The organism is Candidatus Regiella insecticola LSR1 (assembly GCF_000143625.1).
GTDB lineage: Bacteria > Pseudomonadota > Gammaproteobacteria > Enterobacterales > Enterobacteriaceae > Regiella > Regiella insecticola.
Window position 1 is genome coordinate 499,854 of sequence record NZ_GL379589.1, and the last position, 50,419, is coordinate 550,272.

Consider the following 50,419-nt stretch of genomic DNA (forward strand, 5'->3'; position numbering starts at 1 on the left):
TTTTTTCTTTTCTTTAATACGATAGCTTTCTCCTTTGATTTGCAAGATATGTGAGTGGTGTAGTACCCGGTCTAACATGGCCGAGGTGAGTGCAGTGTCGTTTGCAAACACCTGTCCCCACTGACCAAACGGCAAGTTGCTTGTTAATATCACAGAAGCTTTTTGTACAGTAAAAGGCAGATAGCCGATTTCATCAATAATTAGCAACCGGGGAGCCTGTACAGAGCGCTGCATGACCTGTTTATAGTTGTCTTGTCGCTGCGCTGTAGCCAGTTGCAGAATTAAGTCAGATGCACTGATAAAACGGGTTTTGATTCCTGCCTGTACCGCTTTGTAACCCAGAGCTATTGCGATATGGGTCTTGCCCACTCCTGATGGCGCCAACATCACCACATTCTCCTGACGTTCAATAAATGACAACGATGCTAACTCAATGACCTGTTTTTTTGGCACGCCAGCGGCGAAGGTAAAATCAAAGTCCTCCAGCGTTTTCAGGCTGGGGAATCCAGCCATTCGGGTGAACATATGCTGTTTACGTTGATGGCGTGAACGCTTCTCACACTGCAGAGCCTGCTCCAGGAAAGTCAGGTAATCCCACTCTTGTTGCGCCGCTTGCTGGGCTAAATCGCAGGCATTTGCATCAATCCCCGGCAGTTGCAGCTCTGAGGTAAGTTCTCCAATACGGGATAATTGCAGGTTCATATACCGTTCGCCTTTGAAGTTGCCGCTAGGCGGCCAGGGTGTGAGACCGATGAGCGTAGATAGACTACGTGATTCGGCGAGCACCCGCAGCCAACAACGCGGCGGCTTCAAAGGCGAACGGTATATCGTCTCCATCAGTTGGTCATACACGCTCAGAGCATGATGTAGTGGTTGCTGACTCAACCCATTGAGAGAAGCTAATGAGCTCTTGTTGGCCAGCGAAGGCGTTATCGGTACTATTTTTCGGAGGTAATACCTGTAGTGCTTTACGTTCATCGATAAGCCGCAGTGCCGGTTTTTCTCTGGTGGTATCATGGATCCGCTGGTGTGCCACCGTTTCCAGCCATAGCGTGACGTGCTCATTGGCAGTGTCTGTATCCAGTGTCAGACCCAACGCCAATAACCTGGTATTGAGCAGACGAAAGAAATTATCCCGGACATAGCGTACCATTCGTTCAACCTTGCCTTTGGTTTGTGGCCGATAGGTATGGCAAAGCTTCGGGATAAACCCCCTACTTTTTGCAAACGGGTAAAACGCCTGATTAAGCTTATGCTTGCCTTCACCATAAGCATCACGCTCTCCCCCCCGTTTTCATATTAGACCTCTTCGGAAACCTACTGCGTGATACGGATCCTGCGTTGTCCGGTGCGCGCAATCCTCATGTACTTTATGTTAACGAAGGTTGCTGTGCGCCGGGCGCCTTGACTCCGCATAACGAACTACGGTTTCCAAAGAGGTCTATTGTCGTACCAGACTTCACGGGGCACGCCCTGGAAGTAATCAAAGGTGAGTCGATGACAGTGCTCAAGTGTGTCGTATCGCATGTTATCAGTGAATATCACCATCATCCGCTCGGCTATACCCCAAGACAGCGATAAAGGCATGAAGGGGAGATTTACCTCCCCGCATTTGACCCCAGTCGACTTGCATTTGCTTGCCGGCTTCGGTTTCAAAACGCACGATGGGCTCTGGCGTAGGTTTGCCACGGTACAGATACAAATACTGACGTAATAACGACAAGCTACCGGTATAGCCTAATTCTTTAAGCTCCCTAAATAACACGACACCGGAGAGATGCACCGGTTTCGCTTGTGCAATACGGGAGTGCAGAAACGACTTAAATGGGTCAAGCAATGAAGGCGACTGATCACGTGATTTATAAACCGGCTCATTCATCTTGCTGTGCAAATACTGCTTGACGGTATTACGCGAGATGCCCAGTTGTCTGGCGATAGCTCTTTGCGACAGCCCCTGTTTATACAAAATCTGAATTTTCATGAGTTCTTCTTTTGAAATCAAAGTACCTCCGAAAAGGCACCATGCTGAAAACAAGTGGCTCAGATTTCAATTGTTGGCGTGGCTCAGTTTTGCATTGTTGGTAACATTGAAAATCATTTTTGGCTTAGGCTTCAGTAGGCCACGACGTGCCACTAATGATAATTCCTGATACGGAAAAAATACTTATACCCTTTGTCTTTAGAAGTTGCCTTCGGCTGCCAGGGCGTGAGACCCGATGAGCGTAGACCTACTACCTGATGAGGGCGAGGGCTCGCAGCCAACAACGCGGCGGGTTTAAAGGCGAAGGGTATATACACAACCAGAGATATAATCTTGGTAGTATAGGATGTTGAATTTTTTATTTAATGTTCTGTTATCATGCAAAAGACGCCTTAGGCGCCTTTCTTTGTGTGTAGATTGAAGAGGTTATCGAGAGATGCTAGGCATAGTAAAACGTTTGTTAAAGCGATCAACGCGACCACCAGTAGCTACCTCACGCTGTTTACCGGTATAAAAAGGGTGACATTTACCACAAACATCTAATTTTAGGTCGTGATTAAGGGTAGAACAGATATTTATGACATTACCACAAGAGCAAGATGCAGTAATTGAATGGTATTGCGGGTGGGTATTATCTTTCATAGCAAAGCTCTCTTTAAGACCGTGTCGCTATCGGGCCTTTATCCCGCCAGACACCACACGTAGTTATCAATAGTCGCGGATCATACAAGATGTTAACCTTCGACGCAATCTGGCCATATATGCCCTTCGCCTTTGAAGTTGCCGCTAAGCGCCCAGGGCGACCGACCGATGAGCGTGGACATACCATGAAGGCGAGAGCTGGCAGTCAACAACGCGGCGGCTTCAAAGGCGAAGGGCATATGTTGTTATTAACAATAGACCTCTTTGAAAACCGTAGTTCGTTATGCGGAGTCAAGGCGCCCGGCGCACAGCAACCTTCGTTAACATAAAGTACATGAGGATTGCGCGCACCGGACAACACAGGATCCGTATCACGCAGTAGGTTTCCGAAGAGGTCTAATGTAAGCACCACTCATTTTTATTTTTACCAAGATGGATGAGATCCCATGCTCGTTTTTCAAATTGCATTACCTGTACCGCTGGCTCGTACTTTCGATTATCAGTTAGGCAATACCATGGTGTCTCCAACGGTAGGAGTGCGGGTTAGAGTTCCTTTCGGAAAACGCACAGCGATTGGTATAGTGACAGCGATAAGCACAACGAGTGAACTACCCGCTGAAAAACTTAAGACGATTGATGCCATTTTAGATAAGCAAAGCCTATTTCCTACCGCTCTTTGGCGTATTCTTTTATGGGCATCTGATTATTATCATTGTCCTATCGGCGAAGTTCTGTTCCATTCATTACCTGTTTTATTACGCCAAGGTAAACCGACTCAACTTCCTCCAAAATACGAGTGGATTGTTACTGAAAAAGGCAGGATGACTCCTTTAGATAGTTTGAAAAGAGCACCGAAACAACAACAAGTGTTGGCAATATTGTTAAAACAATCGCTTTACTGTGATGAAGCGCAAAAAATGGCTTTAGCTACAAGGGCATTACATACGTTACACAGTAAGGAATTAATTACACTGCGTGAGCAGAAACCTGTTTTTAATGATTGGCGTCACCAATCTTTAGTAGTAGGTGAACCTTTACCGCTTAACACTGAGCAATCCGCTGCGGTAACTGCGATTAGTAATGAAGCTCACCATTTTGTGGCTTGGTTATTGGCGGGCGTAACAGGCTCGGGTAAAACCGAAGTTTATCTCAGTATATTAGAAAATATCTTGGCTCAAGGGAAACAGGCGCTTATTTTAGTGCCTGAAATTGCGCTAACCCCTCAAACTATTGTTCGCTTTCGGCAACGCTTTAATGTGCCTGTTGTAACGCTGCATTCAGCATTAAATGACAGTGAACGATTATCGATATGGTTACGGGCGCGTAGCGGCGAGGCTGCTGTTGTTATAGGTACTCGCTCTGCATTGTTCACCCCTTTTTTACGATTGGGTGTGATTATTATTGATGAAGAACATGACAATTCGTATAAACAGCATGAAGGCTGGCGTTATCATGCGCGTGATCTTGCAGTATGTCGCGCGAAGGAAGAGGATATTCCGATCATCATGGGATCGGCGACCCCTTCTTTGGAAACGTTACACAATGTGCAGATAGCAAAATATCGGCAGCTAAAGTTATTAAAACGCGCCGGCAATGCTAAACCTGAAGTCCAACACTTAATTGATTTGAAAGGCTTGGCATTGACTGTAGGGCTTTCACAACCTCTGTTAGCACGGATCAGAACTCATCTTCAGGCTAATAATCAGGTAATGTTATTTCTAAACCGTAGGGGCTATGCTCCCGTGTTGCTTTGCCATGAATGTGGTTGGATTGCAGAATGTCAGCGTTGTGATCATTATTATACTTTGCATCAAAATTTGCGTCAGCTACGTTGCCACCATTGTGATAGTCAGCGGCCTGTCTTAAAACAATGTCTCAATTGTGGTTCTACTCATTTGATTACCGTCGGTGTAGGCACTGAACAATTGGAAAATCATTTATTGCCGTGCTTCCCTGATATTCCAATTACACGTATTGATCGTGATACTACTAGCCGCAAAGGAGCATTGGAAAAATATTTGGCAGAGATTCACCAAGGTGGAGCCCGTATTTTGATTGGTACTCAAATGTTGGCTAAAGGGCATCATTTTCCAGATGTTACTTTGGTGGCACTATTGGATGTCGATGGTGCACTTTTTTCTTCTGATTTTCGTTCGGCGGAAAATTTTGCTCAGCTTTATATTCAAGTTTCTGGCCGCGCTGGCCGAGCGGGTAAGCCAGGAGAAGTTTTTCTACAAACACATCATCCGGAACATCCCTTACTGCAAATTTTATTGCAACAAGGCTATAACGCCTTTGCTGAACAGGCATTAATAGAGCGCAAAAGCGTATCTTTACCCCCTTATAGCAGCCATATCGTCGTGCGTTGCGAAGATCACGATAACCAACAATCAGCATTATTTTTACGACAATTAAAAAGTTTACTGGAATCTAGTCCTTGGAAAGACGAAGCATTGTGGATCATGGGACCAGTACCTGCTTTACAAGCAAAGCGCAGTGGACGCTTTCGTTGGCAACTATTATTACAACATCCTTCTCGTTCATTATTACAACGGTTAATTACCCATGCCAAGCCACTGATCAATAAATTACCATTAGCTAGAAAGGTTAAATGGGCGTTGGATATTGATCCTATCGATCATTAGTTTATTTTTTGTTGCTGCAACAAAGAAAAGATTCACAGATTTTGCGTGTCGGATCGAAAAAAATAATTTTGAGTATCTATAGCTTAGGTGTTATAAATTGACGTACAATATCGAAATGATTTATTGACCTATAAATACCAAAATGACTTATCCCTTAAAATTTCGTCAACATGTATTGGCTTTCAAAAAGAAAGAAGCCCTCACTTATGCTGAAACCGCCGACCGTTTTGGTGTAGGAAGTGCCAGTTTGATGCGATGGGCGAAACGCCTGGAGCCTTGTTTGACGCGTAATAAACCCGCTACCAAAATAAACAGAGCGGCGTTGATTCTGGATGTGGAAACCTACCCTGACGCGTCTCAGCACGAGCGGGCGCCACGGATGGGTGCCCCCAGTGTCAGTCTAGTTGTCGCCTCTAATTTTCGTTAATGGGAACTAATAAAGAGGCGATATAATCATGGAAAAACCGACGTATTCGGAAGAGTTTAAAGAGCAGGCGCTGTGTAAGGTTTATCATCGGAATGGGCGTACAATGAAAGCCATTGCGGATGAACTTAACGTGCCGCCGAGGAAGCTAAGAAGTTGTTTAGCAGAAAGTGAACTCGCCTCTTGGTGCAGGGGGCAGGGTATTTTTGTTCATCACCTGAAGCAATGGCGCGCGGATTTTTGTGACCCGAAGCGAACACAACGCAGTAAGAGGAAAAATGATTATTCCCGAACAGCGCCAGTCTATTATGATGTGGATTACTGAATCAACGCAGGCCGGAGCGCGGCAACAACAGGCTTGTCTCCTGATTGGGCTAAGCACGCGAACCCTACAGCGCTGGCAGAAAGCTATCGAGCAAGTGGATGGCCGAACGCGCCGAACAGCGCCGCCGCCCCACAAACTCTCACCCTGTGAGCGGGCTAAGCTACTGGAAATAACCTCTTCGGCCAAATTTGCTCATTTACCCCCGAGTCAAATTGTGCCGATGTTGGCTGATGAAGGGCTCTATTTCGCCTCCGAATCCACTTTTTATCGCGTATTGCGGGACGCCAGGCAACTGAAGCATCGACGAGCAGAACGCCCGGCAAAACCACGTTTTAAGCCTCGGGCACTCTGTGCCACCGCGCCCAACCAGCTCTACAGTTGGGATATCACTTATCTCCCCAGCCGTATTAAAGGCCAGTATTTTTACCTCTACCTTTTCCTCGATATTTTTAGCCGTAAGATTGTCGGTTGGCAGGTATATGCTGAAGAAAGTGCCCAACATGCCAGTGATATGATCAAAGATATTTGTCAGCGTGAGGGGATTTTGCCCGGTCAAGTCACCCTACACTCCGACAACGGCAGCCCGATGAAAGGCGCTATCCTGTTGTTTACGCTCGAAACATTGGGAATAGCGACTTCGTTGAGTCGACCCTCCCTGAGCAACGACAATCCCTATTCTGAATCGGCCTTCAAGACGCTAAAATATCGCCCTGAGTACCCGGTTAACCCTTTTGACAACCTTCAAGACGCCCGCGCATGGGTCGAACACGTGGTGCACTGGTATAATCAAGAACATCGCCACAGTGCCATTGAATTTGTCACACCTGCACAAAGACATGCAGGCCTTGATAAAGCCCTATTAGCTCAGCGTAACACAGTGTATGAAAAGGCACGCGCTGCAAACCCTACACGCTGGGCAGGTCAAATCCGTCAGTGGCCGTATGTGAAAGAAGTCCATTTAAATCCACAAAAATCCAGAGAAAAAAAGGTGAAACCAGACGCCAAAAAAGCAGCCTAGGATTTTACATCCTGGGCGACAACTACATTGACAATTACCGCTTGAAGAACTGTGGGTATAACCAGCATAGCAGGAAATTAATTAGCGAGTTAATCTATGATTAAAATAACAGAGCAGGCGCAAAACCACTTTAGCAAATTATTGGCCAATCAAGAGACAGGCACTCAAATTCGAGTATTTGTTATCAACCCAGGCACCCCCACGGCGGAATGCGGCGTGTCTTATTGCCCGCCAGATGCCATCGAAGCCAGCGATACTGAGCTGAAATTTGATCCTTTTTCTGTCTTTGTTGATCAATTGAGTGCACCTTTTTTGGTTGACGCAGAAATTGATTTTATTACTGACCAGCTAGGCTCTCAACTCACGTTGAAGGCACCTAATGCAAAAATGCGTAAAGTGGCCGATGATGCGCCCTTGATGGAACGGGTAGAGTACGTTTTACAATCAAAAATCAACCCACAATTGGCCAGTCACGGCGGGCGAGTAACGCTAATGGAAATTACCGACGATGCCTTTGCTGTTTTACAGTTTGGTGGAGGTTGTAACGGTTGTTCTATGGTTGATGTCACTTTAAAAAATGGTATTGAAAAAGAACTATTACAAACCTTCCCTGAATTAAAAGGCGTAAAAGATTCAACCGAGCATCAACGGGGTGAGCATTCTTATTATTAATCATTTTTAATTTACTGATCAGTATCAATTAATCCAAAGCATTTTATGGTGTTGATTATTGTTAATGTCCTTAGAGCCTATTCGAAATCTTTTTTGACGAAGTTCAGTTTAATTTTATTCCGTGTTGTCGTCGCTTGCCGTACTATTTGTACTGTCTGTGCTCCTCTGCCTTGAATAAAATTAAACGGATTCGGCTATATCAGCGAGCATAAGAGATTGAAAATAGGTTATTAGCTAATTAGGATCTTGATCACAGAAAGTAGCACAGGACTTTTCAATATGGCTCTCATAAAACAACATGGTAACTTCGCAAACTTTTTTACTCAGCATATTTAATTCAACACCTAATTTGTCTTGATACAATAGCCCGCTTGTTCCTTTTATAACATCGGATAACATTTCTGATGAAATAATGTTGTTTTTTAGTTGAGCGATAAATGCTTGTTTACTCGCAGCCGATAAAACACTGTGTTCAGAATCCAATTCAAACATTTTGCTAATAGTCACCAAATAACAGGGGATTTTTTTCGCTATGTCTGTCAAAATTTTCATGATACTTGTTGTCATCGTTATTTGCACATAACTACAGATTTGATTCTTGTCTTTATCAGCGGAAAAGTTATTAATTTTTTGATAGTCTTTAACGATCTTTCTCATATCATTAATATCAACAAGTAATTTTTTCAAACCAAGATTGAGAGCAGTAAAAAAATAGGTACCATTAAACTTTTCTTCTATTTTAAATCCACCGTATTCTATAAATTCTTCAAATTTATTTTGTCTAACATCGTCAATTTTATTTTCATGTAACTCTATCACACTGGCCGGTAATTCTATTTTTTTTAATAAAAAACCATCATAGCTCACTTCAATACTTTTTATATTAGTTTCAACATAATCTTCACCGTAAATAACAGTGACTTTATAGTTATTTTTTAATGCAGGACACGTATTATTTTTTAATTCAATTAATGCATTCAGTTGGTCATCTAAACAATTAGAATGTATACGTTTATACAATTTAATCAGTCGTTTTTCTTTATCTTCTAGTAAAAATATTTTTTTGAAAAAATTAACGAATGCATCACGAACCGTTAAATCAGGTTTAAAATCTTCACGATAGACGCCAGTACATAGAGAAAGAACATTGTGATGATTAAAATGTAATGAGTTGTGTGATACATTATTAGATATCATCATATACATTTCCTCACTGTATCGTAAAAATAGTGGTAGTCATAAACCAAACTATTTTTATTAAAAACTTTTAAATCCTTTTAATTAAATATAGAAAAAATATTGACCTATTTTTGAAAAAAGGTCATTTTTATTAAAAAAGGAATAGGCAGGATGATCGCGCTATGTTTCCCTAGCGGATTGCCCTAAGAGAATTTACTTTACTAAAAGCAGGTATCATGTGGTTTTACCGATTCAGGCAAGCATGTCTTGCATTATTATTTCCTTGGTTATTGGCTGTTTTTACGCAATCTGCGGGCAGGGCTTATCTGTTGTTCACTCACGGAGCATCTAAAACACTCGCGGATTTTTCTCTGGATGTAACACGAATGTTTTGGATTGGCGGCCTGTTTGATATACGTATCGCCAGTTTGCTTTTTGTTCCTTGCTTATTGATGGCTGGCTGTCTTGCGGTCAGCAACCGCATTTTTCTTATTTGGCAGCGTTTTTGGCCCTGGGTGGCGGCTATTTTAAGCGTAATAGTCCTTATTATGACGGTAGTGAACGTTTTCTATTACGCAACCTACGAACGCTTCATTGATGTTTTTGTATTCGGCTTAATTGAAGATGATACCGTTGCCGTACTAAGCACGGTGTGGCAATCCTATCCGGTTATTGGTGTTTTATTTTGCCTCGGACTATTTTCCATTATTGTTTTCTGGTTTTATCGCCGCTGGCAACGTTGGCTCGGCACTAAACCGAAATATAAAATAAGCTTACCGATATCTATTATCATTACCGTGGTTATTCTGTTCATCTGCTTTCTTGGTATGCGTGGCTCTGTCGGCACTTTTCCCCTACGTCAGCATGATGTACAGGTTTCAACGATAAAAATGCTGAATATGCTAACGCCAAACGGTTTGATAGCGATGTACTGGGCGGTCAATGCCCACCAAAAAAATAACCAATTTGTCACCGCTACCAATGAAAAAGGCACGGAGTTATTAAGCCGTTTTCTAGAGCGACCTACGCAAGCCAGCTTGACGCCGTTTATCGCTAAGACAGATACAAACCGAGTGGCGAAAAAAAATCCGCCGAATGTGGTGTTGGCTGTTATGGAAAGCATGGGTTACCACTTGCAAAGTTTAGATCACCATCAGCGTGATCTACTTGGAGCACTCCGGCAACACTGGTTAACCGACTGGCATTTTGAGCGTTTTATTTCTGAAGGGGATGGCACCATTGATAGCCTAAATCGCTTCTTTGTCCGTAGTCCAATGAGCAGTATTAGCCAATCTAGCACTCAAACGGCTGCCTTTATCAGTAATATGTTTACACCTTATTTGACTAACGGATATAAAATTATCTTCGTCACTTCAGGTAACGGCGCATGGCAGAATCTCAACCAATTTCTTCCACGCTTAGGTGTCAGTGAATTTATGGAGCAAAATGGTTTAAAAAAACGCTATCCTGATGCTTCTATCGGAACATGGGGTGTTCCTGATGAATATATGTTTCGTTATATGAAAGAGCGTTTGGCGGAAGCAGACAAAAAAGGCGAACCTATTTTCATGATGTCTATGTCCACCACACATCACCCTCCTTACAAGACACCGACGGGTTATCGCAAAACCGATGTTGAGCTGACTGAAACAGAAAAACAACGTTTGCGTAATTTAGCAACCGACGATGAATTGAAAACCGTGCTGAATACCTTAGCGTACGCCAATGATCAGTTAGGTCTGTTCATCAGTTGGGTTAAATCGCAAGCCCTGGGGACTCACACCATTATCGCTGCTACAGGAGATCATAATATACGTGGTATTGGTTATCCTGATACGCATGAATTGGTTTTAGGTCATGCCGTGCCGTTTTACCTTTATGTTCCTCAGGACTATCGTCAAAACAGTTATTTTGATTCTTCTCGGGTGGGAAGCCATAAAGATATTTTGCCAACGCTCTATCAGCTCAGCCTGTCAGAGACGACATATTATCGAACCGGATGCAATTTACTGTCGAAAACGCAAGATAACACCTGGTGTCAAGGTTATAACCCTGAAGTCGCTATCACAGCAGAAGGGCCTTGTATCCTCACAGTGCACAAAGAATTCCGTCCATGGGCAAACCAGAAAGGGCTGTTTCTTGGCGACCCAAAAGACATGACCCCAGAGCAGGAAAAACAGTGCAACCGCTGGAGTACTTTTACCGATCTATTGTGGTGGCAGTTAAATCGTCAGGTGGGTGGACAAAAATCACATTGAAATAAAATCGGCCAGGAAACATCTCTTGGCCGATCTGTTTATCGCTCACAGGAATCAACGATCATTCTGGTTGATCGTTCACGACATTTTCTTCATTCACGATATCATCGTCTTGTTCGGCTACACGTTGCAAACCAACCACATGCTCATTTTTTGCCGTACGAATCAATCTAACACCTTGAGTATTACGCCCTTGAACATTGATTTCTGATACGCGAGTACGCACCAAGGTGCCTGCATCAGTAATGATCATAATTTGGTCGCTGGTCATCACCTGAATCGCAGCGACAACGTTACCATTACGTTCACTGGTTTTGATTGAGAGTACACCTTTAGTCGCACGACCTTTTGTCGGATATTCTTCTGCCAAGGTACGCTTGCCGTAGCCGTTCTTGGTTATCGTTAATATTTCGCCCTCTTTCTGTGGAATGATGAGTGACACCAGGCGATCATCATCATTAAGCTTAATACCACGCATCCCGGCTGCCTTACGTCCGACTGATCGCACCTTACTTTCTGAAAAACGTACCGCCTTTCCATCGGTAGAAAAAAGCATCACCTCATTACTGCCATCAGTTAAAGCAACACCGATTAACTCATCACCTTCATTCAAATTAATCGCGATAATGCCATCTTTACGTGGACGACTAAAACAATCCAATGCTGTTTTTTTCACTATACCGCAGGCCGTCGCCATAAAAACGTGATGCCCGGCGTCATATTCACGCACCGGTAAAATGGCGGTAATGCGCTCATTTTCTTTCAACGGCAATAAATTGATGATGGGACGTCCGCGTGCACCGCGGCTGGCCTCGGGTAATTGATAAACTTTCATCCAATAGAGACTACCTTTACTGGAGAAACACAAGATAGTGTCGTGTGTGTTGGCAACCAAGAGTTGATCAATGAAGTCTTCTCCTTTTATACGGGCAGCGGATTTACCCTTACCTCCCCGCCGCTGAGCTTCATAATCCGTCAATGGCTGATATTTAACATAACCTTGGTGAGATAGCGTCACTACCACATCTTCCTGATTAATCAAATCTTCATTATTAATTTCTAAATTATTAACAATAATATTGGTACGACGTGGATCTTTATATTGCTCTTTAATTGCGTTCAACTCATCCTTAATGATTTCCATCAAGCGTTCAGGCGTTTTTAAGATAGAGATTAATTCGACAATTTTTATTAACAAATCCTTATATTCATCAAGCAATTTGTCATGTTCCATGCCGGTCAATTTTTGCAGACGTAGATCCAAAATGGCCTGAGCTTGTTGCTCGGTGAGATGGTAGCTTTCATCGTGAATACCAAATTCTTTTTCCAACCATTCAGGGCGAGCGTCTTCATTACGACCGATAGTGATTTGATCACCGGAAGAACGTTTTAACATTTCATCCACATCGCTCAGCGGCCATGCATTTTCCATCAAACCATTTTTGGCATCAGCGGCAGTGGGGGCATGGCGAATAAGCTCAATAATCGTATCAATATGTGCCAATGCAACCACCAAGGCTTCCAAAATGTGCGCCCGATCACGTGCTTTGCGCAGTTCAAACATCGTGCGTCTTGTCACCACTTCGCGGCGATGACTGACAAATGACTGCAAAATTTCTTTCAGAGGGAGTATTTTTGGTTGCCCTGCATGTAAGGCCACCATATTGATACCAAAAGTGATTTGCAGCTGTGTCAGTGAATAAAGATTGTTCAAGACAACCTCACCCACCGCATCACGTTTAATTTCAATCACCACGCGCATCCCATCTTTATCGGATTCATCACGCAAGGCACTGATACCTTCTACACGCTTCTCTTTTACTAACTCAGCAATTTTCTCAATCAGTTTCGCCTTATTAACCTGGTAAGGTATCTCATGAACAATAATGGTTTCACGCTGAGTTTTAGCATCGATTACCACCTCAGCACGCGCCCTGAGATAAATTTTACCGCGGCCAGTACGATAAGCTTCTGCAATCCCCCGACCGCCGTTAATAATAGCGCCGGTAGGAAAATCGGGCCCTGGAATATGCCTCATCAGTGCTTCAACGCTTATATTTTCATCATCAATATAAGCCAAGCACCCTTCAATGACTTCAGTAAGATTATGCGGTGGAATATTCGTTGCCATGCCCACGGCAATACCCGATGAGCCATTAACCAATAAATTAGGGATCCGGGTGGGCATTACTGCTGGAATTTGTTCAGTACCATCATAATTAGGTACAAAATCGACCGTTTCTTTATCTAAATCTGCCAGCAGTTCGTGGGCAATTTTTGCCATACGAATTTCGGTGTAACGCATGGCGGCGGGAGAATCACCATCCACTGATCCGAAATTACCCTGCCCATCTATCAGCATATAGCGTAGTGAAAACGGTTGAGCCATACGTACAATGGTGTCGTAAACTGCACTGTCGCCGTGTGGATGATATTTACCGATTACGTCCCCAACGACACGAGCTGATTTTTTATATGCTTTATTCCAATCATTACCTAATACACTCATCGCAAATAGTACACGACGGTGTACGGGTTTTAATCCATCACGAACATCAGGTAACGCACGCCCGACAATCACGGACATGGCATAATCCAAATAAGAGCCTTTTAACTCTGCTTCGATATTGACTGGGGTAATTTCTCTGGCAAGATCGCTCATTAAGCCGCTATCCCTCTACAATAATTACTGGATTTAAAAGTGGTGAATTGTACCATAAAGCATAAATTTTAGCAGGATTCCTATCTTAGAGCCTGTTCGAAATCTTCTTGAGTGGCGCTAGGCGCGCGGCCAGGGCGACCGACTGATGAGCGTGGACATACCGGCTCGCAGCCAACAGCTGCAAAGGCGAAGGGTATAAATTAAATTGGAGAATACTATTTTGAACTACCGTTTGATCACAACTGACCACGCCTTGAAAAACATCTGCGATCAAGCTTGTACTCACACACAGGTAGCGCTAGATACCGAGTTTATTAGAACCAGAACCTATTATCCGCAATTAGGTCTTATCCAGCTGTACGACGGCGAAAACCTTTCTCTTATTGATCCATTACAGATTAAAGAATGGCAACCATTTTGTGCATTGTTACAAAATCAAAATACAGTAAAATTTTTGCATGCAGCCAGTGAAGATATTGAAGTATTTTTAAATGCTTTTAATCAGTTACCTACCCCTATGATCGACAGTCAAATTTTAGCGGCTTTTGTTGGGCATCCGGTGTCCTCTGGTTTTGCTACCTTAGTGGCACAGTATTGTCATGTTGAACTCAGCAAAAGTGAGACGCGAACCGACTGGTTGATAAGACCACTTAGCCAAAAGCAATGCCATTACGCGGCGGCAGATGTATTTTATCTGCTGCCATTAGCCAGACAATTGCTCAAAAACACTGCCGCTGCAGGTTGGTTGGATGCCGTTAAAGACGAATGTGCATTACTCTGTCAACGCCGTAGTAAAATTTTGCCGCCAGAACTCGCCTACCGTGAAATTGCTAATGCAGGGCAATTGTTGCCCCATCAGTTAGTGTGTTTACAAAAATTGGCCGAATGGCGTTTGGTTGAAGCACGAAAACAGGATTTAGCCGTGAATTTTGTGATCAGGGAAGAGCACTTATGGCAAATTGCACGTCACCGCCCTTCCTCTCTTAGCAAGCTAAGTTCGCTAGGGTTAAGTGGACGAGAGCAGAGGCTTTACGGTCAAATATTGTTGGCTTTGGTCAAGCAAACCAATGCACAATCAGCCACACCATTACCCCCTTTAGCGAACAACCCGCTTATAAAAAGGTATTCCAAGATATTAAGGCCGTGATACAGCAAATCAGTACCAGCAGCGGGTTGAGCAATGAACTATTAGCTTCCCGACGCCAAATTAATCAATTATTAAAATGGCATTGGCAGCTAACAACAACCAGCGAGACACCCGAATTAATGACAGGATGGCGTAGTAAGTTATTAGCACCGCCCTTGCAAGAAATACTCAAACAATATTAGACTTTTTGCAAAACGGACTATCACTCAGCTAAGTTTTCTTTTATCAGTTTGCTCTTCATCCAATTTTCCATTCCATTGTTCGTAAATTTTTTTGTGATACAAATCAAAATTGGGATCAGTCAAACCTTGCCAATCGTTAACAAGCGGAGCCGTTTTATCTGCTAATCTGTTGGTGGAAGGTTGGTCAAGTAGTCTATTTATTGTTTCAATGATTTTTTTATAAAACTTCTATATCAGGTTTAAAGTTTAAGCCTAAAATTAAATCAGCCTATTATTTTAGCGCTTCCTCGGTGTCTGGCAAAATGACATTAAGCTCCAATACTGAAATATCATCCTCTTTTTGCTCAAACTGTACCTGCAACATGTCAGGATCGATCTGAACATATTTACAGATTACCGCCAAAACATCGCGTTTTAAATCAGGTAAATAACGGGGTTCATGTTCCCCTCTACGCCGTTCGGCAACAATAATTTGCAGCCGCTCTTTGGCTACGTTGGCCGTTGGTTTCTTCCCAGATAGAAAAAAATCTAATAAAGCCATAGCATCACCCCCCAAAAAGCCGTTTTAGAAAACTTTTTTTATCTTCCTCGATGAAACGAAAAGGAAGTGTTTCTCCTAATAAACGCGCAACCGTGTCGGCATAAGCCTTACCCGCGTCAGATTCAGTATTTAGGATCACCGGCTCGCCTTGATTTGAAGCACTCAAAACAGACGGGTCTTCCGGAATAACACCAACGAGCGGTATGCGAAGTATGTCAAGAACATCTTCCATACTTAACATATCACCACGACTAACGCGGCCAGGGTTATAACGAGTCAGCAATAAGTGCTCTTTAATGGGATCTTCGCCTTTTTCAGCACGGCGGGATTTAGATGACAAAATACCAAGAATACGATCGGAATCACGAACCGAAGAAACCTCAGGGTTAGTGGTGATAATCGCCTCATCGGCGAAATACAGCGCCATTAACGCCCCTGTTTCAATACCCGCGGGAGAATCACAAACGATAAATTCAAAATCCATCTTGTTTAGATCATTCAAAACTTGTTCAACTCCTTCTTTGGTCAGTGCATCCTTATCGCGGGTTTGTGAGGCCGGTAAAATAAACAAATTTTGGTTGCGCTTATCTTTGATTAATGCCTGATTTAAGCTAGCTTCCCCTTGGATCACATTGACAAAATCGTAAACAACACGCCGTTCACATCCCATAATTAAATCGAGATTACGCAGGCCGATATCAAAATCGATCACCACGGTTTTTTTGTTATGTTGCGCCAATCCAGTCGCAATGGCAGCACTGGATGTCGTTTTACCAACGCCGCCTTTACCTGATGTAACAACAATGATAAGGGCTTCCATGAAATAAATTCCTTGTCAAAGGTTTGGATTCAGTAATTCTATCTTTAACGCATCGCCCAATAAATGCAAGCGCACCGCTTTACCCATGTATTTTTCATCTATATGTTCTTTCAACCAATAGGTTCCCGCGATAGAAACCAGCTCCGCGTCTAAAACCATACAAAAAATATTAGTTTGAATATTACCGGAGGCGCCGGCCAGTGCCCGCCCCCGCAATTTGCCATAAATATGAATGTTACCATCGGCGATAACTTCCGCCCCAGCACTGACATTACCGATAACAACCAGATCACAAGGAGCACAAACTTGTTGACCAGAGCGAACAGGAGCGTTGATGACACGTGTTTTTGTCGTGCTCTCTGCGGGGAAATTCACCGCTTCACTTTTCTTTTCATCTTTTTTATGTTGACCTTCGCTGAACAACGGCAGACCTGCTTGTATCAGTTTCATTCTTTGTGCATCACAATAACCATTAACACCAATGATGCGCAAACCTACTGAACGCACTGCCCATCGTAGCGCTAGCCAATTTGTATTCTGAGGTAGCAGCGCTACATTAATCACAATGGGCGCATTTTCTAAAAAACCTGGGGCTTCACGCATTTTTTTTTCTAATGCTTGTCTAATGACTTCTGGTCGTGGATCATACAGATGCAAGACCGAAAGGGTAAAATTACTCCCCTTTAATTTAATAGGTTGACTTGGCAATGATGACATCTATTATTTTTACTCAGTTTCAGATAGGTTAATAGACTTTACATAATCGCTATTCGTGGTGTGAAGTCAAGGCACCCGGAGCACAACAACCTTCGTTAACAAAATACATAAGGATTGTGAGCACCGCGTAACACAGAATTCGCGTACGAATAGAGGTTATACCCACAGTCCTTCAAGTTGCCGCTAGTGGCCAAGGTGTAAGGCCGATGAACGCAGAAATACTACGTGATTCGGTCTTACAACCGCAGACAACAACACGACGGCTTCAAAGGCGAAGGGTATACCCAGAAATCTAATGAACAGCAAACCCTATATCGATGACATTCTGATCTACAGTAAGTATGGTATAGGTAATAGAAAAATACAGCCTAGAAGGTCTATAATGAGAAAAAAACTTCTTTTTTTGCTGCTGGTTAGCAATTTTGTCTCTTTTTCTTGGTGTCTTGCAGAATTCGATTTTTCTTATCATGCTGCTGTACCTGAAAACAATCAACCTTCATTAGAATATTTAGAAAAAAGAAAAAAATTAGAAGCTCTGGAGCAATTACAGATATCGGCTCAATTACAAAAAAGAATAGCAGCAGAGACCGAGGCTAATAAAATAAGAGAAGAAAAAAAACGAAAAAAAGAACGAGAGGAAAAAATAGATAGGATGAAACGTAAAAACGGAGAGAAAGAATTGGGTTCTGTTGATGGAATTTCATATTGGTATGATTAATCTTATCAAGATGAAAAATTATCCCTTTTTATTATTTATTCTATTTTTTAATGCCACTGCTTTTACCTAAAAATTGTGTTATGCCATAATGTGATACCATTTTACAGTGGATGCAAAGTAATCTAATGCGAAATTTAAAAATTGGTGTTATTTTTTTTAGCATATCAATAATATTGAGTTTAATTATTTTTTTTGCTAAAAATAATTCAGTAGAAACAGATAAGAATGAGTTAGTTACTTTTAATTGTATAACCGACGATGAGACTGATTTAGCCGCATTTTTAGATAGAAAAAAACACGAACTCATCTTATATGATGATATTTATCAATTTATAAAAATAAAAGAAGAAAATGATGATGAAGTGCTATTATTTGAAAATAAAAAAAATGAAACTACCTCAATAGCATCCATTAATATCTCAATGATGCCAGATGCGACCAAACATGAAAAACAGATATTAAATTATCATTGTAAAGTCTCTCATAAGATTAAATAAGTTCAATGTATGTCATTGCAATTAGATTGCTCTTTTTATAAATCGGTCGCTACCTTGACTCAACAATACTAATACGCTAATTATAAAATAGAGAGAAAAAATACCTAACAACCATTGAGGCATCCCCAAAGACATTAATTGCCACTGTTGCAGTGAACAATCAGCGCTAGCAGAAAATACGCTTGGTAACCATTTATCTAATGGTAAGAATGTAGGAAAATCAACGAAAAAATCGCAGGTGTTAAATGGTGATGGATACAAATATTGCATAGTATGTTGCCAAGTTAATTGAATGCCTTTACTCGCACTGTATATCCACAAGAAAATGGCGATATAACGTAATGATGAGTTAGGCGCAATGGCACCAACGAATGACGCTGCAATGATACCAAATAATGCACAACGCTCATAAATACAGAGTACACAAGGTTGCAGTAGCATAATATATTGAAAATAAAGCGCTATGAGCTCAAAAATTAATCCAGAAAATCCGATGAGAAACCAAGCTTGACGTTGTTTAGAACAACGATTTAAAAAATGTAGCATATTCTTTATTCCACAAGATAAATTATGGTGCTAACAATACCAATGAACAGATTCCTGCCACCAGTTACCAACAGATATAGCCAAATCAGTTTAATTTGATTCTGTGCTGTCGTCGCTTGCCGTACTATTTGTACTGTCTGCGCTCCTCCGCCTTGAATCAAATTAAACTGATTCGGCTATTAAAGATAGATTTAAATGAGCAAGCTAAACAAGTATCGCCTACTAAACAGTCCCTTATTTTTGATGTATACCATTATTAATAACGGTTATATTTTGTTTAAAATTAAATAATTAATGATATTAAAAATTATCTATGATTCTGTATTTTTTCGCTATTTGTCTTAGCTGAGTGACTATATCATAAATTTTTCATCTGGTATGATAAGCTGATTAATTTCTGATAAATTTCTCTACAAAAATGAGGCATTAACGCTCAGAAATAAGTTACCTAGTGGCTATACCCTTCGCCTTTGAAGTTGCCGCTAGGCAGCCAAGGTGTGAGACAGATGAGCGTAGACATACCATGAAGGCGAGCCCCCTCAGCCAACGCCGCCGTAACTTGAAAGGCAAAGGGTATAGTGGCTATCAATACATTATTTAAGGAACTATCATGCCTCGTCCAATATCGGCCACTGTGCATTTATCTGCTCTACATCACAATTTGGTGGCTGTTCGAGACCGGGTAAGTTACGCCAATAGCAAAATATGGTCGGTGGTAAAAGCGAATGCGTATGGACATGGTTTAGCACGTGTTTGGCGGTGCTTAGAAAAAACGGATGGTTTCGCATTATTGGATTTGAACGACGCGGTTTTATTGCGGGAGCAGGGCTGGCAAAAACCCATTTTATTACTAGAAGGATTCTTTAAAACAGAAGATTTAGCATTAATAGATCACTATAACCTGACAACAGTGGTGCATAGTGATTGGCAACTTGCGGCATTGGAAAACGCCAAACTCAAAAAGCCAGTGGAGGTTTATTTAAAGTTCAATAGCGGGATGAATCGTTTAGGATTCCCTTGTGAAGAGGCACATGAAATCTGGCAACGAGCGAAGCAAATCGCCAATATTAAACATCTCACTTTGATGAGCCATTTTGCTAACGCCGCTCATAATGGCAATATCGACAATGAATACAGGTTCATTCAACAAAATTGCCAGTCTATTCCAGCTGACTGTAGTAGTTTGGCAAATTCTGCCGTCATCCTATGGCACCCTTCAGTTTATACCTCACCGATTAATAATTTATCAAATAATAACTTATCGCATTTTTGTCACTGGGTACGCCCTGGCATTATGCTCTACGGAGCCTCACCTAATGGTCAAGTGCAAGCTATCAAAGATCTAGGATTACGCCCGGCGATGAGTTTGCATTCTGAATTACTGGCGGTGCAAACATTAAAAGCAGGTGACACTGTGGGCTACGGTAGCCATTATCGCGCTAACGAAGCGCAACGGATTGGTATAGTCGCTTGTGGGTATGCCGATGGTTATCCTCGGAATGCGCCCACCGGAACACCCATCCTCGTCGAGGGGGTGTTAACAAAAACCCTCGGCGCGGTTTCCATGGATATGTTGGCGGTAGATCTAAAACCTTGCCCTCACGCACAGGTGGGTAGCATCGTCGAATTATGGGGCAACCATTTACCTATTGATGATGTTGCCATGGCCGCCGGCACCATTAGTTATGAATTAATGTGTGCATTATCGGCAAGAGTGCCTGTTTCCTTTATCACGGATGGAGAATAATTATGCCACAAATCCATCGCACTAAATCCGTACGGTTTAATGTGGAGCAAATGTATAAACTGGTTAACGATATTTCCTCTTATCCAGAATTTTTGCCTGGTTGTATTGGTGGTCGGGTGATCAGTGCTAATGAAAGCGTAATAATTGCCGCTGTTGACATTGCTAAAGTGGGCATCAGTAAAACCTTTACTACCCGCAATACGCTTATCAATAACAAAAGTATCAATATGGAATTGGTAGATGGCCCGTTCCGTAAACTGCTGGGCGATTGGCAATTTACACCTTTAGACGATAATACCTGTAAAGTTGAACTCTATCTTGATTTTGAATTCACTAATAAGTTAGTTGAAATCATGTTCGGTAACTTGTTTAAAGCGTTAGCAGAAAATATGGTGCAAGCCTTTAGCCAACGAGCAGAAACGGTTTACCATGCCTGATATACCCAATGAATTTCGAGCGATGAGTGTAGACATGCTACCTGATGAGGCGAGCACCGACAGCCAACACCGCCGTAACTTGAAAGGCGAAGGGTATAATCGCTCTTATTCGGCAGACTGTCTGCGAGGCACATTTATTCGCTTAGCGCCCTTTTTATTCTTAGGACTAATGATCAACACGATAAAAAAGAACAGTGCCTGCACAATAACGATACAAGGACCCGTGGCACCATCAATATGGAAACTAATCAAGGTGCCCAAAACGCAGGAGACCACCGACACCAGCGTAGCAATCATTAACATGATGTCGAAACGGCGACAAACCAGAGATGCAATAATACCCGGTGCAATTAACATGGCTATTACTAGTATCACACCAACGGCCTGCAATGAAGTAACAATCGTCAATGCAAGTAAACAAAGTAAACCATAGTGAAGCCATTTAATCGGTAAACCAATCACCTGAGCATGATTAGCATCAAAACAAAAAAGCATTAAATCCTTACGCTTTAACAACACCACCAATAAAGTGAATGTAGTGATCCATAAGGTTTGTTTAAATTCAGTCAGCGTAACACCCAGTATATTCCCAAATAAAATATGACTAAGATGTTGATCAGTATCGACTTGTGAAAAAAGCACAATACCCAAAGCAAACATACCTGAAAAAACAATCCCCATCACTGTATCTTCCTTGATGCGACTGTTTTCTTTTAAGTAACCGGTAGACAACGCACAGAAAATACCAGAAAAAAAAGCGCCTATTACCAAAGGGAGGCCTAATACGAAAGCGAGCACAATACCCGGTAAAACGGCATGAGAAATGGCATCCCCCATGAGTGACCACCCCTTCAACACCAAATAGCAAGACAGTATCGCGCATACCACACCCGTAGCTATAGCGGTAAAAATCGCGCGCTGCATAAAAGGATAATAAAACGGCTCGCTAATTAAACTCAGCAAACTAGACATACAGTTATCTCCTAGTCACTTGTTGGCGAGTACGATAACGCGTTGACAGCAGACCGTGTTTAGGCGCAAAGAAAAAAGCCAATAAAAATACCGTAGTCTGTAGTGTTACAATAATACTTCCAGTAGCACCATTAAAATAAAAACTAAGATAAGCCCCAAATGCACTCGTCAATGCGCCGATAATAATGGCAATAATCAATAAACGACCAAAACGATCCGTCAGCAAATAAGCCGTGGCGCCAGGCGTTATCACCATAGCAATCACCAAGATAGCACCTACCATTTGTAATGCCGCCACGGTACAGGCACTGAGCAGAGTGAAAAATAATAATTTTAAATATAAGGGTGATAAGCCAATTGAAAGCGCGTGACTTTCATCAAAGAAAACCGCTAATAGATCTTTCCATACTAAACAGAGGATAAGGAAAGAAAAGAAAATAATAATTTCAACTTGCATGACATCTTCATCAGCAATACCCAAAACATTACCAAAAATAATAGATTGTACATTGATCGAGGTTGGATTAAGCGAGACGATCAACAAACCAACAGCAAAAAAGGTAGAAAAAATAAAGCCAATGATCGCATCTTCACGCAGGCGAGTGATATGGCGTACCAACGCCATTGCCAAGGCGGCTAACATGCCGGTAAAAAAAGCGCCGGCGGCATAAGGCAAACCTAGGGCATAAGCCCCGGCGACGCCAGGCACGACGGAGTGAGACAGCGCATCGCCCATCAACGACCATCCCTTCAACATCAAATAAGCAGAAAGAAAAGCGCAAACAGCACCCACTATCATGCTTACCCACATCGCTTTAAGCATGTAATTATAATTAAAAGGCTGCAATAAAAACTCCAGCATCAGCGAGGCGTCTCCTTTTTTTGCATCTGGGTGGGGGGATCATTTTTGCTATGGCCATAAAATACCGCGGGGCGTTCATCATCAGTAATGACCGTGACGGAGCGAGCATCATTATCATCATGCAGAGCAGCGCCAGAAAGATTGATATAACGCAATACTCCGCCAAATGTCATTTCCAAATTCTTTTGGGTGAAAGTGGTGTCTATCGGCCCTGCCGCGAGCACGGTTTGATTAATTAAAATCACCTGATCACAAAATTCAGGCACACTGCCCAAATTATGCGTAGAAACTAAAACCAAATGCCCTTCATCGCGCAATACACGCAGTAAATCAATAATCGCATTCTCTGTTTTTACATCCACCCCGGTAAAAGGCTCGTCCAATAACAGCACTGAACCCTGTTGTGCCAACGCACGCGCAAGAAATACCCTTTTTTTCTGCCCACCAGACAACTCACCGATTTGGCGTGAACATAATGCAGATAAACCTACCCGCTCAATGGCTTGATTAACAATAGCATGATCACTGGCACGCGGAATTCGCAAAAAATTCATTTTACCGTAACGACCCATCATCACGACATCTTTTACCAATACCGGAAAATTCCAATCGACTTCTTCTGTTTGTGGCACATAGGCAATACTATTTTTTTTAAGGGCATCACTGACCGGGTTATTGTTCAGTCGTACCCGCCCCACCGTGGGTTTAATCAATCCCATGATACTTTTAAATAATGTTGATTTACCGCTACCGTTGATACCAACCAGAGCACAAATCGTACCACCAGCTAAAGAAAAATTAGCATTATGGATAGCGGTATGTCCGTTGTTATAAGTAACAGAAACATCCTTTACCAGTAATTCTGGCCGGATAAACGGTGCCTGATTCATTGATTAAATCCTTTTGCGATGGTATCAACGGTAACATTCAGTAAATCGATATACGTCGGGACGGGACCTTGTGCATCCGACAGCGAGTCAACATATAACACGCCGCCATATCGGGCACCGGTTTCTTTACTGATTTGTTTTGCTGATTTATCGGAAATAGTACTTTCACTGAACACCACCGGAATTTTATGCTGACGAACCTGATCAATAACGGCTTGCATCTGTCGAGCAGAACCCTGTTCCTCTGCATTAATTGGCCATAAATACAGCTCTTTCAAATCATAATCTTTTGCCAGATAGCTGAACGCGCCTTCACTGGTCACCAGATAACGTTGATCAGCAGGAATACGCGCTAAACGCTCCCGCAGTGAGCCATCTAACGCCGTGATCTTAGCCGCATAAATTTTGGCATTGTGCTGATATATTTTGGCATGAATCGGATCATGTTTTACCAATGCTCGCAGAATATTATCAATATAAATTAACGCATTAGAAGGCGACATCCAAGCATGCGGGTTCGCGGCACCCTTGTACAGAGCCTCACGGATTGGCAATGGGGTAATGCCTTCGGTCACCACCGCCTTCGGCACCTTCTTTTTTATGTTATCAAAAAAGCGTTCAAACCAGCTTTCTAAGTGCAAGCCATTCCATAAAATCAAATCGGCCGATTGGGCTTTAACGATATCACCCGGGGTCGGTTGATAACCATGAATCTCAGCGCCCGGTTTAGTAATGGATTCAACGATCGCGGCCTCACCGGCGATATTTTTTGCCATATCTTGAATAATAGTAAAGGTGGTGATCACTTTGAATTTTTTTTCAGCATGGGCTAGGTTGCCGACGAGTAAGCAAAGTACCATTGAAATCAATACACAATTTGCTATCAAAAAATAGGGATAGATCACAAATTTTTTATATTTCATGCTGCGAAATTCATCCTTATACTGAAAGTGACCTGAACAGATAACGGAACCACCATAATGGCCGCCACCACGGCTTCCGCTCAGGAATGGTCGCTGGACGTGAATGCACCTTTTTAAGATCCCATTTAAAGTTAAGGAATATTCTGCTGTGACTATACTCTGAACCAAACAGCGCAATTTCACTTTTCTTCCTATCATTAATGGGCGTATTGTGTGTCAAATTATGATCCAGAGAATGATAGCTTTTCTTCCGATCCACATTCCGTTCAATACATCTGAATTTTTTAGGCAAATAACGCGGCGTGGTACCGTGATCTTTATGCATCTTCACAAAACGATAATCTTCCCAGCCATAATGACCCGCAAATTCTTCATCATAACCAAACAGCCGGAAAAACCGAGCCCGTGACATGAAGAATAGATTTGGGTGACCTCGGTATGCTTTCCCCGTTTTTTCATCCGTCCGGTAGATACGATACAGAGAGCGCCCAGGATTACGAGCATTGACCAAACAACGAAGGGTATCTTCAGGAAGCAAGCAATCTAAATCGGTGATAATAATTTTGTCAGACTTAGCGTAAGTGACCCCCAAATTACGGGCACCAGCCTGATTCCACTGAATATCAGTGGTTATTCTTAACCAAGTAAAATTCAAATCATAATCTTTTACGTCATACTCTAAAGGCGAGCAATCATCAACGATAACAAATTCGACAGCATCCTTAATATCATTAGGATAAGATTCATATTCCGCCAACAAAGACTCAACGGAGTCCATATCTCCCTGATTGCAGTAAAAATGTGTTACATAAGTTAACTTGATGTGCTGCTTATCTAGCGGATGTCGTGCCTTAACGATTCCTACATCCTTTATCACAATATAACCCTCTGTTTGAATAGAAAAAATAAAAAGGAAATTTTTATAATGTCTTGAACACTTATGAATAGATAGCAGATATGTATCGAATAACCTACGGTAAAGGATAAAGAATTACCATAATCAGTCAAATAACTTTATTGTCGTCATCGCAGCCTGATATATACCCTTCGCCTTTGAAGTTGCCACTAGGCGGCCAGGCCGTGCAACCCGATGAGCGTAGACATACCATGAGGGCGAGAGCTTGCAGCCAACAACGCGGCGGCTTCAAAGGCGAAGGGTATAGCCGAAGCAATCTGATTTGATTCAAGACGAAGGGTATATTGAATGTTACTGAATGTTTGGTTAAGCTCTAGCGCTTAAAAACAATTAACCACCATGAGCCCGAGCACACTCTTGAGTGTCCTTAGAGCCTATTTGAAATCTCTTGTTTTCCTCGTCTAGGCGCAGCTCAAAGAAGATTTCGAATAGGCTCTTAAAGCTTCTCTAATCCGTATGGAATATTTCTATGGCTAATTTTTTACCTTTCTCACGGCCGGCCATCGGCGAAGAAGAAATTGCTGCCGTTGTTGATGTACTCAATTCAGGCTGGATCACGACTGGAACAAAAAATCAGCAACTGGAAGAGAAATTTTGTCAGCGTATCGGTTGTCAACACGCCATCAGCGTCTGTTCAGCAACCGCAGGCATGCATATTACCTTAATGGCATTGGGTATCGGCCCAGGGGATGAAGTGATCACCCCTTCTCAAACTTGGGTATCAACTCTGAACATAATCTCATTATTAGGTGCTAAACCGGTCATGATTGATGTTGACCGTGAAACCTTAATGATCAACGCCGCAGCCATTGAAGAGGCTATTACGCCTCAAACCAAAGCCATTATCCCTGTGCATTATGCCGGCGCACCCTGCGATATCGATGCCATCCGAAAAATAGCAATTGATAAAGGCATTGCGCTGATTGAAGATGCCGCCCATGCCGCAGGAACCTCTTACAAAGGGCAGGCCATTGGTGCTCAAGGCACCGCGATTTTTTCCTTTCATGCGATTAAAAATATCACTTGTGCTGAAGGCGGAATGATCGCAACAGACGATGCGAAATTAGCAGAACGTGTGAGACGCTTAAAATTTCATGGCTTGGGCGCCGATGCCTTTGATCGCCAAATACAGGGGCGATGCCCACAGGCTGAAGTGATTGAACCAGGCTACAAATATAACTTATCAGACATTCATGCGGCTATCGCCTTGGTTCAGCTAAATCGCCTAGATAAAATTAATGCGCGCCGTCAAGCGTTAGCAAAACAGTATCAAGAAGCTTTTAAACTCCCCGCACTCAGCTCACTGCAACCACTTGGCATCCCTGACTATGAGCATGTACATGCCTGGCACCTTTTTATCGTACGTGTCGATAAAGAGTGTTGCGGGGTTGATCGTGATACGTTAACGAAAGCGTTAAAGGATAAGCATCAGATCGGCAGTGGATTGCATTTTCGAGCAGTACATACACAAAAATATTATAAAAAGTATTACCCAGAGTTGAGACTTCCTCATACGGAATGGAATTCCGATAAATTATGTTCGTTACCTCTTTTTCCTGATATGCAGGACGGTGACATCGCTCGGGTTGTCAATGCTCTACAACAGATTATAGGATCAGCCAGTGTCACAAATTGAATCTATTCAAAAAGTCTCGATTGTTATCCCGGTTTATAACGAGCAGGAAAGTTTGCCGATATTGCTCGCCAGGACATCAGCGGCCTGTCAATTATTGACTCAACCCTACGAAATCATTTTAGTCGATGATGGCAGCACCGATGATTCAGCAGCCATATTGACACGAGCAGCGGACGCTGCTGATAGCGCCATTATTGCCGTGATACTGAACCGTAATTATGGCCAACATGCGGCGATTATGGCCGGTTTTAATCAAGTGAGCGGTGATTTGGTGATTACCTTGGACGCGGATCTACAAAATCCCCCAGAAGAAATCCCCCGCTTGGTTAAAGTGGCAGAAGAAGGTTACGACGTAGTGGGTACCATCCGCGAAAATCGTCAAGATTCTTGGTTTCGTAAAACCGGCTCTCGCTTAGTGAATATGATGATCCAACATGCTACAGGAAAATCGATGGGCGATTATGGCTGCATGCTACGAGCGTATCGGCGGCATATTGTCGAGGCGATGTTAAGCTGTCACGAACGCAGTACTTTCATTCCAATCCTAGCAAATACCTTTGCTCGGCGTACTAAAGAAATTACCGTACGTCATGCCGAACGCAGCTTTGGCGATTCAAAATACAGCCTGATGAAACTGATCAACTTAATGTATGATTTAGTAACCTGTTTGACCACTACGCCGCTGCGTTTACTGAGTGCCCTCGGTAGCATGATAGCTGTTTCAGGTTTTATGTTAGCTTTCTTATTGGTTATCTTGCGCTTAATTTTTGGATCCGTCTGGGCGGGGGGCGGGGTCTTCACGTTATTTGCCATACTCTTTATGTTTATTGGCGCGCAATTTATCGGCATGGGATTGCTGGGGGAATATATTGGGCGTATTTACCACGATGTACGCGCCCGCCCGCGTTACTTTATAGAAAAAATCGTCCGCGCAAAGTCCGCAGAGACTATTCATAAAAAAGAACAACCATGTCAGGAAAAAGAACAATAATGAAAACCATTGTATTTGCTTATCATAATATTGGTCATGCCGCTTTAACCGAATTAGCTACCGCCGGTTATGATATCCAAGCGGTATTTACCCACCTTGATGATCCACAAGAAAATAATTTTTTCAATTCTGTTGCTGCTAAGGCAACGGAAATGGGGCTGCCGGTCTATGCGCCAGAAAATGTCAATCATCCATTGTGGGTTGATCGCATCAAACAATTACAACCGGATATTATTTTTTCTTTTTACTATCGTAACTTATTAAGCCCTGAGATCTTATCCTTGGCGCCAAAGGGGGGATTTAATCTACATGGTTCATTGTTGCCACGTTACCGTGGTTGCGCCCCTGTTAATTGGGTATTGGTTAACGGAGAAAGTGAAACCGGTGTGACATTACATCAAATGCTTAAAAAAGTGGATCAGGGCGCTATTGCGGGTCAGCGCAAAGTGATGATTGATCCGGAGGACACCGCTTTTACCCTGCACGAAAAAATAACGCAGGCGGCTCAACGGTTATTACGCGATCTGTTACCTCAAATTAAACAAGGATCGATAACGCTGGTGCCGCAAAATGAAGAAGAGGCCAGTTATTTCGGCCGTCGCACCGCCGCCGATGGAAAAATTGATTGGCAACAATCGGCGGTAACCGTTAATAATTTAGTACGCGCCGTAACTAAACCCTACCCGGGTGCTTTTAGTTATCTGGGTGAGCAAAAACTCATTATTTGGCAATCGCGCCCATTAGACATTAAACATGATGAACAACCGGGTACCCTGTTAAAAACCGACCCGCTGATCATTGCTTGTGGTAAAGGTGCATTAGAAGTGATAGCCGCGCAAAGTGATCCGGGATTATATTTGTCGGGTAAACAGTTGGCGCAAGAAATGGGGATGATGGAAAAAGGGTGTTTAGGTATCAAGCCAAATAGTCAGCAAACAAAACCGACCCGGGTGCTGATCCTCGGCGTGAATGGTTTTATCGGTAATCACTTAACCAAGCGTTTATTGTCTGAAGATAACTATGAGATCTACGGTCTGGATATTGGTTCCGACGCCATCAGTTGTTTTATGAGTCATCCTCGTTTTCATTTTGTTGAAGGCGATATCAGCATTCACTCCGAGTGGATCGAATATCACATTAAAAAATGTGATGTGGTATTGCCTTTGGTGGCGATTGCAACGCCGATTGAATATACACGTAATCCACTACGTGTCTTCGAATTAGATTTTGAAGAAAATCTAAAGATCGTACGCGATTGTGTTAAATACAAAAAACGCATTGTTTTTCCCTCGACCTCAGAAGTCTACGGGATGTGTGATGATAAAGAGTTCAATGAAGATAGTTCGCGTTTGATTGTTGGGCCGATTAATAAACAACGTTGGATCTATTCGGTTTCCAAGCAATTATTGGATCGTGTTATTTGGGCATACGGGGCGAAAGAAGGACTGAAATTCACGCTATTCCGTCCCTTTAACTGGATGGGCCCAAGGTTAGATAGTCTTGATGCGGCGCGCATTGGTAGCTCACGCGCCATCACACAGTTGATCCTCGATTTAGTGGAGGGTACACCGATAAAACTCATCGATGGCGGTGAACAAAAACGGTGTTTTACTGACATTAAAGATGGTATCGAAGCGTTATTCCGCATTATTGAAAATCATGATAACCGCTGTGATGGTCAAATTATCAACATCGGCAATCCCGCGGATGAAGCCAGTATTCGTGAATTAGCAGAAATGCTAGTGAAACATTTTAAACAACATGAGTTATACAACCGTTTCCCTCCTTTTGCCGGATATAAAAAAATAGAAAGCAGCAGTTATTATGGCAAAGGCTATCAAGATGTCGTACATCGCACACCCTGCATCAAAAATGCACGCCGCTTGCTCAATTGGCAGCCAAAAATTTCCATGGAAGAAACCATAAAAGAAACCTTAGATTTTTTCTTACGCAGCACATTATCGCACGGTGACATCGCTAAGAATGACGAGGCTATACCCACAGCCCTTGAAGTTGCCGCTAGGCGGCCAGGGCGTGAGACCCGATGAGCGTAGACAAACTACGTGATTCGGGCGAGGGCTCGCAGCCAACAACGCGGCAGCTTCAAAGGCGAAGGGTATATACGGTGAAAAAAATTGGCCTAAGAATTGACGTCGATACCTATCAGGGTACCCAGCAAGGCGTGTCGACACTGCTTCATTTACTGCAAAAATATGATCTTCAGGCCAGTTTTTTCTTCAGCGTCGGGCCCGATAATATGGGGCGTCATTTATGGCGTCTGCTGCGCCCCCGTTTTTTATGGAAAATGTTGCGCTCAAATGCGGTCTCACTGTATGGCTGGGATATTCTTCTGGCGGGAACCGCTTGGCCAGGGAAATTGATCGCCAACGATCTCGGCGCACTGATGAAACAAACGCTAGCGCAAGGACAAGAAGTGGGGCTTCATGCTTGGGATCACCAAGGCTGGCAAGCCAAGGTTGATCGGTGGTCGGATCAACAATTGACTGAACAAATAAAACGCGGAGTTGACACACTACAGCAAAGTCTTGGACAACAGGTGAGTTGCTCAGCCGTTCCGGGGTGGCGGGCAGACGAACGGGTGCTAGCAGCTAAACAATCCTTCGCTTTTAACTATAATAGTGATTGCCGCGGCACCCATCCTTTTCGTCCACAGTTTGCCGATGGCCGTATTGGCACGGTGCAGATCCCTGTGACCTTGCCGACTTACGATGAGGTGGTGGGTAGTGAAGTGCAACAGCAAGACTTTAATGATTATATTTTGGCCGCGATGCTGCGTGATAGTGGTGTCCCTGTTTATACCATTCATGCTGAAGTTGAGGGAATGTCGCAATCGGCGATGTTTGAACAATTGTTACAGCGAGCGCAACAACAAGGTCTGTGCTTTTGTCCACTCAGTACCCTGTTACCCACGGATCAGCAACAGTTACCACTGGGCAAAATTGTGCGCTCTCCTTTTCCGGGGCGAGAAGGCTGGTTGGGTTGCCAAGCTGAGGTTGAATGATCCATGATGATAAAATTATTTAAAAACCGTAAATTATTTAAAAACTGTCAATTTTTTAAAAACAAGGCACTGGCCTTATTAAGCATTTTTTTTATCATTTTGTATCTGCTTCCGCTCAACCAGCGCCTACTGTGGCAGGCTGATGAAACCCGTTATGCCGAAATCAGCCGTGAGATGCTACAACGGGGTGATTGGATAGTGCCGCGTCTGTTAGATGTGCGTTATTTTGAAAAACCGGTAGCAGGGTATTGGATCAATAACCTCAGTCAATGGCTATGGGGTGAAAATAACTTCGCAGTACGCTTTGGATCCGCATTCAGTATCGCCTTGACTGCGTTATTGGTTTTTTGGTTAGCCACGCGATTATGGCATAACCGTTCCACAGCAATATTAGCAACGCTCATTTATCTCACCTTTTTCCTGGTGTTTGGTGTCGGCTCTTATGCGGTGCTCGATCCGATGATTTCGCTCTGGCTGATGGCCGCCATGGTGAGTTTTCACCTCACCTCATCGGCTATACCCACAGCCCTTGAAATTGCCGCTAGGCGGCCAGGGGGGGAGACCGATGAGCGTAGACAACTACGTGATTCGGCGAACGCCCGCAGCCAACAACGCGGCAGTTTCAAAGGCGAAGGGTATAAAACATCCTGGCAAAAAATCGGTGCTTATGCTTTGCTCGGTATCGCCTGTGCCATGGGAGTCATGACGAAAGGATTTTTGGCTTTAGTGGTACCTGTCATCGCGATCGTGCCCATTGTTCTGTTACAAAAACGGGTAAAAGAACTGCTCTTTTTTGGCCCGATAGCGGTGTTAGCCGCGCTTTTATCTTGTCTGCCCTGGGCATTGACCATAGCGCAGCGGGAGCCAGACTTTTGGCATTATTTTTTTTGGATTGAACATATTCAACGCTTCGCGACTGAAGACGCGCAACATAAAGAGCCCTTTTGGTATTATTTGCCGCTTTTATGTTTAGGTGTTTTACCCTGGCTAGGATTATTACCGGGCGCATTACTAAAAGGGTGGCGCGAGCGTGTGAACCGTCCCGAATTATTTTTTCTGTTAAGTTGGGTATTGATGCCGCTGATTTTTTTCAGCATCGCTCAAGGTAAATTATTGACCTACATTTTGCCTTGCATGGCACCACTGGCGTTATTAATGACTGCCTATGCTACCGATTGTGTTAATAGCCAGCAGATGAATGCCTTTAAAATGAACGGCATCATTAATCTGATCTTGGGGATCCTTTGCACCCTGACGGTATTGATACTGGGAATGGATTACTTTCCGCAGTGGATACTATTAAATCAAGATGAAAACAACAAAATCCTGCTCGGCATGCTGGCCTTTGCCACCTGGGCAGTGCTGGGGTGGTGGAGTCTGCGCGCCAACCATCGCCACTGGAAAGTGGCGGCCGCCTGCCCCTTATTGTTGGCGACGCTGGTCGGTTATATCATCCCTCAGCACATCATTGATGTAAAACAGCCGCAACATTTTATCCGTCAGAACAGCGCGCTATTACAGGAAAGCCGTTATCTACTCACCAATGAGGTCGGTATTGCCACCGGCTTAGCCTGGGAGCTCAAACGCAATGATGTGATGATGTTCAATTCTAAAGGTGAGCTGTCTTATGGCCTGAACTACCCAGATAGCCGCGATCACTATGTTAATAAGTTAGATTTTCCAACATGGCTGACGCAAGCACGCCAACAGGGGAATGTAGTATTGGTATTATTAGATAATCAAAAAGCCATCGATGATTTACCCCATGCCGATAAAATCGAACAATTCAATCGGTTACTGTTATTGTCTTGGTTGGCAAAAACGGACACCCCCACCATGAACACAACAAGCCCATGATCGACTATTTATTAGTGCTGGTGGTCAGTTTACTCACCTGTGCCGGGCAATTGTGTCAAAAAAAAGCCACAGAGGGGTGGCAATCCTCCGCTAAACGCACGGCGGCGAGCTGGTTATCTCTCGCATTATTACTGCTAGGATTAGCGATGCTATTGTGGCTCAGATTATTACAATCGATGCCACTCAGCCAAGCGTATCCATTATTGAGCGTTAATTTTATTTTCATCACCTTGGCAGGCCAATATTTTTTTCATGAGCCCGTCACTTCACGACATTGGTGCGGTATTGCCACTATTATCTTGGGCATTTTTTTGTTGAACTGGCATGGAAAATAAGCATAATACCCGAGGCTATAGCTGGGTCATCGGCAGCATCGTATTAATTACTCTAGCCCAACTACTATTGAAATGGGGAATGGTAAGTATCCCATTAATGTCGCTCAGTGATATCAATTTTGTCTTTTTAACGCATCACTATATTCAACTGTGCACTGTTATTTTTGGTTTATTAGGCTACGCTTTGTCGATGCTATGTTGGCTCTGCGCGCTACGTTATTTACCACTCAATCAGGCTTATCCACTAATTAGTATCAGCTACGTGCTGGTCTACTTATTGGCGGTAGCGTGGTTTAATGAAACTGCCACCGTCACTAAAACACTAGGGGCGCTGTTCATCCTGCTAGGTGTTTGGATTATTTATATGAAACCGAAAAAACCAAGTTGAGATCATTCTTTACTAACAGGAAAAATCAGTGAAACTAATTGCAACCATTTTGTGTGGTGGAGTGGGTTCCAGGTTATGGCCTATTTCACGGGCATTACACCCAAAACCTTTTATTCGCCTAAAAGATGGGCAGAGCCTATTACAAAAAGCTTTTTTACGTGCTGCTCAGCTTTCTGGGCTTACCGAAATCCTGACAGTGACCAACCGAGATTTGTTTTTCAAAACTGAAGATGAATTTCGCGAAGTCAACCTCTCGAAGATCCCCACTTCCTTTATCTTAGAGCCCTTCGGGCGTAATACGGCTGCCGCGATTGCTACTGCCTCCCACTACGTAACGACAAAACACGGTCATGATGCCATCATGCTGGTACTCACAGCTGATCATTTAATTGACGATCAAGGCGCCTTTCAAGACGCCATAAGCAAGGCGATTGAGCTGGCAACAGCAGGTAAATTAGTGACCTTAGGCATCAAGCCAAAATCTCCTGAAACGGGTTATGGCTACATCGAAGCGGATGGCAATAACGTGTTACGTTTTGTGGAAAAACCTCCACTTAAAGAAGCACAAGAATATTTTACTTCAGACCAATTTTTATGGAATTCAGGTATGTTTTGCTTCATGGCCGATACAATGCAGCAACAATTGGAACAGCATTGCCCAGACATTCTTGCGGCCACAAAAAATTGCATTGAACAGGCGCTCACTACAGAAGGTCTAGGTATTACACAGATAATACTCGATGCTAATGAATTCAAAAACGTTAGAGACAATTCTATCGATTATGCGGTTATGGAAAAATCCAATCGAATGGCAGTGGTGCCATGTGACATAGGTTGGAGTGATATTGGCTCCTGGAGTGGCTTCGGCAAGCTGTCTGAGCCTGATGCAGAGGGTAACCACGTGCAGGGGGATGCGCTGTTGCATACTACCCGTAATTGCACCATCTATAGTAATGACGGTCTAATCAGTACTGTCGGGGTCGATAATCTGATCGTTATTAAGACACCCGATGCGGTTCTCGTTGTTGATAAATCGCGAGAACAAGATGTAAAACATATTTATGCTGAACTGGCAGCCAGAGATCATACCTCTCACAAACTCCATTGCACAGTACACTGCCCATGGGGTACCTACACTGTGTTAGAAGAAGGCAAGAACTTTAAGATAAAACGTATTGAGGTCAAACCGGGTGCCAGCCTTAGCTTACAAATGCACCATCACCGCAGCGAGCACTGGATAGTGGTTAGTGGGACGGCCGAGGTGACCAATGGTGAGCAGGTATTTTACGTCAAGACCAATGAATCTACTTATATCCCCGCCATGCACAAACATCGTTTGACAAATCCTGGATTGATTAAATTAGTGATGATTGAAGTACAAAGTGGCGATTATTTAGGCGAAGATGATATCGTGCGTTTCAAAGATAATTATGGCCGCTGTAAGCAGGAAAATTGATGTTTAATATGCTATCGAGTGCGTGGCGCTACCGCTTCTTCATTTTTTCTTCTATCAAAACGGAGCTCCGTACTAAATTTATTCGCAGCCGTTTAGGTGGACTATGGATGATATTAAATCCATTGGCTCAGGTAATCATTTTTGCTTTTGTCCTGTCAGCCGTCCTTTCCGCCCGACTACCGGGCATCAACAATCAATACGCTTACGCTATTTATTTGATGGCAGGCACCTTAGGTTGGACATTATTTGCAGAAATTGTCAACCGCTGCCTAACACTATTCATCGATAACGGCAATATCCTTAAAAAATTAGCCTTTCCTAAAATTGCCTTACCTCTTATCGTGATGGGCAGTGCATTGGTTAATAATCTATTGCTGTTTATCGCTATTTTGGCCATTTTTGGTTTGCTCGGCCACACTCCTGGCATGGCCTTACTCTGGCTCCCCATACTCATGGCGATAATGGTCGCATTAGCATTAGGTATAGGTTTGACTTTAGGGATACTCAATGTTTTTATTCGGGATATTGGGCAAGTAGTACCTGTGGTGATGCAATTTGTTTTTTGGTTAACCCCCATCGTCTATATGGCCAACATTATCCCGGCACAATACCACTCTTGGTTAGTATGCAATCCACTGATCCCTATCGTTACCGCTTATCAAGACATCTTATTGTATAATCGTGCACCACAGTGGTTAGATCTAACAAACACATTGATAATAGCCTTAGTGCTACTGCTGGGTAGCTTAGTCCTGTTCCGTAAAGCCAGCCCGGAAATGGTAGATCAATTATGAACGGCCAACTACAGGTACAAAATTTAGGCAAAGCCTACCGCCAATACGGCAGCGAATTACGGCGCATCGCCTCTTGGTTTGCGCCTACTGTTTTGCCACGCGAGGAGCAATGGGTACTAAAAGATATCAATTTTTCTATCGCGCCAGGTGAAGCCGTGGGTATCGTCGGCCAAAATGGGGCGGGTAAAAGCACCCTGCTCAAACTGATCACCGGCACGGTACAACCCACGCAAGGAAAAGTGCAATTACAAAGCCGTGTAGCGGCTATTTTAGAATTAGGAATGGGATTTAACCCCGAGCTAACGGGTAGGCAAAATGCTTATCACAGTGCCTGTTTAATGGGTTATAGCCATGAAATAGCGCGCGTCATGCCGGAGATTGAAGCCTTTGCTGAAGTAGGCGAGTACTTTGATCAGCCGATGCGCACCTACTCCAGCGGCATGCAAATGCGCGTCGCTTTTAGCGTTGCCACGGCATTCCAACCCGATCTGCTAATTGTGGATGAGGCGTTGTCAGTAGGGGATAGCTATTTTCAACATAAAAGTTTTGATCGGATCCGTCAATTTAGAGCCAAAGGCGTTTCCATTATGTTAGTGACCCACAATATGGGCGATGTGCGTACTCTCTGTGACCGTGTCATCTTATTGGATCAAGGGCGAGTGCTAAAAGATGGTTTACCTGATGAAGTGGTGGATCACTATAACGCGCTGATTGCTGCCAAAGAAAATGCCAAGCTTACCATTGAGCAACGGCGCGAAAAAAATGGCTGGTTACTGACCAAAAGCGGTACCGGTGAAGCACGTATCAGAACTCTGAAATTAGTAGATGCGGCTTCCGGCGATGAATTAGCAGTAGCAAAAGTCGGCCAAGCAGTAGAACTGCTACTTGAAGCTGACATTCATGCCGATCTACCTCGCCTGGTGCTGGGCTATATGATCCGCGATAAACAAGGGCATGTGGTATGGGGCACAAACACCTGGCACACTCGCCAAATCCAAGAAAACGTTAAAACCGGCGACACCCTGACTTTTAGCATGACCTTTACCTGTACTTTAGGATCGGGGTCTTATTCGGTATCCCCTGCTTTAACCAGTTCTGATACACATCTTATTAATAACTATGAATGGCAGGATAATCTGCTGGTTTTTGAGGTGTTAAATGCAGATCAGGATACCTTTATCGGAAGCAGTTGGCTTGACGCTCAATTTCTTATTTCTCGCAATAGTAACGGATATATAGCCCAATGAGTTTTATTTCCTATTCCCAAAATTTTGAAGATGTCATGCTGTGGCGCGCACTTAAACATGTGCAAAATCGGTTTTATATCGATGTCGGCGCCCAACATCCGGTAAATGATTCTGTTAGCCAAGCTTTTTATGAGCGGGGGTGGAGAGGGATACATATTGAGCCAGCATTTGAATATGCCGCGCTTTTGCGCAAAGAAAGACCGGATGAAACGGTGCTACAAGTCGCCCTCACCGATACCGATGCAGGCGCATTGACGCTCAATGTGATTCCAGATTCTGGCCTAAGTACGGCGGCATATGCTTATGCACAACAGCATAAGCTGGAGCTAGGTTATACATCATAGCAAGTACAGGTACCTGCTATGACATTAAAAACGGCCTTACAATCCCTTGAATTTAAAGACGTTCACTGGCTTAAAATTGATGTTGAAGGATTTGAGGAAAAGTTTATTAAAGGATGGGACAGTCAAATTTTGCGTCCTTGGATAATGGTTATTGAAGCCACCACTCCGAATAAACCAGAGTTAGATTATGCCAAATGGGATCCTGTCCTTATCGCTGCAGACTATCTGTTTGTCTACTTTGATGGGCTAAATCGTTTCTATGTAGCGAAAGAACATGCCGAGCTTATTGACGCATTTTCTGCTCCGCCCAATGTATTCGATGAGATTCAGCAGGCTGGATTTGTGGGGCTGCTATCCCAAAATGAGGCCACAAAGCATAAGCCAGATCGACTTGAGCGCTCTTTACAAAAAAAATGCGAGGCATTACTGTTATCAAATCAACGGTTGAGCACATCAGAAAAAAAACGTGCATCGCTGCAAACCGACTACGCGGCGGCAAAAACAAAAATAGATGAGCTGAATCATTCTTCACATCATTGGTGGACGGTGGCTGATGGGCTGAATCGAGAGCTACAGAGCGTTTACACCAGTAAATTTTGGAAAATCACCAGACCATCATTGCGTCAAGCAAGGCTAGTCAGTCAGTGGGTAGCATCGCTACCACGACGTGGAGCGCGCTGGTCGATTCAAAGGATAAAAGGTCTTGCCAAACCGATGGTGATTTGGGCAATAAAACAAACTCTTGCCAATGCTGTTTTGAAAAGGCGTGCACTCATCGTTTTGACTCAATATCCTCAGGTTAAACACCGGCTGCACCAACTCGCACTACGATCATCCCTTCTTATTAACAGAGAAGTCACATCCCCCACAGTGTCTTTACCACCAACATCAGAAGCACTGGAGATGCCAGAATTAATAAAAAACTTTTCACCCCGTGTTGTCGGTATTTATTCGGGTCTACAAAAAACTGTTAATGCAAGGAAATATTGATGCGTATCGTCATTGACCTTCAAGGCGCGCAGACTCATAGCCGACAACGTGGCATCGGACGCTTTACTTTATCTTTAGCTCAAGCTATCGTGAGAAATCGAGGAAAACACCAGATCTTCCTTGCCCTCAATGGGCTATTTCCAGACACCATTGAACCGATACGTGCCGCCTTTGACAGCCTACTACCGCAAGAAAATATCTGTGTTTGGCAATCACCAGGGCCAGTTCATCAGCTGGATGAAGCTAATACTTGGCGCCGTCGCTCCGCTGAATTGGTTCGTGAAGCCTTTCTCGCCAGTTTAAAGCCCGATGTTGTGCTTATTTGTAGCTTATTCGAGGGATTAGGTGACAATGCTATCATTAGTATTGGCACGCTAAATTGTACTGTACCCACGGCAGTAATTCTGTATGACTTAATCCCACTGATTTATTCTCAGCATTATCTTATAAATCCTCAGAATGAAGCCTGGTATCAAAGGAAACTCGATCATTTACGCCGAGCAGATCTGTTACTTGCTATTTCAGAAGCCTCTCAGCAAGACGCCATCAACCATCTTGGTTTTCCGGTCTCGGCATGTATCAACATTTCTGCTGCCGCCGAACCCTATTTTCAGCCGCAAAATATCGATAGTCAGCAAGAGAAAGACATTCGGCAACGTTATGGTTTATATCAGCAATTTGTGATGTACACAGGTGGTATTGACTATCGTAAAAATATTGAAGGTCTTATCCGCGCTTATGCCAAGTTACCGAGACTGCTACGAAGTAGCCACCAACTGGCGATAGTCTGTTCTATTCAGCCGTCTAGTCGAGCCATCCTGGAGAAATTAGCCAAGGAGCAGGGACTGGATGCTAAAGAATTGGTGCTGACTGGTTTTGTGCCGGAAGAAGATTTGCTGACGCTTTACAATTTATGCAAAACATTCATCTTTCCTTCATGGTACGAGGGTTGCGGTCTACCGGTGTTGGAAGCCATGGCTTGTGGGCGAGCAGTAATAGGCGCTAACACCTCCAGTTTGCCGGAAGTGATTGGCAAAGAAGAGGCGTTATTTGATCCCTTCAATGATAGTGCGATTGCTGAAAAATTAGTACAGGTACTGACTGATGATAGTTTCCGATTAGCGCTGGAACAGCATGGATTAGCGCAGGCAAAACGGTTTTCATGGGATAGCACCGCACAACGGGCAATCACGGCAATGGAAACATTACATATCAAGCAATCCGGTCAATCATTGACCTATAGCGCACCTATTTCTCGACCTAAATTAGCCTATGTTTCTCCTTTACCGCCTGAACGAAGCGGTATCAGCGATTACAGTGCTGAACTGCTGCCAGAGCTAGCGCGTCATTACACAATCGACGTGATTGCGGCACAGCCTTCCATGTCAGATCCATGGATCCAGGCTAATTGTCAAATACGCAGTTTGGAGTGGTTTAGAACTTATGCCGATCGTTACGATCGAGTGCTCTACCACTTTGGTAATTCCTCTTTCCATCAACATATGTTTTCCTTAATAAAAGAAATTCCTGGGATTGTCGTGTTACATGATTTTTTTCTAGGAAATTTATTAGCGCATATGGAAAAAGTTAGCTATCAGCCAAACGCCTGGACGCAAGCACTGTACCAAAGTCATGGTTATACCGCCGTGCAACAACGTTTTTATCAATTAGATACTGCAATTTGGCATTATCCATGCAACCTTACTGCGCTGGATAGTGCTCATGGTGTTATTGTGCATACTGAATATTCGAACTCACTGGCAAACCAATGGTATGGTAAAGGGGCGGCAGATGATTGGGCAGTTATTCCACACTTACGTGTTCCCGCCCTAAATGCTGATCGGGTTACAGCACGTCGTCAGCTGGAATTGACGGATAATGATTTTGTGGTATGTCATTTTGGTATGCTTGGACCAAGCAAACAGAATCATCGTTTACTGACAGCCTGGCTAGCCTCGACTTTGGCAAAAAGCAATCATTGCGTGCTGGTATTTGTCGGTGAAAATCATGGAGGAGACTATGGAGCTGACCTTATCACAACAATATCCAACAGCGGCTTAAAACAACGTATCCATATCACTGGCTGGGCAAATAAAAGCACTTTCTGTCACTACCTAGCGGCTGCTGATATAGCAGTACAGTTGCGATCCCTTTCTCGGGGTGAAACCTCAGGCACTGTATTGGATTGCATGAATTACGCTTTACCCACCATCGTCAATGCCAATGGCAGCATGGCTGCACTGCCGGATGATGGCGTATGGAAATTACCAGATGAATTTAGCGATGCACAGCTAATTGAAGCACTAGAAACTTTGTGGCGTGACCCTTTCCGCCGTCAAAGGCTGGGTGAGCAAGCACAAAAAATTATTCATACTCAACACGTTCCACGTCATTGTGCGGATAAGTATGCACAATCAATTGAAAACATGTATCGCACAATGCATGCTGGAGTACCTGCTTTAACTAACGCACTGGCCGAGATTCAGCCTGCGCCCGTTGATCCTAATGCTTGGTTGCTTCTGGCTAATGCTATTGGGCAATCCATACCACCCAAGCTAAGAGTACGCCAGCTATTTGTCGATATATCCGAATTAATTCAGCGGGACGTGGGCAGCGGTATACAACGAGTTACACGTAGCATCCTGCACGAATTGTTAAGCAATTCGCCTGCGGTATATCGGGTTGAACCGGTCTATGCCGAATCCGACGGAAAAGGTTATCGTTATGCCCGTAATTACACTCTAAATATGTTGAATTGCTCCGATTCCCATTTAGGCAACGATGATGTTATCGATTTTTATAATGGCGATCTATTTTTAGGGCTGGATTTACACTACCATGCAGTGCTGGCTCATCAATGGTTTTACCAGCAAATGCGTAATTACGGAGTGCAAATTTATTTTTTATTATATGATTTGCTTCCTATTCAATCTTCCCATTCTTGGCCAACACAATCTGAGATAAAAAAAATATATCACGACTGGTTAAAAGTATTATCAGAAACAGCTGATGGTGCTATTTGTATATCACAAACAATAGCCAATGCATTAACTGAATGGCTTAAGAGTAATGCAGTACCTTTACACCGACGTCCATTTAAAATCGATTGGACACACCTTGGGGCTGACATAAAGAACTCTTTACCTTCTAAAGGGATACCAGACACCGCAACCGAGGTATTTAATGCGCTTGCTCTCAATAAAAATTTTTTGATGGTCGGCACCCTAGAACCCCGCAAAAGCCATACACAAACCCTCGAAGCTTTTGAACAATTATGGGCACAAGGTATTGCAGTCAATTTAGTGATAGTGGGCAAGCAAGGATGGATGGTTGAAGCTCTGGTTGAAAAATTACGTCACCATCCTCAACTTGCTAAACAACTTTTTTGGCTGGAAGGCGTTAGTGATGAATATCTAGAAAAACTCTATGATGCCGCTAGCTGCCTGATCGCTGCCAGTGAAGGCGAAGGTTTTGGTCTACCACTGTTCGAAGCAGCACAGCACAAACTACCTATCATTGCCCGAGACATTCCTATTTTCCGCGAAATAGCCGGTGATCATGCCTATTATTTTAATGGCCTCGAACCCAATGATTTGGCTCAAGCCATTCAACAATGGCTAAAACTTGACTTAGAGCATCGCGCACCTTCTTCAGAACATATGCCGTGGCTAACTTGGGCAGAAAGTACGCAGCAGTTGTTGGCGAAGATTTTGCCAGCTACTTGAATACATTACTACTAATACCCAATGAATTTCGAGTTACGGCAAGGCGGCAAACAATCGAATCCCAGGAGTGTACAAGTAGTACATGACTGGGATGAGAGCGAGCAGCCAACGCCGCAGTAACTTGAAAGGCGAAGGTATAAATGCTTGTGGACTTTGCAAGATGGTGGATAAATCTGGTTTAACCAGGCGATATTGCCAGCATAAATACAGCAAGTCTTGTATCTGTAACGTTGGTTCAAATTGGTGCTTTTCTAAGGCAGAAATCCAAAAATTATGAAAAAAGAGGTGAAATATGAAAAAATCGATATTTTTTGCCATTACGCTATTCACAATTGGGGTAGAGCCAGCATTTGCTTATATTGATCCAGGCTCTGGCAGTGCCATTATGAGTGTTATCATTGGTTTTTTTGTGGCCATAGGCGTTCTAATGAAAACTTTCTGGTATAGAATAAAGGGGTTTTTGGGGCTATCGAAAAATAAAAAAACTGACTCTATCAACAATGGTGACCTTCAAGATAAAGGTGGGGACAGCAAATAGGGAATATTTTGAATGTGTAAGCCGAAAATATTTCTTCTGGCTGCCGGTTATAATAAGCATGCCGAAAGGCCCTGTAGTTTATGGTCATTCAGTAATGGCAAAAGTATTCTTGACTGGCAAACGCATGCTTTTGAAAAGGCGCTTCCTGGCAATGAGGTCAACATTATCGTTGGCTATGATTATCAAAGAATCATCGCTAATCATCCGCACCTTAATTTTTCTCACGTATTAGATTGGCAAAAAAGTAGTGCATTACAATCTTTCCTCAGCGTAATACAGGATTTTTCAAGTCCCGCTTTGGTCATGTACGGGGACACTGTCTTTCATCCTGAAACCCTAACGCAATTTATCAGCATGGAGGGGGATGCCGTAGTCGCAATAGACAGTGTTTGGAAGCAGCGTTTTTCGGGGCGTTCTCAGGAAGATATCGCAATTGCTGAAACTTTGAATATTCCCCCTTATGGAGAGGTAGAATATACCGGTCTTGTCAAATTCTCTCCCAAGGTGATGGATTGGATATCACGTCATCGAGATAATTACCCTTCCGCCAGCAATTTTATTGATTTGATCCATGATATCCAGGATGCTGGTTTTAATATTGCTACCTATGATGTAACCGGCTCTTGGGCCGAGATGAATGAGCCCAACGATTTGGTTCACTTTATACTCGGTAACAAAGCAGAAACGTTACGCCGAATACGTCCGCAACTTAAAAAAAGTGAAATATGCGACCAGATAACCTGCACATGGCAAGACTGGAAAAATAATCCTTTGCGTATCATCAAAGGGGCGCAAGCCCAATTCGAAGGTCAGCGTTTAATTGTGCGCTCCAGCTCTTTTGAAGAAGATAGTTGGGAAACAGCAAATGCAGGTGTTTTTGAAAGTGTATTGGACATCGATTGCGATGACACTCATGCCGTGCGCAAAGCTATTGAAGGTGTGTTTTTGTCTTACGGGAACCCCTCCGAACATGCTCAGGTTCTGATTCAACCATTTATAAGCAATGTTGCCATGTCGGGTGTGATATTCACATGCGATCTGGTTACTGGATCATCTTACTACATCGTAAACTATGATGATGTTTCAGGGCGAACCGATTCCATCACCTCTGGTCAGAAAAGCGAGCTTAGAACCGCCATTGTTTTTCGTCAAAACATAGACGCCGTACATAAAATTGATTCGCGCTTGGAAGGTGTAATTGAAGCAGCTAAAGAGCTTGAACAAATATTAGGATATAACAAGCTTGATATTGAATTCGCCATTGATAAAAAAGATCAAATTTACACCTTTCAGGTTCGCCCGATTGTTGTAAAACATGACACACATCAGATTGATGAAAAGCAACTAGGGTTATTTTTACAATCTGCTCGGCAGCACTTTAAAAGGAGATTATACGATTTTTTCCGGGATGACCGATTGGAACCCAGCGGAAATTATTGGCAATCGGCCTAATCCCCTGGCGATCAATTTGTATAACCACCTCATTACCGAGGATATATGGGCCAAGCAGCGTGCAGAATATGGTTATCGGGATGTACGACCTGCGCCATTAGTGCATAATTTTTGCTCTCAGCCTTATGTGGATTGCCGCGCATCCATAAATTCATTCATTCCAGCGTCGTTACCAGAAGAGGTCGCCTTGCGTTTGGCCAATGTATATCTTGATCTACTGCAGGATAATCCTCACCTCCATGATAAGATGGAACTGGATATTGTATTTACCATTTGGGTTCCCACATTTCGGCAAGACGCTAAAATACGCTTCAAAAACCGGAATATATCAACACAACACATTGATATCCTTGAGCAAGCGCTGAAAAAGTTGACAGCTCTCGCACTTGTGCGCCTGAACGAAGATACCTCGTCTATTGCATGCCTTTCAGAACGGTTTGTGCAGGTGGTTGGTTCTGACCTTGATCCTGTTGATAAAGCCTATTGCCAAAGAATTGGCGATAGGACTACCTACGGCGATCATTTTGGCATCTACTGATATCAATTTTCGTCAAGATCTCCAACAATTATTTCGTAGTGAAACGCTTCGAGTATACTTAAGTACTTATATTATCGGAGTACAGCTCGCTGGAGCGATGAAAAACGTGATAGCCATTGCGGCAGGTATTTCTGATGGTGTTAAGGCGGGGGGCTAATGCACGTGCTGCACTGATTAGCGCGGGTCTTAATGAAATGAGTTGCTTAGGTCAGGCTTTGGGCGCTGAAGCAGCCACATTCATTGGTATCGCAGGGTTAGGTGATTTAGTGCTTACTTGCACTGATGATCAATCCCGTAATCGTAGATTTGGCACCCTGCTGGGTCAGGGGCTGAATGTACAACAAGCACAGGAAAAAATTGGCCAAGTCGTTGAGGGTTATTACAATACCAAAGAGGTATTAGCTTTGGCACAACGTCATAGTGTGAATGTGCCAATTATTGAAAAAATATATCAAATATTATATTGCGATAAAAAGGCAGATACTGCCGTCTCTACTTTTGGAGAACTTTTTTGATCAATGTTCTGCTTGTTGATGACCACGAATTGGTGCGTACAGGTATACGTCGTATTCTTGAAGATATCAAAGGCATCAAAGTTAAGGGAGAAACTCAATGTGGTGAAGATGCGGTAAAATGGTGCAGAAATCATCCTGTTGATATCGTTTTAATGGATATGAATATGCCTGGTATCGGTGGATTGGAAGCAACCCGAAAGGTTGTGCGCTTTTCACCAGACACCAAGGTTATTATGCTAACCATACATACAGAGGATCCCCTGCCGAAAAAAGTGATGCAAGCCGGCGCACACGGCTATCTTAGCAAAGGCGCTGCTCTGCAAGAGGTGGTCAATGCCATTAGAGCTGTCCATGCGGGTCAACGCTATATCGCATCAGATATCGCACAGCAAATGGCGTTAAGCCAATTGCAACCGCAAGCGGAGGCTCCATTTGATTGCCTTTCAGATCGTGAATTACAAATTATGCTCATGATCACAAAAGGAAAAAAAGTCAATGAGATCGCTGAACAGTTGCACCTTAGCCCAAAAACAGTCAATAGTTATCGTTACCGGATGTTCGAAAAACTGAAAATTAACGGCGATGTTGAATTAACACACTTGGCTATTCGTCATGGATTTTTTAATAAGGAGAAACTAGACTTCTTTCCAAACCGTAGCGAGTGATGCGAAGTCAAGGCGCCCGGCGCACAGCAACCTTCGTTCCCATACAGTACATGAGGATTGCGAGCACCGGGCAACGCAGGATTCATGTCACTCGCTACGGTTTGGAAAGAGGTCTACTATTAAACAGTGATTGATTGTTTTGATGCGAAAGAGTTTTTAAAAACGGTGACCTCGCAATCAGGTGTTTATCGCATGTATGATGCCGAGGGTGCTGTTATTTATGTGGGTAAAGCGAAAAATCTCAAGAAACGTTTAACTCACTACTTTGGTATACAAAATAATCTTAAGACAAAAAGTTTGGTTAAAAATATCGTTCAGATTGATGTCACCATTACACATACCGAGACTGAAGCATTATTACTCGAACATAATTATATTAAACTACATCAACCACGCTATAACGTTCTCTTGCGTGATGATAAATCCTATCCATTTTATTTTTTCTTAGTGCCGATATTCACCCGCGTCTCGCGATACACCGTGGTAGCATGCACGAAAAAGGGGGAGTATTTCGGGCCATTTCCTGATTCTTATGCTGTGCGAGAAACCTTGGCACTGCTACAAAAACTTTTTCCAATACGGCAATGTGAAAATAGCGTTTATCGCAACCGTTCTCGTCCCTGTTTGCAATACCAAATTGGACGTTGTTTAGGCCCCTGTGTAACGGGTTTAGTTAGCGAAGAAGAATATCAACAGCAGATAAATTATGTCCGCTTATTTTTATCTGGAAAAGATCAGCAAGTTTTAAAAAATTTAATTTCTCGGATGGAAAAAGCCAGCCACTTATTGCATTTTGAAGAAGCGGCCAAGCTTCGCGATCAAATTCAAGCCATTCGCAGGGTAACAGAAAAACAATTTGTTTCTGGAGACGATGAAAATCTTGATGTGATCGGCGTCTCATTTAATACCGGCTTAGCCTGTATCCACGTTTTATTTATCCGTCAGGGTAAAATATTAGGCAGTCGTAGCTATTTCCCTCACATCCCCAGCGGGACTGAACTAAACGAAATAGTACAGACATTCATCGGTCAATTTTATCTGCAAGGCAACCAATCACGCACCTTACCGGAGGAGTTTTACTGGATTTTTCATTTGGCGGAAAAAGAGTTACTTTCAGCTTCGTTGAGTGAACTTAACGGACGTAAAATTCAAATACAAACCCGCCCTCGTGGGGCGCGTGCTCGCTATTTAAAATTGGCAGCGACTAATGCTGCTGCAGCACTAAAGACACGTTTATCACAACGTTCAACCATACAACAAAGGATGAAAGAATTAGCTAAAGTACTAAAGCTTGCATCGATCAATCGGCTAGAGTGTTTTGATGTTAGTCATCTTATGGGCGAACAGACAGTAGCGGCTTGTGTGGTATTTGACAGCAATGGCCCGCTACGTTCTGAATATAGACGTTACCATATCAATGGTATTAAACCAGGTGATGACTATGCAGCTATATCACAGGTATTAATGCGACGCTATGACAAGGCTGTTGATGAAAATAATATCCCTGATGTTATTTTCATTGATGGAGGGAAAGGGCAATTAGCGCAGGCCGTAAACGTTTTTTCTTCATTAAATGTCTCCTGGAATAAACAAAAACCGTTACTGATAAGTATTGCAAAAGGAAGCGATCGCAAGGAAGGATTAGAGACTTTGTTTTTATCTACACGAGGAAAAGGGGATTCATTGCCGTCAGATTCGCCTGCCTTACACCTCATTCAGCATATCCGTAATGACGCACATAACCATGCGATAACAGGACACAGGAAGCGCCGATCAACAGTAAAAATGGCCAGTGTGTTAGAAATGATTGAAGGCATCGGTACTAAACGCCGGCAGATGTTATTAAAACACATGGGGGGACTGCAACCATTATTGAATGCCAGCATCGAAGAAATTGCAAAAATACCCAGTATCTCGCAAACATTAGCAAAAAGAATTTTCAATACATTGAAACACAGGAGTTAATGTTGCACCATACTTATCATATTTCACACCAAATTAGGTGATTGGCCTGCATCATGCAATTAAATATACCAACTTGGCTTACTTTACTGCGTATCATACTTATCCCGTTTTTCGTTTTAGCATTCTACCTACCTTTAGAATGGGCACCTATGGTGTCAGCTATTATTTTTATCTTTGCTGCAATGACAGACTGGTTTGATGGTTTTCTGGCAAGGCGGTGGGGACAAACGACACGTTTCGGTGCCTTTCTTGATCCTGTTGCGGATAAAATCATGGTGACCATTGCATTAATACTGGTTACTGAATACTACCACGTTTGGTGGATCACATTACCGGCAGCGACAATGATTGCACGTGAAATTATCATATCTTCATTACGTGAATGGATGGCAGAAATTGGAGAACGTAGCTGTGTCAGTGTTTCCTGGATGGGGAAAACAAAAACAGCGGCACAAATGTTGTCACTCATTGGTTTACTGTGGCGTCCAATACCCATGATTGAAATGATAAGTATTGTCTTACTTTATATTGCTGTGGTGCTAACTTTCTGGTCGATGTTCCAATATTTAAATATAGTACGGAAAAATTTAGCCGAGCCTTGAGCTATACCTACAGCCCTTGAAGTTGCCGCTAGGCGGCGGCCAGGGCGACCGACCGATGAGCGTAAATATACTACGTGATTCAGCGAACACCCGCAGCTAACAACACGGCGGCTTCAAGGGAGAAGGGTATAAATGTCTTAAAAAGCAGCAAACAAACACTTAAGTTGGATAATTTTATTGACTAGATGCACCAGGTAAGTAAAATGCACGGCACGATAAAGGACGAAATAGATTGCTAAAGAACGGCAAAGATTGATGCCTTTAACTTAATCAGCCTAATATTGCGGGAATAGCTCAGTTGGTAGAGCACGACCTTGCCAAGGTCGGGGTCGCGAGTTCGAGTCTCGTTTCCCGCTCCAAATTATTAAAAAATCGTTAACTCTAATAAAGAGCACGGAATGTCGGGCGCGTTAACAGAGCGGTTATGTAGCGGATTGCAAATCCGCCTAGTCCGGTTCGACCCGGAACGCGCCTCCAACTTTTCTCAAGATCTTTTTTATTTCTTAGCGACACTAAAACGAGAAAAAACGGGCAAAAAGCGCTGTCTAAATGAAGTAAATAATTGCCCTTCGCCTCTCTTGCCAGCGTATTAGATCACATAAAAGACTTTGAAAAAATTCTCAGCCCGGGTGGTGAAATCGGTAGACACAAGGGATTTAAAATCCCTCGGCCTCAAGGCTGTGCGGGTTCAAGTCCCGCCCCGGGCACCATTCAATAGTAAACAGACGTCTACCGACGTCTTTTTTTATGCCAAAAATCCAGTTATTACAAGGCTTTTCACGCTTTTTCTGTCTGCCAACGTCTACTCAGTTCGACCCACATCAACAGACTCATGAGGGTACAAATGCGGGTATATACGGGTTCGATAAAATCATATACCCTCAAGCACACTGAAGGAGAAGAATATAAAGGAACCCCTATCATGGCGCTTACTGATGTGAAAGTACGTTCAGCCAAACCCGCAGAGAAAGCGTATAAGCTCACGGACGGTGAAGGCATGTTTCTTTTGATTCATACCTAATGGCTCAAAATATTGGCGCTTACGTTATCGTTTTGGCGGTAAAGAGAAGATGCTGGCTTTGGGTGTTTACCCTGAAATCACACTTTCTGATGCCAGACATAAACGCGACCAGGCCAGAAAATTAGTCGCGGCAGGAGCCGATCCCAGTGAATACAAAAAGGCAGTCAAAGTCGAGCAACAAAGTGCAGCGAATAGTTTTGAAACCGTAGCCAGAGCCTGGCATGAAAGTAACAAAAAATGGTCAGCTTTTCATAGCACTAGAGTCTTAAAAACCTTGGTAGATCATTTATTCCCTTCACTAGGCCATCGTAATATTGCTGATCTCAAAACACGCGATTTATTAACACCGATAAAAGTGGTCGAACATTCAGGTCGATTAGAGGTTGCGGCACGCCTTGTAGGCGAAGGCTCAGGGATCAAGGCGATTACCGGTGGTGATGAAGTTTCTGTCGATCCCAAACATAAACAGCCTTATTCGACACGTATCCCTGCGGTGATAGTGGCGGTGAATAATAACGCCATGAGTTTCAGTGATCGGAGTGGCGGTGTGTCTCGTCGGCGCGTCATTTTTAACTTCTCAGAAATCATCCCTGAAAATGAACGTGATACCTTATTGC

At 43.3% G+C, this 50,419-nt stretch carries 46 protein-coding genes, 3 tRNA genes and 4 pseudogenes (1 of these 53 running past the window's edge); 38 read left to right on the forward strand and 15 right to left on the reverse strand.

What is annotated here, in order from left to right; translation table 11 throughout:
- Positions 1-702: the 5' portion of an IS21-like element helper ATPase IstB gene (istB, locus tag REG_RS02840; protein WP_039907136.1), read on the reverse strand. The gene continues 30 nt to the left of window position 1, outside the view; 702 of the gene's 732 nt are visible here — the first part of the coding sequence; it begins with the start codon at positions 700-702; its stop codon lies off the left edge, out of view.
- A gap of 13 nt (positions 703-715) precedes the next feature.
- Here istB and REG_RS13045 point away from each other — a divergent pair, with 13 nt between their 5' ends.
- Positions 716-865: a hypothetical protein gene (locus tag REG_RS13045; RefSeq protein WP_176603368.1), complete on the forward strand. Its 150-nt coding sequence runs from the start codon at positions 716-718 to the stop codon at positions 863-865.
- Here REG_RS13045 and REG_RS02845 read toward each other — a convergent pair.
- From REG_RS02845 to rpmE, 3 genes are all read right to left on the reverse strand, one after another.
- Positions 845-1,153: a hypothetical protein gene (locus tag REG_RS02845; RefSeq protein ID WP_050749294.1), complete on the reverse strand. Its 309-nt coding sequence runs from the start codon at positions 1,151-1,153 to the stop codon at positions 845-847. The two genes, REG_RS13045 and REG_RS02845, sit on opposite strands and share 21 nt — an antisense overlap.
- A 378-nt stretch (positions 1,154-1,531) precedes the next feature.
- On the reverse strand, positions 1,532-2,035 hold the full coding sequence (locus tag REG_RS02850; RefSeq protein WP_311317241.1) for a helix-turn-helix domain-containing protein: 504 nt from the start codon (positions 2,033-2,035) through the stop codon (positions 1,532-1,534).
- A 372-nt stretch (positions 2,036-2,407) separates the two neighbouring features.
- The gene (rpmE, locus tag REG_RS02855; RefSeq protein WP_006704388.1) at positions 2,408-2,623 is read right to left on the reverse strand and encodes a 50S ribosomal protein L31; all 216 of its coding nucleotides are present in this window, start codon (positions 2,621-2,623) and stop codon (positions 2,408-2,410) included.
- Between the two features lie 89 nt (positions 2,624-2,712).
- Between rpmE and REG_RS02860 the strand changes: the two genes are divergently transcribed.
- The 6 genes from REG_RS02860 to nfuA all read left to right on the forward strand — a co-directional run bounded on the left by REG_RS02860 (position 2,713) and on the right by nfuA (position 7,707).
- The gene (locus REG_RS02860; RefSeq protein ID WP_039906982.1) at positions 2,713-2,952 is read left to right on the forward strand and encodes a hypothetical protein; all 240 of its coding nucleotides are present in this window, start codon (positions 2,713-2,715) and stop codon (positions 2,950-2,952) included.
- A 117-nt stretch (positions 2,953-3,069) separates the two neighbouring features.
- Entirely contained in the window at positions 3,070-5,268 is a 2,199-nt protein-coding gene (priA, locus tag REG_RS02865) for a primosomal protein N' (protein WP_006704389.1), read from the forward strand.
- 142 nt (positions 5,269-5,410) lie between these two features.
- Positions 5,411-5,695 (forward strand): IS630 transposase-related protein, encoded by a 285-nt coding sequence (locus tag REG_RS02870; protein WP_087943357.1) that lies wholly within the window; start codon positions 5,411-5,413, stop codon positions 5,693-5,695.
- Between the two features lie 28 nt (positions 5,696-5,723).
- Positions 5,724-6,017, forward strand: a complete 294-nt coding sequence (locus REG_RS11830; RefSeq protein WP_006704759.1) for a hypothetical protein — start codon at positions 5,724-5,726, stop codon at positions 6,015-6,017.
- Positions 5,971-7,035: an IS3 family transposase gene (locus REG_RS02875; protein ID WP_039906984.1), complete on the forward strand. Its 1,065-nt coding sequence runs from the start codon at positions 5,971-5,973 to the stop codon at positions 7,033-7,035. Before REG_RS11830 ends, REG_RS02875 begins: the two co-directional genes overlap by 47 nt.
- Before the next feature lie 96 nt (positions 7,036-7,131).
- Positions 7,132-7,707, forward strand: a complete 576-nt coding sequence (gene nfuA / locus REG_RS02880; protein WP_006704391.1) for a Fe-S biogenesis protein NfuA — start codon at positions 7,132-7,134, stop codon at positions 7,705-7,707.
- 234 nt (positions 7,708-7,941) lie between these two features.
- On the opposite strand, the gene REG_RS02885 is transcribed toward nfuA, so the two are convergent.
- On the reverse strand, positions 7,942-8,907 hold the full coding sequence (locus REG_RS02885) for a hypothetical protein (RefSeq protein ID WP_039906985.1): 966 nt from the start codon (positions 8,905-8,907) through the stop codon (positions 7,942-7,944).
- Positions 8,908-9,122: 215 nt separating this feature from the next.
- Between REG_RS02885 and REG_RS02890 the strand changes: the two genes are divergently transcribed.
- Complete coding sequence (locus REG_RS02890) at positions 9,123-11,144, forward strand: LTA synthase family protein (RefSeq protein WP_006704393.1); 2,022 nt, start codon at positions 9,123-9,125, stop codon at positions 11,142-11,144.
- 61 nt (positions 11,145-11,205) lie between these two features.
- Here the strand turns inward: REG_RS02890 and gyrA are convergent, their stop codons facing one another.
- On the reverse strand, positions 11,206-13,806 hold the full coding sequence (gyrA, locus tag REG_RS02895) for a DNA topoisomerase (ATP-hydrolyzing) subunit A (protein ID WP_006704394.1): 2,601 nt from the start codon (positions 13,804-13,806) through the stop codon (positions 11,206-11,208).
- A 220-nt stretch (positions 13,807-14,026) separates the two neighbouring features.
- On the opposite strand from gyrA, the pseudogene rnd reads away from it, so the two are divergent.
- Positions 14,027-15,135 (forward strand): annotated as a pseudogene (rnd, locus tag REG_RS02900) (ribonuclease D).
- A 271-nt stretch (positions 15,136-15,406) separates the two neighbouring features.
- Here rnd and minE read toward each other — a convergent pair.
- From minE to minC, 3 genes are read right to left on the reverse strand one after another with little or no spacing between them, the layout of a single operon-like run.
- The gene (minE, locus tag REG_RS02905; RefSeq protein ID WP_006705902.1) at positions 15,407-15,676 is read right to left on the reverse strand and encodes a cell division topological specificity factor MinE; all 270 of its coding nucleotides are present in this window, start codon (positions 15,674-15,676) and stop codon (positions 15,407-15,409) included.
- Between the two features lie 4 nt (positions 15,677-15,680).
- On the reverse strand, positions 15,681-16,496 hold the full coding sequence (minD, locus tag REG_RS02910) for a septum site-determining protein MinD (RefSeq protein ID WP_006704396.1): 816 nt from the start codon (positions 16,494-16,496) through the stop codon (positions 15,681-15,683).
- 15 nt (positions 16,497-16,511) lie between these two features.
- A complete protein-coding gene (minC, locus tag REG_RS02915; RefSeq protein WP_176603410.1) occupies positions 16,512-17,204 on the reverse strand; it encodes a septum site-determining protein MinC in 693 nt (230 codons plus the stop codon).
- A 304-nt stretch (positions 17,205-17,508) separates the two neighbouring features.
- Here minC and REG_RS02920 point away from each other — a divergent pair, with 304 nt between their 5' ends.
- Positions 17,509-17,931, forward strand: coding sequence for a hypothetical protein (locus REG_RS02920; protein WP_006704398.1), 423 nt, complete (start codon positions 17,509-17,511; stop codon positions 17,929-17,931).
- Positions 17,932-18,056: 125 nt separating this feature from the next.
- Complete coding sequence (locus REG_RS02925; RefSeq protein WP_141553599.1) at positions 18,057-18,428, forward strand: hypothetical protein; 372 nt, start codon at positions 18,057-18,059, stop codon at positions 18,426-18,428.
- 21 nt (positions 18,429-18,449) lie between these two features.
- Here the strand turns inward: REG_RS02925 and dsbB are convergent, their stop codons facing one another.
- A complete protein-coding gene (gene dsbB / locus REG_RS02930) occupies positions 18,450-18,974 on the reverse strand; it encodes a disulfide bond formation protein DsbB (protein WP_006704400.1) in 525 nt (174 codons plus the stop codon).
- A 451-nt stretch (positions 18,975-19,425) separates the two neighbouring features.
- Here dsbB and REG_RS13050 point away from each other — a divergent pair, with 451 nt between their 5' ends.
- The 3 genes from REG_RS13050 to REG_RS02940 are packed head-to-tail and all read left to right on the forward strand — an operon-like array spanning position 19,426 to position 21,158.
- The gene (locus REG_RS13050; RefSeq protein ID WP_176603397.1) at positions 19,426-19,575 is read left to right on the forward strand and encodes a hypothetical protein; all 150 of its coding nucleotides are present in this window, start codon (positions 19,426-19,428) and stop codon (positions 19,573-19,575) included.
- A 9-nt stretch (positions 19,576-19,584) separates the two neighbouring features.
- Positions 19,585-20,721 carry an alanine racemase gene (gene alr / locus REG_RS02935; RefSeq protein WP_006704401.1) on the forward strand — a complete coding sequence of 379 codons (1,137 nt, stop codon included), beginning with the start codon at positions 19,585-19,587 and terminating at the stop codon, positions 20,719-20,721.
- 2 nt (positions 20,722-20,723) lie between these two features.
- The gene (locus tag REG_RS02940) at positions 20,724-21,158 is read left to right on the forward strand and encodes an SRPBCC family protein (RefSeq protein WP_006704402.1); all 435 of its coding nucleotides are present in this window, start codon (positions 20,724-20,726) and stop codon (positions 21,156-21,158) included.
- Between the two features lie 105 nt (positions 21,159-21,263).
- Here the strand turns inward: REG_RS02940 and REG_RS02945 are convergent, their stop codons facing one another.
- From REG_RS02945 to REG_RS02965, 5 genes are read right to left on the reverse strand one after another with little or no spacing between them, the layout of a single operon-like run.
- A complete protein-coding gene (locus REG_RS02945) occupies positions 21,264-22,130 on the reverse strand; it encodes a metal ABC transporter permease (RefSeq protein WP_006704403.1) in 867 nt (288 codons plus the stop codon).
- 4 nt (positions 22,131-22,134) lie between these two features.
- A complete protein-coding gene (locus REG_RS02950; RefSeq protein ID WP_006704404.1) occupies positions 22,135-22,992 on the reverse strand; it encodes a metal ABC transporter permease in 858 nt (285 codons plus the stop codon).
- A complete protein-coding gene (locus tag REG_RS02955) occupies positions 22,992-23,882 on the reverse strand; it encodes a manganese/iron ABC transporter ATP-binding protein (protein WP_006704405.1) in 891 nt (296 codons plus the stop codon). The genes REG_RS02950 and REG_RS02955 overlap by 1 nt, the downstream gene beginning before the upstream one ends.
- Entirely contained in the window at positions 23,879-24,805 is a 927-nt protein-coding gene (locus REG_RS02960; protein WP_006704406.1) for a metal ABC transporter substrate-binding protein, read from the reverse strand. The genes REG_RS02955 and REG_RS02960 overlap by 4 nt, the downstream gene beginning before the upstream one ends.
- Before the next feature lie 16 nt (positions 24,806-24,821).
- The gene (locus tag REG_RS02965; protein WP_006704407.1) at positions 24,822-25,682 is read right to left on the reverse strand and encodes a glycosyltransferase family A protein; all 861 of its coding nucleotides are present in this window, start codon (positions 25,680-25,682) and stop codon (positions 24,822-24,824) included.
- Between the two features lie 508 nt (positions 25,683-26,190).
- Here REG_RS02965 and arnB point away from each other — a divergent pair.
- From arnB to REG_RS03070, 24 genes and pseudogenes are all read left to right on the forward strand, one after another.
- Positions 26,191-27,357 (forward strand): UDP-4-amino-4-deoxy-L-arabinose aminotransferase, encoded by a 1,167-nt coding sequence (gene arnB, locus REG_RS02970; RefSeq protein ID WP_006704408.1) that lies wholly within the window; start codon positions 26,191-26,193, stop codon positions 27,355-27,357.
- A complete protein-coding gene (gene arnC, locus REG_RS02975; protein ID WP_006704409.1) occupies positions 27,344-28,348 on the forward strand; it encodes an undecaprenyl-phosphate 4-deoxy-4-formamido-L-arabinose transferase in 1,005 nt (334 codons plus the stop codon). The genes arnB and arnC overlap by 14 nt, the downstream gene beginning before the upstream one ends.
- Positions 28,348-30,396 carry a bifunctional UDP-4-amino-4-deoxy-L-arabinose formyltransferase/UDP-glucuronic acid oxidase ArnA gene (arnA, locus tag REG_RS02980; protein ID WP_039906989.1) on the forward strand — a complete coding sequence of 683 codons (2,049 nt, stop codon included), beginning with the start codon at positions 28,348-28,350 and terminating at the stop codon, positions 30,394-30,396. Before arnC ends, arnA begins: the two co-directional genes overlap by 1 nt.
- Before the next feature lie 77 nt (positions 30,397-30,473).
- On the forward strand, positions 30,474-31,370 hold the full coding sequence (gene arnD, locus REG_RS02985; RefSeq protein ID WP_039907144.1) for a 4-deoxy-4-formamido-L-arabinose-phosphoundecaprenol deformylase: 897 nt from the start codon (positions 30,474-30,476) through the stop codon (positions 31,368-31,370).
- Between the two features lie 6 nt (positions 31,371-31,376).
- Positions 31,377-33,227 carry a 4-amino-4-deoxy-L-arabinose lipid A transferase gene (locus tag REG_RS02990; RefSeq protein ID WP_141553607.1) on the forward strand — a complete coding sequence of 617 codons (1,851 nt, stop codon included), beginning with the start codon at positions 31,377-31,379 and terminating at the stop codon, positions 33,225-33,227.
- Positions 33,224-33,562, forward strand: a complete 339-nt coding sequence (arnE, locus tag REG_RS02995; protein ID WP_006704413.1) for a 4-amino-4-deoxy-L-arabinose-phosphoundecaprenol flippase subunit ArnE — start codon at positions 33,224-33,226, stop codon at positions 33,560-33,562. Before REG_RS02990 ends, arnE begins: the two co-directional genes overlap by 4 nt.
- Positions 33,552-33,950 carry a 4-amino-4-deoxy-L-arabinose-phosphoundecaprenol flippase subunit ArnF gene (gene arnF / locus REG_RS03000; protein WP_006704414.1) on the forward strand — a complete coding sequence of 133 codons (399 nt, stop codon included), beginning with the start codon at positions 33,552-33,554 and terminating at the stop codon, positions 33,948-33,950. The genes arnE and arnF overlap by 11 nt, the downstream gene beginning before the upstream one ends.
- 28 nt (positions 33,951-33,978) lie before the next feature.
- Positions 33,979-35,406, forward strand: a complete 1,428-nt coding sequence (locus tag REG_RS03005) for a mannose-1-phosphate guanylyltransferase/mannose-6-phosphate isomerase (protein WP_006704415.1) — start codon at positions 33,979-33,981, stop codon at positions 35,404-35,406.
- Positions 35,406-36,200, forward strand: a complete 795-nt coding sequence (locus REG_RS03010; protein WP_006704416.1) for an ABC transporter permease — start codon at positions 35,406-35,408, stop codon at positions 36,198-36,200. The genes REG_RS03005 and REG_RS03010 overlap by 1 nt, the downstream gene beginning before the upstream one ends.
- Entirely contained in the window at positions 36,197-37,447 is a 1,251-nt protein-coding gene (locus REG_RS03015) for an ABC transporter ATP-binding protein (RefSeq protein WP_006704417.1), read from the forward strand. The genes REG_RS03010 and REG_RS03015 overlap by 4 nt, the downstream gene beginning before the upstream one ends.
- A 35-nt stretch (positions 37,448-37,482) precedes the next feature.
- Positions 37,483-38,781: pseudogene (locus tag REG_RS10650) on the forward strand (FkbM family methyltransferase).
- On the forward strand, positions 38,781-42,506 hold the full coding sequence (locus REG_RS03025) for a glycosyltransferase (protein WP_006704418.1): 3,726 nt from the start codon (positions 38,781-38,783) through the stop codon (positions 42,504-42,506). Before REG_RS10650 ends, REG_RS03025 begins: the two are co-directional and overlap by 1 nt.
- 82 nt (positions 42,507-42,588) lie before the next feature.
- Positions 42,589-42,783 (forward strand): hypothetical protein, encoded by a 195-nt coding sequence (locus tag REG_RS12555; RefSeq protein WP_141553600.1) that lies wholly within the window; start codon positions 42,589-42,591, stop codon positions 42,781-42,783.
- Positions 42,784-42,798: 15 nt separating this feature from the next.
- Positions 42,799-43,044 (forward strand): hypothetical protein, encoded by a 246-nt coding sequence (locus REG_RS03030; RefSeq protein WP_039906991.1) that lies wholly within the window; start codon positions 42,799-42,801, stop codon positions 43,042-43,044.
- Between the two features lie 12 nt (positions 43,045-43,056).
- Entirely contained in the window at positions 43,057-44,496 is a 1,440-nt protein-coding gene (locus REG_RS03035; protein ID WP_050749297.1) for a PEP/pyruvate-binding domain-containing protein, read from the forward strand.
- Positions 44,453-45,034, forward strand: a complete 582-nt coding sequence (locus tag REG_RS14015; protein WP_050749298.1) for a hypothetical protein — start codon at positions 44,453-44,455, stop codon at positions 45,032-45,034. The genes REG_RS03035 and REG_RS14015 overlap by 44 nt, the downstream gene beginning before the upstream one ends.
- A pseudogene (locus REG_RS03040) lies at positions 44,982-45,549 on the forward strand (NAD(P)H-dependent glycerol-3-phosphate dehydrogenase); the annotation flags it as partial. The gene REG_RS14015 and the pseudogene REG_RS03040, both read left to right, overlap by 53 nt.
- Positions 45,546-46,214 carry a UvrY/SirA/GacA family response regulator transcription factor gene (gene uvrY / locus REG_RS03045; protein ID WP_006704419.1) on the forward strand — a complete coding sequence of 223 codons (669 nt, stop codon included), beginning with the start codon at positions 45,546-45,548 and terminating at the stop codon, positions 46,212-46,214. The pseudogene REG_RS03040 and the gene uvrY, both read left to right, overlap by 4 nt.
- Positions 46,215-46,340: 126 nt before the next feature.
- Positions 46,341-48,179, forward strand: coding sequence for an excinuclease ABC subunit UvrC (uvrC, locus tag REG_RS03050; protein WP_260200174.1), 1,839 nt, complete (start codon positions 46,341-46,343; stop codon positions 48,177-48,179).
- Between the two features lie 53 nt (positions 48,180-48,232).
- Positions 48,233-48,781: a CDP-diacylglycerol--glycerol-3-phosphate 3-phosphatidyltransferase gene (gene pgsA / locus REG_RS03055; protein WP_006704421.1), complete on the forward strand. Its 549-nt coding sequence runs from the start codon at positions 48,233-48,235 to the stop codon at positions 48,779-48,781.
- Between the two features lie 283 nt (positions 48,782-49,064).
- A tRNA-Gly gene (locus REG_RS03060) sits at positions 49,065-49,140 on the forward strand.
- A 45-nt stretch (positions 49,141-49,185) separates the two neighbouring features.
- Positions 49,186-49,258: transfer RNA gene (locus REG_RS13055), tRNA-Cys, on the forward strand.
- Positions 49,259-49,404: 146 nt separating this feature from the next.
- Positions 49,405-49,491: transfer RNA gene (locus tag REG_RS03065), tRNA-Leu, on the forward strand.
- Between the two features lie 212 nt (positions 49,492-49,703).
- Positions 49,704-50,199 (forward strand): annotated as a pseudogene (locus tag REG_RS03070) (tyrosine-type recombinase/integrase); the annotation flags it as partial.
- Positions 50,200-50,419 lie beyond the last annotated feature (220 nt).

Coding starts and splice junctions, on each gene's coding strand:
- rpmE (WP_006704388.1), bottom strand. CDS start 2,623: ATGAAAGATAATACCCACCCGCAATACCATTCAATTACTGCATCTTGC.
- REG_RS02870 (WP_087943357.1), top strand. CDS start 5,411: ATGACTTATCCCTTAAAATTTCGTCAACATGTATTGGCTTTCAAAAAG.
- REG_RS02960 (WP_006704406.1), bottom strand. CDS start 24,805: ATGAAATATAAAAAATTTGTGATCTATCCCTATTTTTTGATAGCAAAT.
- REG_RS02875 (WP_039906984.1), top strand. CDS start 5,971: ATGATTATTCCCGAACAGCGCCAGTCTATTATGATGTGGATTACTGAA.
- arnA (WP_039906989.1), top strand. CDS start 28,348: ATGAAAACCATTGTATTTGCTTATCATAATATTGGTCATGCCGCTTTA.
- REG_RS02945 (WP_006704403.1), bottom strand. CDS start 22,130: ATGTCTAGTTTGCTGAGTTTAATTAGCGAGCCGTTTTATTATCCTTTT.
- REG_RS03035 (WP_050749297.1), top strand. CDS start 43,057: ATGTGTAAGCCGAAAATATTTCTTCTGGCTGCCGGTTATAATAAGCAT.
- minE (WP_006705902.1), bottom strand. CDS start 15,676: ATGGCTTTATTAGATTTTTTTCTATCTGGGAAGAAACCAACGGCCAAC.
- dsbB (WP_006704400.1), bottom strand. CDS start 18,974: ATGCTACATTTTTTAAATCGTTGTTCTAAACAACGTCAAGCTTGGTTT.
- REG_RS12555 (WP_141553600.1), top strand. CDS start 42,589: ATGACTGGGATGAGAGCGAGCAGCCAACGCCGCAGTAACTTGAAAGGC.
- REG_RS02925 (WP_141553599.1), top strand. CDS start 18,057: ATGCGAAATTTAAAAATTGGTGTTATTTTTTTTAGCATATCAATAATA.
- REG_RS02940 (WP_006704402.1), top strand. CDS start 20,724: ATGCCACAAATCCATCGCACTAAATCCGTACGGTTTAATGTGGAGCAA.
- REG_RS02955 (WP_006704405.1), bottom strand. CDS start 23,882: ATGAATCAGGCACCGTTTATCCGGCCAGAATTACTGGTAAAGGATGTT.
- REG_RS02845 (WP_050749294.1), bottom strand. CDS start 1,153: ATGGTACGCTATGTCCGGGATAATTTCTTTCGTCTGCTCAATACCAGG.
- gyrA (WP_006704394.1), bottom strand. CDS start 13,806: ATGAGCGATCTTGCCAGAGAAATTACCCCAGTCAATATCGAAGCAGAG.
- REG_RS02950 (WP_006704404.1), bottom strand. CDS start 22,992: ATGCTGGAGTTTTTATTGCAGCCTTTTAATTATAATTACATGCTTAAA.
- REG_RS02885 (WP_039906985.1), bottom strand. CDS start 8,907: ATGATGATATCTAATAATGTATCACACAACTCATTACATTTTAATCAT.
- arnB (WP_006704408.1), top strand. CDS start 26,191: ATGGCTAATTTTTTACCTTTCTCACGGCCGGCCATCGGCGAAGAAGAA.
- REG_RS14015 (WP_050749298.1), top strand. CDS start 44,453: ATGACCGATTGGAACCCAGCGGAAATTATTGGCAATCGGCCTAATCCC.
- REG_RS03010 (WP_006704416.1), top strand. CDS start 35,406: ATGTTTAATATGCTATCGAGTGCGTGGCGCTACCGCTTCTTCATTTTT.
- alr (WP_006704401.1), top strand. CDS start 19,585: ATGCCTCGTCCAATATCGGCCACTGTGCATTTATCTGCTCTACATCAC.
- priA (WP_006704389.1), top strand. CDS start 3,070: ATGCTCGTTTTTCAAATTGCATTACCTGTACCGCTGGCTCGTACTTTC.
- REG_RS03015 (WP_006704417.1), top strand. CDS start 36,197: ATGAACGGCCAACTACAGGTACAAAATTTAGGCAAAGCCTACCGCCAA.
- REG_RS02860 (WP_039906982.1), top strand. CDS start 2,713: ATGTTAACCTTCGACGCAATCTGGCCATATATGCCCTTCGCCTTTGAA.
- REG_RS02990 (WP_141553607.1), top strand. CDS start 31,377: ATGATAAAATTATTTAAAAACCGTAAATTATTTAAAAACTGTCAATTT.
- REG_RS02890 (WP_006704393.1), top strand. CDS start 9,123: ATGTGGTTTTACCGATTCAGGCAAGCATGTCTTGCATTATTATTTCCT.
- REG_RS03025 (WP_006704418.1), top strand. CDS start 38,781: ATGCGTATCGTCATTGACCTTCAAGGCGCGCAGACTCATAGCCGACAA.
- arnE (WP_006704413.1), top strand. CDS start 33,224: ATGATCGACTATTTATTAGTGCTGGTGGTCAGTTTACTCACCTGTGCC.
- pgsA (WP_006704421.1), top strand. CDS start 48,233: ATGCAATTAAATATACCAACTTGGCTTACTTTACTGCGTATCATACTT.
- REG_RS11830 (WP_006704759.1), top strand. CDS start 5,724: ATGGAAAAACCGACGTATTCGGAAGAGTTTAAAGAGCAGGCGCTGTGT.
- nfuA (WP_006704391.1), top strand. CDS start 7,132: ATGATTAAAATAACAGAGCAGGCGCAAAACCACTTTAGCAAATTATTG.
- REG_RS02920 (WP_006704398.1), top strand. CDS start 17,509: ATGAACAGCAAACCCTATATCGATGACATTCTGATCTACAGTAAGTAT.
- arnF (WP_006704414.1), top strand. CDS start 33,552: ATGGAAAATAAGCATAATACCCGAGGCTATAGCTGGGTCATCGGCAGC.
- REG_RS03030 (WP_039906991.1), top strand. CDS start 42,799: ATGAAAAAATCGATATTTTTTGCCATTACGCTATTCACAATTGGGGTA.
- minD (WP_006704396.1), bottom strand. CDS start 16,496: ATGGAAGCCCTTATCATTGTTGTTACATCAGGTAAAGGCGGCGTTGGT.